This is a genomic window from Hymenobacter frigidus, from assembly GCF_014640435.1.
GTDB classification, from domain to species: Bacteria; Bacteroidota; Bacteroidia; order Cytophagales; family Hymenobacteraceae; genus Hymenobacter; species Hymenobacter frigidus.
The window spans coordinates 1-51,211 of record NZ_BMGY01000033.1 but is presented as its reverse complement, the minus strand read 5'-3'; the positions used below and the strand labels follow the sequence as shown (position 1 = coordinate 51,211).

The following is a 51,211-nucleotide window of genomic DNA, read 5'->3' as shown; positions in this document are numbered from 1 at the left end:
ACGCATCGAACACGTCTTAATGGAGGTCGGCCAAAAGTACACCGTTACTTTTGCGTGACTACTTAAACAGCTTCAATTTAAATTATAGATTCTGGCTAACTGCTTCAGCTGTAATTTATAATTCAAATTTATCAGTATCGACTATCCCCACACCTTCGTACCCTCCGAGCAGTTGCGGCACATCTCAATCTGGTCGCGGCCTTTGAGCAGGCTGTTGCGGAAATTCTGGTACTTGGGGCCGCGCCAGAGTTGGGCGAATGTCTCGGTTTTGAGGTCACCCTGGCGGTATTCGGCATCTTTATCGAAGCAGCAGGGCACCACCAGGCCATCCCAGGTGATGACGCAGGAGTGCCACATTTTCCAGCAGTGGTCCACCAGCTTGTTTTTCAGGCTCCAGGTGCCGTCGGTGTTGTTCTGGTAGCGCGAGTAGTAGTCGATGGTCGGGATGAGCGGGGAGCCCTGCGCGTGGTCGTAAATCTGCGCGGTTTTGAACCACACATCGTCCACGCCCAACGCTACGGCCAGTTGCCTGGCATCGTCAATCTGGTGTTCATTGGGCCGCACCACCAGGAATTGGAAAATAATGCGCGGCGTGCTGGACTTCAGCTCTTTGCGCCACTTCACCACATTGCGGGTACCTTCGAGGACTTTCTCCAGCTTGCCCCCCACGCGGTACTGCTGGTACACGTCCTGCGTGGTGCCATCGAGGGAGATAATGAGGCGGTCGAGGCCGCTTTCCACGGTGCGGCGGGCATTGTCGTCGCCCAGGTAATGGGCGTTGGTGCTGGTGGCAGTGTATATGCCCTTGTCGGCCGCGTACTTTACCAACTCCAGAAACTGCGGGTGCAAATACGGCTCGCCCTGGAAGTAGAAAATGAGGTACCACAGCCGACTGGCCACTTCGTCAATCGTCTTCCTGAACAAATCGGCGGGCAGCATGCCCGTGGGCCGCGTAAACGAGCGCAGGCCGCTGGGGCACTCCGGGCAGCGCAAGTTGCAGCTGGTAGTGGGCTCAAAGCTGAGGGCCAGCGGCATGCCCCAGTGCCGGGCCTTGCCGGTGAGCTTGCTCAGGATGTAAGAGCCTATTATCTGCCCCGCGTTCCAGAGCCGCAACGGCGTGGCTTTGGCGAGGATATTGAGGCTATCGGTGAACACAGACATGGGCAAAACGAGCAGCAAAGAACTAAAAATACGTCATCCTGAACGCCGCGAAGGACCTTATGACGAAGGAACAGCTGGCGTTAGAGTTGTTCTAACAAGCTTTCTGACGTGATAAGGTCCTTCGCTCCGCTCAGGATGACAAACGATTGGCTGTTGCCTATTTTTTGGTGGGCGCGAATTCGATGGCGCTGGTGTACGTGCTGGCCTTGCCAAACGACTGGTTGATTTCGTCAACAGCGGCGCGGCTGCTCAGGCGCTTGGGCTTGGTATTGAGAAAGGTACCGTCTTCACCCACCAGAAAATACGTGGGCACTTCCTGCAAGGCGTATTCCTTGGCTATTGCAGAGCGCAGCCCGCCACCAGACGCGCGCACCTGTACGCCGGGCAGCTTTTTGATGGTTACGAGCGAGCGCCAGGCCTGCTCGTTCTCGTCAAGCGCAATGTTGACGAAGGTGATGTTCTTGCCTTCAAACTTGCGCATCAACTCCTGGGCATAAGCCAGGTCGCGCAGGCAGAGGCCGTTGGTAGTTTTCCAGAAGTTGATGTACACCAGCTTGCCCACGAAATCGTGCAGGTGCACGGTATCGCCGGTGGCCGAAGCCAGCTTGAAATCCGGCGCGGGCGCGCCGATAGCGAAGCTTTTGTGCCGGTTAAAGTCGGTTTGTAGGGTAGGATAATACTGGTTTTTGGGGTCGTAATTGCGGAAATCGGTCAGCATAGCCGCCGACTGCTTCACGTGCCCAAACCGGAAGGCCTCCTGCAGCACGCGGCCCAGAATAATGGTCCGAATGGAGCCGTTGAGCTTCTTGCTGGCCAGGGCGTACGAAGCGGGATAGAAGTCGGGGTCCGAACGCTGGTGCTTGTCCTGGGCCACGGCAAAGTGGATATAGTTGATTAAAAATTCGTGATAAAGCTCACTCTGCACGGCCGTGGGCTCGTTGAGCAGGCCGGGCTCACGCAGAAAATTGTAGTAGTCTGGAGCCATTTTCAGGCGGCCTTCAGTATTCACCACCTGCTCGCGGAGGTCCTGGTAGGTCAGCTTATCGTTGGCGTAAGCGTACACTACTTCGGCGTGGGCGTAGTTGTAGAAATCCTGCGTGAACGACTGCCTTGCCGCGTGGTCTTCCAGAAACTCGAATTGGTGCTTGCGGCGATACTCCAGAAAAGACAGGAACGGGGCCTCGTAGAGCTGAATATTATCGGGCAATACCTGAAAACCATCGTTTTCCACAAACTGGGCATCGGCCTCTACCAGGTAGTTGTTGGCATTGGCGGCTTGCTGGCGGTGGCGCTGCTCGTCAGTCAGGTTGGCGCGGTTACGGAGTTTGGTAGCAAAGCCCGAGGGCACATCGTTGGGCTTGAACTTGAGCGTACCCGACATATCGCTGCCCTTAAAGCGCACATCGATGTCGGTGCCGGGGTCCAGAAAGAGCGGAGCTACATCGTCGCCGTACACCAGGTCGGCCTTGGTTGGGCCAACCACGGACACCAACAATTTAAACTCGCCTTTGTCGTTGAGGGGTACCCGGAACAGTTTTTCCTTAGGGTCCAGCGGGTTTTCACGCACCGACACAGCCACAGAGTCCGTGGTTGGGCCGCTCACGCGGCCGCTCAGCACAGCCGTTCCAGTGGCAACAACGGCTGCCTTACCAGAGGTAGCTGCGGCTCTGCTCGGAACGGCTCCTGCGGCGGCCGGGCGCGTCTGCCCATGACCCAGTATTGGAGCCACCAGCAGTACCGTGCTTAGTAAGCGGCGCAAACGAATAATGAAGTATGTTCTCATAAAATCAGTGCACTAGCGCCCAACGATTCCCGGCAATTGCCAATCACCGACCAGGTATATGGTAGAGCCAAGCTGCTTCCACCGTCGATTCACGGGAAAAGTCTATTGGCACCTCGAAGATAAGGACTTTTGATTTATAAAATCCAATCCTTGGCTAATCATTTTTAGCACCTTCCTTTGGGTGCGCTTACACGCAAACAAATTACCGAGAAGCCACAAACTGATAATCTGCACGGTCTTGTATCAGCCAAATAGGCCGTCCAGTACTTCATCGAGGCGGCTCACGGCGTGTACTTTCAATCCGAAACGAGCCAGGTCGAGGCCTTTGCCGTTGAACTGCGAAACATACATTTCTCGGAAGCCCAGCTTTTCGGCCTCGGCCAGACGCTGGTCGAGCCGGCTCACGGCCCGAATCTCACCGCTCAGACCCACTTCAGCGGCCAGGCATACATTACCGGGAATGGGCACGTCGTTGAGCGAGGAAACCACGGCGGCGCACACGGCCATATCCAGCGCGGGGTCGTCGAGGCGCAGGCCGCCGGCGATGTTCAGAAATACGTCGTGCTGGCCCAGGCGCAGGCCGGCGCGCTTTTCCAGCACGGCCAGCAGCATTTGCAGGCGCTTGGCATCGAAGCCGGTGCTGCTGCGCTGCGGCGTGCCGTAGGTAGCGGGCGTCACCAGGGCCTGCACTTCAACCAGCAGCGGGCGGTTGCCTTCCAGCGTAGCCCCAATAGCCATGCCGCTCAGGCTCTCGCCGCGTTGCGAAAGCAGGATTTCGGAGGGGTTGCTCACCTGGCGCAGGCCGTCGCCCTGCATCTCGTAAATACCTAGTTCAGAGGTGCTGCCGAAGCGGTTTTTGGTGGTGCGCAGAATGCGGTAGCTCATGTGCCGGTCGCCTTCGAACTGCAGAACGGTATCCACCATGTGCTCCAGGATTTTGGGGCCGGCAATGCTGCCATCCTTCGTGATGTGGCCGATGAGCATGACCGGCGTACTGGTTTCCTTGGCAAATTTCAGGAACTCGGCGGTGCATTCGCGCACCTGGCTCACGCTGCCCGCGCCGCTTTCCACCAGCGTGGAGTGCATGGTTTGGATGGAGTCGATGACGAGGAGGTTGGGCTGCACCTGGTCAATCTGCCGGAAGATGTTCTGGGTGTTGGTTTCGGTGAGAATGTAGCAGCCAGGGTGCTGGCCGTCGGCCAGACGCTCGGCCCGCATTTTTATCTGGGCCTCGCTTTCTTCACCGCTCACGTAGAGCACCTTCATCTGGCGTAGGCTGAGGGCAATTTGCAGCATGAGCGTACTTTTGCCGATGCCGGGCTCACCACCAATCAGGATGATGGAACCGGGTACGATGCCACCGCCGAGCACCCGGTTCAGCTCGCCGTCGGGAGTGAGAATGCGGGGCTCGTCTTCGGCCAGAATATCGCCGAGCGGCACCGACTTGGCGGCTTTCTTGGTGTTGCCGCCGGGCACGGTGCTGGCGGGCTTCCACTGGCCGGTGGTGGTGGCCACGGTTTCTTTTTGAATAACTTCCTCGACGTAGGTGTTCCACTCGCCGCACACCGGGCAATGGCCTATCCACTTGGCCGACTGCGCGCCGCAGCTCTGGCAGAAAAATACGGTTCTTGCTTTGGCCATAAAAGGCAGATTTCGGGGACTAAAAGGTATTACTACAAAGCGTATTCTTTCGGAAAAGTTGCTTCGTTCCCACGTTTGCGGGGACTATTTGGCGGGGGCAAAATGCGCCTTGTATTCCTGCACCAATGCCGGCATGTTCTTATAGCCGGCATCCGGGGCCTGCTGCCGGACGCGGGCGGCCAGCTCGGGGTAATCAGCAAAAGCGGTGGCCATCAGGGCCGCAAACGCTTTGCCGGAGCGCGGCACTTCCCGAATGAGCCCACCAGCGGGCTGCACGTACCAGAAATACTTGTCGTGCGAGCCCACTGGAATAAGCATAACCATCGGCATCAGTGGAATGGGAATGTACATGTCGGCTTTGGTGATGAAGTAGCCGTAGGTTTTGGTGCCGGCGACCGGCGTCATATTCTCAGCCAGCATCCCCAAAGTCTTGCCGTTTTTGGTGAGGGCATCCAAGGTGTGGCCGTCCACCGTCATGGTTTGGATGCGCTCAATAGCCAGGGCTTTCATGGGCGGGTGCGGCAGCTGGTCGGGCGGCGTTTCGTAGCACTCCACCTGCTTGTGCATGAACAGGGCGTAGCCCGTGACGTAGCCCCGCACCTGCTTGCCGCTCACCAACGTAAACTGGGCCGGGAAATACTCGATTTTGGCGTTGCGGGCGGCCCGCACCGAGTCGGCGTGAGTAGCTACGCGGGGCGGGCGCTGGGCTTGGGCCGAGGAGAGTGCGCCAACTAAAATCGCACCGACCCAAAGTAGTCGGCCACCGGGGTTGAGGAAAGACATCGGAATAAATAAGGGCTAGGTAGCAACCGGTGGGCAGGGTAGCAAGCTGCGACTTCATGACCGGCCCGCATTACCCGAAAGCCAGGCATGACGCGCGGCAACCCGTCCTTTCGATGCGACCAGCCCGGTAATGTGACCTGGCTTTTTAAATGTGAAAAGCCAGGTCACTGTGCGGTACCGAGGCTGCCTACACATCTTGAGCGGTTATTCACTGAGAACCCGACGGATTGCTGCGCGACGCTCGCAATGACAAATCCTAGCCTTCCATCAGCAGCTGTTCGGGCAGGTTCATCAGGTAGTCGCCGTAGCCGCTTTTGCGCAGCGGCGCGGCAATAGCCCGGAGCTGGTCGGCATTGATGAAGCCCTGGCGGTAAGCGGCTTCCTCAATCGAGCCTACTTTCAGGCCCTGGCGCTGCTCGATTACTTTCACGAACTCGCCGGCCTGCATCAAGCTTTCGAACGTGCCCGTATCGAGCCAGGCGGTGCCCCGGCCAAGGATGCCCACTTTCAGGGTGCCACGCTTCAGGTACTCGCGGTTCACGTCCGTGATTTCGTATTCGCCGCGGGGGCTCATTTCTAAGTTCCTGGCAATTTCTACCACGTCGTTGTCGTAGAAATACAGGCCGGGCACGGCGTAATTACTCTTCGGCTTGGCTGGCTTTTCCTCAATGCTGAGGGCTTTTTTATCGGCATCGAACTCCACCACGCCGTAGCGCTCGGGGTCGTGCACGTGGTAGGCGAACACCACGCCACCGCTGGGGTCGTTGTTCGATTTGAGCAATTCTTCCAAGCCCGCACCGTAGAAAATGTTGTCACCGAGCACCAGCGCCACTTTGTCTTTACCAATAAAATCAGCTCCCAACACAAATGCCTGCGCCAGGCCATTGGGTACTTCCTGCACCACATATTGAAAATCGCAGCCCAGGTTCGTACCGTCTCCAAGCAGCTTTTTGAACTGCTCCTGGTCGTGGGGCGTAGTGATAATCAACACTTCCCGAATACCCGCCGATAGCAGAATCGACAGCGGGTAGTAAATCATCGGCTTATCGTACACCGGCATAAGCTGCTTCGATACGGCCAGAGTGAGCGGGTGCAACCGGGTGCCGGAGCCGCCGGCGAGGATGATACCTTTCATGGGGTGGGTGTTGGTACTGGTTATGACAGAACAGTCATGTTGAGCGCGGCCGAAGCATCTCGCTCAGGACAGCAACTCAATTGTTCATCGAAGCGGGCGAGATACCTCGGCCGCGCTCAGCATGACGCTTTATTAATTTCTTGCCTGAATGAACTCCTGGTTGGCTTTGAACCAAGCCAGCGTCTGGCGCAGGCCTTCACGGATGCGCACTTGCGGCTGGTAGCCCAGCAGGCGATTTGCTTTGGAAATATCAGCCAGTGAGTCGCGGATATCACCGGCGCGGTCGGGGCCGAAAACCGGGGCTAGGTCCGAGCCAGCTTCTTCGCGCAGGATGTCGTACATCTGCACCAGCGAGGTGCGGTCACCCACCGCGATGTTGTACACCTGGTTCAGGGCCTCCGGGTTTTGCACCAGCGCGGCGCGGATGTTGGCTTCCACGCAGTTTTCCACAAAGGTGAAGTCGCGGGTCTGGCCGCCGTCGCCGTTGAGCGTGGGGGCCTGGTTTTGCAGAATGGCGTCGATGAACAACGGAATCACGGCCGCGTAGGCTCCGCCCGGGTCCTGGCGCGGGCCGAAGATATTGAAGTAGCGCAGGCCGATGATTTCCATGCCGTAAGTGCGGCCGAATACGTCGGCGTACAGCTCGTTGGCGTACTTCGTCACGGCATACGGCGAGAGCGGCTTGCCAATACGGTCCTCCACCTTGGGCAGACCGGGATGGTCGCCGTAAGTCGAGGACGACGCCGCGTACACAAAACGCTTGACGCCCGCGTCTTTGGCGGCGGTGAGCATTTGCACGAAGCCACCCACGTTCACGTCATTCGTCAGCACCGGGTCTTTGATGGAGCGGGGCACCGAGCCGAGTGCCGCTTCGTGCAGCACCACGTCCACGCCTTCGCAGGCAGCGGCGCAAGTAGCGGCGTCACGAATGTCGCCGTCCATGATTTCCAGGCGGGCATCGCCAGCAAACAGTGCCAGGTTCTTGCGGAAGCCGTTGGAGTAGTTGTCCAGCGTGCGCACCTTTTTCACGCCGTATTTCAGCAAATACTCCACGATGTTGGAGCCGATGAAGCCCGCGCCGCCGGTAACGAGAAAAGTCAGATTATCGAGCGGCTGCTCGTGGAAAGGGTTTTCGTACACGTTGGTTTTGAATTAAAAATTATGGATTAAAAATTAAAAATTGGCCATTAAATTCCGCTGTGTTTACCACTGGCGTCATTTTTAATTCTCAACTTTTAATTTTTAATTTCCTTATCGTCCCGCGTACTGCTTCTGGTTGTAATCCTGGTAGGCACCACTGGTCACGCTGTTCAGCCACTCTTCGTTGGCGAGGTACCAATCCACGGTTTGAGCCAGGCCCTGCTCGAAGGTCACGCTCGGCTTCCAGCCCAGTTCGTTCATTATTTTGCTCGAGTCGATGGCGTAGCGCATGTCGTGGCCCGCGCGGTCGGTCACGAATTTGATGAGCTTGCGGGAAGTGCCCTGCTCCTGGCTCGTTTTCTGGTCCACCACGTCGCAGAGCAGCTCAATGAGCTTGAGGTTCTGCCACTCGTTCACGCCGCCGATGTTGTAGGTATCGCCGTTTTTACCCTTGTGGAACACCGCGTCGATGGCCGTAGCGTGGTCTTTCACGAAGAGCCAGTCGCGCACGTTCTCACCTTTGCCGTACACGGGTACCGGCTGGCCGGTGCGCAGGCGATGAATGGCCAGCGGAATCAGCTTCTCGGGGAAGTGGTTGGGGCCGTAGTTATTCGAGCAGTTGCTCAGTTTGATGGGCAGGCCGTAGGTGTGGTGCCAAGCGCGCACAAAGTGGTCGGAGCTGGCTTTGGAAGCCGAGTAGGGCGAGCGCGGGTCGTAGGAAGTTTCCTCGGTGAACATTTCGGGGCCGAAATCCAGCGAGCCATACACTTCATCGGTGCTCACGTGGTAGAAAACGTGGCCGTCGTAGCCGCCGGGGTGCCACAGGTTGCGGGCCGCATTCAGCAGGTTCACCGTGCCGATGACGTTGGTTTTCACGAACGACATCGGGTCGGTGATGCTGCGGTCAACGTGCGATTCGGCCGCGAGGTGAATCACGGCATCGGGCTCTTCGTGAGCAAACAACTGGTCGATGAACGACTGGTCCGCAATATCGCCTTTGATAAAGCGGTAATTCGGCGCGTTCTCAACGTCGCGCAGATTCTCCAGATTACCGGCGTAAGTCAGCGCGTCGAGGTTCAGAATCTGATAGTCGGGGTATTTCGAAACGAACAACCGAACTACGTGGGAGCCGATGAAACCGGCACCACCGGTGATGAGAATTTTCATTTTTATAAATGTGAAAATGTGTGGAATGTGAAAATGTGAAAATAATGGCGACGGTCATTCAGCACACCTCCGCATTTTCTCATTTCTCACATTTATTTTAACGTTTGCTGCCACTTCCAGGAGCTGGCCAGCGAGTCGAGCAGAGATGTTTCCGTTTTGAACCCCAGCACTTGCTCCGCCTTCGTGGCATCGGCATAGATGGCCGGCACATCGCCCGGGCGGCGCAAACCAATGCTGTAGTTTAGCTTCTGACCGCTGGCTTGTTCGAAGGCTTGTACTACCTCGAGCACCGTGTTACCATGGCCTGTTCCAACATTAAAAGTTTCAACCGTTTCGCTGGCTTTGTGGTCAAGCAGGCGCTGCACCGCTACAACGTGCGCCTTCGCCAAATCTACTACGTGGATGTAGTCGCGGATATTAGTGCCATCCGGCGTGTCGTAGTCATTGCCATAGATGGTTAGCTTCTCGCGAATGCCCGCCGCCGTTTGCGTGATGAAGGGCACCAGGTTATTGGGTACACCCAAGGGCAACTCGCCGATTTTGGCTGATTCGTGCGCTCCAATTGGGTTGAAGTAACGCAGCAGAATGGTGCGGAGCTTGTTGGTCGATGCGGCCGATACATCGTGCATGATGTCCTCGCACATTTGCTTGGTACGACCGTAGGGCGACGAAGCCGGTTTGGTCGGCGTGGCCTCAGTCACGGGCAGCGCATCGGGAATGCCATACACGGTACAGGATGATGAAAAAACCAGGTTTTCAACCCCAAATTCGGGCATCACGGCCAGCAGCGTCAGTAAGGAGCCTACATTGTTCCGGAAGTATGCCAGTGGCTTCTCCACCGACTCTCCCACGGCCTTGAAGGCGGCAAAGTGAATGACACCCGCAATGCCGGGCTCAGCCTGAAACACCCCGCGCAAAGCAGCCTCATCGGCGCAGTCGATGCGATAAATGGGCACCGAAGTCCCCAGAATCGACTCGATACCCGCCAACGCCGACTCCTGCGAATTACTGAAGTTATCAACAATAATGGGCTGATAGCCGGCTTGCTGCAATTCAACAACGGCGTGGGAACCGATATAGCCGGCGCCGCCGGTGACAAGAATTTTGCTCATTTCTAGCTGGTCAATTATTACAAACTCCAGTACTGCAAATCCTTCATTTTGCCCCGGTACAGGCCTTTGATGTCGACCAGCACCGCGTTGTCGGCGGTGATGGACTGGAAGTAGGCCTCGTCTTTATCGGCGTAGGGCAGGTGGCTCACGGCCACAATCACGGCGTCGTAGTCCGTGCGCACATCGTCGTTGTGGGTCAGGCGGAAGCCGTACTCGTGATGCAGCTCGTTGGAATCGGCGTGCGGGTCAACGATATCCACGTTTACTGAGAAGTTTTTCAGCTCCTGAATCACGTCGGCCACTTTCGAGTTGCGGATGTCCTCCACGTTTTCCTTGAACGTAGCACCCATCACCAGCACGCGGCTTTTGGCCACGTCCTTGCCCTTTTTAATCATCATCTGCACCGTTTTGCGGGCGATATAGGCTCCCATGTTGTCATTGGTGGTGCGGCCCGAGAGAATAACTTTGGCATCGTAGCCCAGTTCTTTCGCCTTGTAAGTCAGGTAGTAGGGGTCGACGCCGATGCAATGGCCGCCCACCAGACCGGGCGAGAATTTCAGGAAATTCCACTTGGTGCCCGCCGCTTCCAGCACTTCGTAGGTGTTGATGTTCATGCGGTCGAAAATCATCGACAGCTCGTTCATCAACGCAATATTGACGTCGCGCTGGGTATTTTCGATAATTTTGGCGGCCTCGGCCACGCGGATGCTGCTGGCGCGGTGCACGCCGGCATCCACCACCAGCTCATATACTTTAGCCACGGTGTCGAGGGCTTCCTCGTCGTTGCCGCTCACCACTTTGACGATGCGGCGCAGGGTGTGCTCCTTATCGCCGGGGTTGATGCGCTCGGGCGAGTAGCCCACCTTGAAATCGGTCGGGAATTTCAGGCCCGAGAGGCGCTCCATTACCGGAATGCAGTCCTCCTCGGTGCAGCCGGGGTATACGGTGCTTTCGAACACCACGTAGTCGCCCTTTTTCAGCACCTTGCCCACCGAGCCCGAGGCCCCGAGTAGCGGTTTGAGGTCGGGCTGGGCGTGCTCGTCGATGGGCGTAGGCACGGCCACGATGTAGAATTGCGCCTGGCGCAACACCTCCAGCGAATCGGTGAACGTGATGTCGCAGCCTTCAAAATCCTTTTTTTCCAGCTCTCCGCTCGGGTCGATGCCCTGTTTCATCTGGGCCACGCGGCCGGCGTTGATATCGAAGCCAATCACCTTGAGCTGCTTCGCGAATTCGAGGGCAATGGGCAAGCCCACGTAGCCGAGGCCGATGACGGCCAGGGTGGCCTCTTTGCGCAATAGTTGGTCGTACACGTAGTTAGTTTTTCGAGGTTCGTTTGTCGTTTTTGGGGAGCGGGCGCACGGTTTGAGTCGTTTCGCTCAGCTCGTATTGCTCACCGCTTTCGGGGCAGGTGGCCCGGTGCTGGTCGTCGAAGGTCAGGCGGTGACCGTAGGCGCTCATCCAGCCCTGCGGGCGGGCGGGCGTGCCGTATACGAGGGCATAGGCCGGAACGTCGTGCGTGACCACGCTGCCGGCCCCCACAAAGGCGTAGCGGCCCAGCCGGACTCCGCACACGATGGTGGCATTGGCTCCTATTGTCACGCCCTGCTCGAGGTAGGTAGACTGGTACTGACCGGCACCTTTGCGCGGCACGGCGCTGCGCGGATTTTTCACGTTGGTAAAAACCACGGAAGGCCCCAGAAATACGTCATCTTCGCAGATTACGCCGCCGTAGAGGCTCACGTTGTTCTGCACCTTCACGTTGCGGCCCAGGGTCACGCCGTCGGCCACAAACACGTTCTGCCCCAAGTTGCAGTGCTCACCAATAGCGGCCCCGGCGCAGATATGGCAAAAGTGCCAGATGCGGCTGCCTTCGCCTATCTGGCAGCCCTCGTCGAGGATGGCCGTGGAATGGGCGTAGTAGTCGGGGGTGGAATGGGGCATGCAGGCAGAAGGGCGGTTCGGCTCGCAAAGGTAAGGACAAGGCCGGGCTTGGCTTCGTACTTTTGAGTAAACACCTTATTCTGATAACGTCATGGGCCAAGCTGCTTTTGAAATCACCGCCACCGCTCACGTTTCGCCCGACGAGTATTTGCGCCTTGAATGCGAAGCCTTGGAGAAGCACGAGTATTTCTATGGTGAGATTCGAGCGATGGCCGGGGCCAGCTACGTACACAACCGCATTTGCATGAATGTTGGTAGCGCGTTGAATGTGCAGTTGCGCGGCAAAAGCTGCGCCGTAGTGGGCAGCGACCAACGCCTGCAAATTTTAAATGTAAGCGCCTACGTGTACCCCGATGTAACGGTTGTCTGCGGCAAGCCGGAATTCAACGAAAGTCGCAAGCCGGAAACGCTGCTCAATCCCACTCTATTAGTAGAAGTGCTGTCCGCCTCGACCGCCGACAAGGACCGGAGCGAAAAATTCATGCTTTACCGCCAGATTTCCAGCCTACAACAATACCTGATGCTGGATTCCAGAATCTGTCTGGCCGAACTGTACACACGCCAACCCAACGGCAATTGGCTGTTTGCGGAAACCCGCGACTTAGCTGCGGTACTCGATTTAGCCAGCATCGGCTGCCAGGTGCCACTGGCTGAGGCCTACGCCGGCGTGACTTTTTAGAGCTTCACGCACACATTTTGCGCCTCGGTGAAAAACCGCAGCGCCTCCAACCCGCCCTCGCGGCCGACCCCGGAGTTCTTCATGCCACCGAAGGGCGTGCGCAGGTCGCGGTGCAGCCAGGTGTTTATCCAGACGATGCCGCTGTGCAGCTGGTGCGCCACGCGGTGGGCCCGCTGCAGGTCGCGCGTCCAGATAGTGGCCGACAGGCCGTAGTCGGTGCTGTTGGCCATGTGCAAGGCTTCCTCGTCGGTATCGAAAGGCGTGAGCGTGACGACGGGGCCGAATATTTCCTCCTGGTTGGTGCGGCAATCGAAAGGCAGGCTTTCAAACACGGTGGGCTCCAGGAAATAGCCGCCCTCACAGCGGCCGGACACAATGGCGCGGTGGCCGCCGGTTAGTAGCGTGCCGCCTTCTTCGTGAGCCAGCCTGATGTAATCGAGCACTTTAGTTAAATGAGCCTCACTCACCAAAGCTCCCTGCTTCGTATCCATTTCGAGTGGGTCGCCGATTTTCTGGTCCTTGAGCTGCCGGAGAAACTCGGTTTTGAACGCTTCATAAATCGGGCGCTCGATGAAAATACGTGAGCCGCAGAGGCAAATCTGGCCCTGGTTGGCAAAGCTGCTGCGGATGCTGGTAGTCACGGCGGCAGCTAAGTCGCAATCGGCAAAAATCAGGTTGGGGTTTTTGCCGCCCAACTCCAGGCTCAGCTTTTTGAACAGCGGCGCAGCGGTGCGGGCCAGATGCCGCCCGGTAGCCGTGCCGCCCGTAAAGCTGATGGCCTTAATACCCGGATGCTCCACGATGGCCTGCCCGCAGCTCGGGCCATTGCCGTGAATAATATTGAGCACGCCCGCTGGCAACCCGGCTTCCATGCACAGCTCGCTCAGCAAAAAGGCGGTGGCGGGCGTGATTTCCGAGGGCTTGGCTACCACGCAGCAGCCCACGGCCAAAGCGGGTGCAATTTTCCAGGTAAAGAGGTAAAGCGGCAGATTCCAGGGCGAAATGCACCCCACCACGCCCACCGGGTGGCGTACGGTGTAGTTCACGGCCACGCCTTCCTGCACGTGGGCTTCGGTAGCGAAGTGGCCGGCGGCGGTACCGAAAAAGTGGAAGTTGGAGGCCGCCCGGGGGATGTCCATGGCGCGGGCCAGGCTGAGGGGCTTGCCATTGTCCTGGCTTTCGGCGCGGGCCAGGCGCTCAAGGTTGGCGTCAATCAGGTCGGCGATGCGGACGAGGATGCGGCCGCGGTCCTCGGCGGGCAACTTGCGCCAGGCGGGCAGGGCCGCTTCGGCGGCGGCTACGGCGGTAGCCACATCGGTGGCATCGGAGTCCGGAATCTGGCCGTAGACCTGGCCGGTGGCGGGGTCCACATTGTCGAGGTAGCGGCCGGAATGGGGCGGCACCAACTGGCCGTTGAGGTAATTATGAATGCGCATAAGAGAGAAAGCTGCGAATGCTACTCTGCCAGTACCAATGCCCCAACAACCTGCCAGGCGGACGGGTACTAATGAGCGGGCGGGCTGGGCAAGGGTGCCGTATTGGTATTGGATATCAGGTACAGGGGCCGTTGACGAACATTGGCCGACAGCCGCGCTATATACTCGCCAATGATGCCCACCGAAATCAGTTGTACCCCACCCAGGAACAGAATACTCACCATGAGCGAAGGCCAGCCCGGCTCATAATCGTGGGTCACAAAGCGGGAATATAAGGTATAGAGCCCCACCAGAAAAGCCACTCCCGACACTGCAAAGCCCGTGATAGTGGCCGCTTTAAGGGGCAAGTCGGAGAATGCCGTGATACCATCCAGCGCAAAGCGCAGCATTTTACGGTAGGTGTAGCCGGTTTCGCCGCCCCCGCGCCCGGCCCGGTCGTACTCAATAAATGTCTGCCGGTAACCAATCCACGAAATCTGCCCTCGGATAAACTTGTTCTGCTCGGGCATCAGCCGCAGGCCATCTACCACTTTGCGCGAGATAATGCGGAAGTCCCCGGTATCGACGGGGATGGAAACACTGGTAATACGGGCCAACAAGCGGTAAAATACCCGGGCGGTGAGCTTTTTAGCCGCGCTGTCGCCCTGCCGCGAGCGCCGCTTGGCGTACACCACCTCAAAACCTTCGTGCATTTTCTGGTAGAGCAGCGGTATCAGCTCGGGCGGGTCCTGCAGGTCGGCATCGATGATGACTACGGCCTCGCCCCTCGACCGGTCAAGACCGGCGGTGACGGCCACCTGATGCCCAAAATTGCGGCTGAAGTCGATGTAGCGCACCCGGGCGTCGCGCGCAGCCAGGTTTAGCAGCAAGGGCAGCGAGTGGTCGCGGGAGCCATCGTTGACAAATACCAGCTCAAAGCCTCCGGGCAGGGCCATGGGCTCCAACACCCCCAGCAGGCGTTGATAAAGCTCATCGATGTTAGCTTCCTCGTTGTAGATGGGAATAATGACGGACAGTTCCACGCGGGCTTACGAATACTTCGGAAAGGGGAAAATCAGGCCGGCTTTTGAGCCAGGGCAAATACACTCACGCCTAATGGCAGGTTTAGGTGCCGCAACAGGCGATTTTCGAATTTCACCCATTGCAGCAGTAACGTATTAGCCGGTCCGGCGAAATGATGCAGGTCGCCGGTGGCGCCTGCCTTTTTCACTGGCGACACCGGCCCGGACACCAGCCGCCGGCCTAGGCGCAGCGCGGCCGTAGGAAAGTACATGGCCGTATTCCAAAACGAGCTGCGCTCGACGGATAAGCCGGCCCGCTGGATAGCAGCGGTCAGGTCCTGCCGCGAATAGCGCCGGAAGTGGTGATTCACCACATCGTGCTCGCTCCAGAGGTAGGCGTGGGCGGGCACAAACACCAGCAGCTGCCCGCCCGGCTTGAGCACGCGGGTCCATTCGCGCAATGCACGAACCTCATCCTCAATATGTTCCAACACATCGGAAGCAATTACCAGGTCGAATCGAGCGTCGCCGAATGTCAAAGCTGCCCCATCCATTACCGACACATTAGGCACCCCGCGGGCCTGGGCCAACTCAATGGCCGGTACGCTCACATCAATGCCCGTCAGGTCGGTGTAGCCGGCGGCGCGCAGGCGCTGCATCAGCGGCCCGCCCGAGCAGCCAATCTCCAGAATAGCCGCTGAGATGGGCAGTTTCAGTTGTTTAATCAGGTCGTATACCGCATCGCGGCGGCTGGCAAACCACCAGTGCTCTTCTTCGAGCTGGTGGTATTTGGCTTCGTAGGTTAAATCCATGTCTGACAAAAGTACACGATTGAAATACAGCACCCGCGTGTCATGTCCTACCTTTGCTCATCCTTTCTTTGCTCTACAACTGCTGACGCTCAAGTTATATGTTTTTTTCCGTTGCTTCGGTGCGGTCGTTCCGGCCGCGCCCCTATCATGTAGCGGCGGCGCTATTCTTCATTATCCTCGGGGCTTTTTTCTACGGGCCGTATCTCAACGACCTGCCCAACGGCATCCACACTTGGGCGCAAACCGACCGGCTTTCGCTGGCGCTTAATTTCTACGATTACGGGTTCGATTTCTTTACGCCGCGCACATCTTCGCTGGAATCCATCGGGGGCGTCACAGGCGTCGAGTTTCCGCTACAAGCTTACCTGGCGGCTTTGGGCGGCCTGGTATTCGGGCGGGGCAGCATCGTCACGCTGTTCCGGCTGCTGGATGTGGCCGTTACGCTGCTCGGCTTCTACTACTTGTTCCGGCTGGTGTTTGAACGCACGGGGCACTTTGTGGCCGGGCTGGTACCGGGCGTGTTTTTGCTGGCTTCGCCGTTTTTCGCGTTTTACGCGGGTGGCTTCTTACCCGACCCTTTTAGTCTGAGTCTGAGCTTTGTAGGGTATTACTATTGGGCGCGTTTCTTCGAAAGCCGGCACTTTCCCGACCTGCGCGTGGCGGTGCTGGTGCTGGGCCTAGCGGCGCTCATCAAAACCACCACCGTGTTGCACCTGAGCGCGGTAGCGGGCATCACGGTGCTGTGGGCATTCATGCAGCCCGACCGGCTGACGCTGCGGCAGCGGCTCGAATTTCTGGGGCTTGTGGCCTTGGTACTCGCAACAGTGGTGGGCTTTTTTCTGCACAACCAGCACCTGAATGAAACATACCAATCCGGGCAGTTCCTGGCGGCGGCCCGGCCCATTCCCGACCCGGAAACCTTGCACGATGTGCTGCGGGACGTGCGCCGCGGCTGGTTACTTGAGTATGCCACCATCACGCAGTACCGCACGCTGGCCGTGTGCGGGGTACTGCTGATTATTTTTCTGCGGCGCAACTTGGGGCGGTACCTGCCGCTCACGCTGTTACTGTTGGCCGCGGTGGCCATCGGGCTGCTGTTCGCGCAGCTGATGGGTGCGCAGTTTGGCGTACACGACTATTACATCATCTGCGCGGGCTTGCCCCCCGCGGTGCTGCTGCTGGTGCTGGCCCTGCTCAATCTAAGCCAATACACGGGTCCGGTGCGCTACGGCACCACGGTAGGCCTGGCCGTGCTGGTGTTCTTTTTGGCGGCCAACGGCTACAAGCGCCTGCAGCGCCGCTCCAGCGACGATTACCTGCCCTTCTCGCCGTGGGCACACGTCTGGATGCGCGGTGGGGCCGCCGAAATGGCGCAAGCCGGCGTGCCGGCTGCGACCAATGTGCTCTATTTCAACGAGCGGGCCCCCAACATCTCGCAGGTGTACTTCGACCGCCGGGGCCTGACGTGGATTCCACCAAGCGTGGCCACTACCAAAGCCGACGATTTTCTGGGGCGCATGGCCTTCGATAGCCTCGACTACGTGGCCATAAACCCCGCCTTGTTTGCCCAGTTGCCGGCCGACCAACGCGAAGCCATGGCCGCCAGCTTCGAGATGGTGGGTCGGGCACCGGCCATTATCCTGCGCCGCCGCAACCGCCTGCGCCCCTGGTAAGGCTTCTCATTCCCGACTGCTGCTCGTTTCGCCGCCCCATGAAAATCTGCTCTTTTCTTCAAATTGGTTGTTTAGCCGGTGTGGTGGTGGCTCTGTTGGCCGGCTGCCACCCGCGCGACGGCCGCCCCACGCCCCGCCAGCGCGAGCTCGCGCGCACCGATTTTGAAGGCTTCCGGGGCTGGGCCCCCGCCATGCTGCCCCAACTGGCAACCGACAAAGCCCACTCGGGCAAATTTTCGCTCCGCGTAGACCCGCAGCATCCGTATTCGCCCACGTTTCGCGCCGAGCTGGGGCAACTGTTTTCGCACCGGCCGCGCCGTATCACGCTCGGGGCTTGGGTGTGGGTGCCCGGTTTTCGGGACGATGCCGTGTTGGTGATGGCCATCACCAACCCCGACAACCCGGACAACCCCGTCTTTCGCAAGGAGGTCTACCTGAACGACAGCAGCCCGTTTGGGGCCTGGAAATGGGTGAGCCGCGACCTAGACATTCCGCTGAATACCAATTTTTCGTCGCGAAGCCAGCTCGTAGTCTACCTTTTTGCCAAGGATGTGACGAGCCCCGTGTACGCCGACGACCTACTGCTGACCGAGCTGTGGTAGCACCGCCGGTTTTTAACTGCTTTATTTCTCCGAAACTCTCCGTTTTCTCTTTCTTCATGAAAAAACTTCTCCGTTCGATGGGCGCACTGGCTGCGCTGAACCTGGCCGGCTGTGGCGGCAGCACCGAGTCGGTCATCGACCCCAACGTACTGGTCGATGCCAACTTCGATACCCTGGCCGGGTGGATACCCGATGCCATGAATGGCACGCTCACCCGCGAAAAAGCGCACTCCGGCAATTACGCCCTCAAAGTAGATGGCACCCACGAATACAGCCTGGGCTACACCGCGCCACTGGGCAACCTGAGTGGCACCCGCATCAAAAAAATAAAGGTTTCGGCTTGGGCATTCCTCGTTACCGGTGCCAGCGCCTCGCTGGTCGTGACGGTGGGCAACCCCGCCACGCCCGCCGAGAAACCCCTGATGTGGGAAGGCCTGCCACTTGAAAAATCAGCTTCCCCCGGCAAATGGGTTGAAATAAGCAAGGTTATCACCCTACCCGAAAATATCCTGCCGACCTACACGCTCGGCCTATACCTTTGGCGCACGGCTGGCACCCAGCCCGTTTACCTCGATGATTTGCGCGTGACCATCGAACCATAGCCACGCTCGGCCTGCTCCGGTGCGCCGCTCAGTGCCAGCACGCTGGAGCAGGCATTGGCTGCTTGGTATTAGCGGTACTGCCAAGCTATTGTGTTTCTCTTCTCGGGTTTCGCCATCCGGGCAGCAAAAGCTGTGGCAAGCCAGTACGCAGCAGTCGGCTACGGACCAAGCGGGTAGGTGTTTTTGATTACCTGCCGGCGACTTCCCTGACCGCTGTAGTAGTACACGTCGGCGTTGGCAGGACGGATGAGCAGGTCGTCGGCCAGCAGGCCTCGGGTATCGTAGAGTACCTCGATGCGAACGGCTTGGGCGGTGCGCCGAAACGGCACTACTACGCGCACCCAACCATTCAGCACTTCGGTGGCGTGGCGGGCATCCACCGTCTGATGGTCCAGCATCTGCCCGGCGGCATCGTAGAGCTTGACCTGCATGTTGCCGTAGCCGTAGTCCATTTTGCCGTATATCCACACGCCGGCCTCGTAGCGGCCCGTATCAGCGGGCATGGGCAGTTGCCCATCGTAAAGAATGGAGAAGCCTTCCTTCGGGTCGTAGAATGCACCGGTGCCAAGGCGCCCGCGGCGGTCAGGAGATTTGTCGAAGGACTGTAGCATAACCCCCGCCGGAGTGGTGACCCGCAGGCCACCGGGCCGCGGGGCCAGCCGTGGCAACAGCGAATTGGCCAGGGCGCGCTCACGGACCAAGCTGGTGGCAGCCAACGCCGCGAGGGGCAGTTCGTAGAGGGCACCCTCGGGAGCCTGCAGCAGCAGCTTGCCCAAGCGTACGATGCGCTGCTCGGCTTCGGTCAGCGCATCGGGAGTTACGAGCAGCAGCAGGGGCTTATTGTTGGGAAAATGCGTCAGCAGCTCCTTGGGCACCAGTTCGCTACTCAGCAGCTGCACATGCTGCATAGCCTGCCCTACCGACGCGCGCGACACGTAGCAGGCCAGCAGCGGCAGCCCCGTAGTAGCCGACGCTTTATCGGCCTGGTAAATGGAGTTGCCGCTGCCGCTCAGGTCAAATTTGTCAGTTCCGATATTGTAATACGGCAGGGGAAGAATGGCTTGAAAATCTGACACCTTGCGGTTCGTCCACGTCAGCCGGGATATCAAGTCTTTGGCTGGATTTAAGAAGGCACTGGCTCCGGTACTTTGCGTTACCTGCAGGGCTTTGGCTGATACCTGCCACCAGGCCTCGCTGCCCCAAAGCAACAGCAACGGCAAGCCGACCCACGCCCACTTCCTGAGCTGTCGGCGGCGCAGGTAGCGCCACAGCCGGTACAGCACGTAGGCCGTGTACGTAGAAGCCACGTAATAAAAAGGCCACGCAAACCGGCCCAGGGAGCGGAACTGCTTCACGGGGCCCGAATGGTCGGTCAGCCAATCAAACATCCGCCACTTAAAGGGCAAGCCGAAGGCCAGCAGCAACAGGAGGGTGGCCGCCCACAGGCCGGTACGCAGATGCAGCGGCAGCGCCAGCCGCCCCAGCCGGTTCCATTGGCGGCGGCGCACGATGGCCCACCCGCCAACCACCAGGGTAACCAGCAACGTGAGCGTACCGACTACTCCGATGTAGGACAGCCCTTCCATGCCATCGGCCTGCGGGAAGCCGTGTTCCTGCCCCCAATCATGCAGCGGGCCCAGCACCGGCAAAAACACCGATACCGGGGAGGCCACATAAACCAGCAAGCCGTAGGGATTAGGGGGGCGGTCGGTCACATGGTCGGTGGCCCAGAGGTAGCCCCGAAACAGCAGCAGCGGCAAGAGCGCCGCCAGCACCATCCGCCCCAGCCACGGCCGCAGCCGGGGCTGCTGCCAGGCCAGCACCAGCACATGCGCCATCAGGAAGAAACAGCCGCAGGCCAGAAAATACAGCATCACGGCCCCCATCAGCAGGCTGCCCACGGCGAAAAGCACGTACCAGCGCCACTGCCGCGGGTTTTCCTGCATGCGGATGATGCAGTACCACAGCAGGGGCACAAAGCAGCCGTAGCTCAGGGATAAGTGGGCATCGAGGCGCAGCACCTGCGGCGACATGAACCCGATGATAATCGCCAGTACGGCCGCGTACAGCACCGGCAGGCGGGTGCGGCGCAGAATGGCATACAGCACCACCGGCGTAACGACCAGCGAGGCCAATGCCAACAGGTTGGTAATGCCCACAGTGTATTGCCCGGCTGGCAAGCCATGGCGTTGCAAAAAATTGAGCACCAGCGCAATGAGCGGCTGCAGGTTGGGGTAGTTAAAGTGCTCACCGTACGGGTAGTTCATCCCCGTGAACCGGTCGCCCACGTCGTGCAGGGCGTAGAATGCCGTGGCGTAATAACTTTGAAGCGCATCGCCCCCGGCGGTAAAAAAATGGTCGTTGGGGTCAAGGAGCACCGGCCAGAACAACATTGCCGTCAGTATAGCCGCCATCAACGCGACGCCACCCATACCCAGCCAATGCGCTTTGCGAAAAGTTGAACTCATGTAAAGAAGTGGTTGAAATAAACCCGGCCGGCTACAAACCAAGGTCATGGCCATCAAAACTACGGCCCAATCGGCGAGTATACCGCCCCAAAATCGTGAATAGCCCAGGGTTTTACTGCTCCCTCCTTACGCGCTACGGTACCTCCATATGCTTTTTTTCATTGCCTCCCCTTCGCTTCCTGTCCTGTAGTCACGCACCGAGTGGCGGGCTTCTATCTTACCACCTGGCTGGCCCGGCGAAAAGCCTCGGCTTTTCTATTTCACGCTCCATGAAGCATTTTCATTTACTTCACAGCATCGGATTGACACTCCTGGTCTGGCTCATTTGCCCGAATACCTACGCCCAGGGTCGCATAAATTATGGCGATTGGCGATTGGAGTGGGCCGAAGAATTCAACACTCCCCTCGACACCGTTGTGTTGGCCGAGCGATGGCAGTTTTTCTATCCGTGGGGCCGCGCCCTGGTATCACCCGTTGAGGTGGGTTATTACACAAGCCAGGCACTGCACTCGGCCAATGGGGTGCTGAACATGACGCTGAACCGCCTGGCCCAGCCGTTGCCCTACCGGGGCCGGAACTTATCCTACACGGCCCCCATGCTGTTCAGCCGGCACCTCAACGATTCTTTGCGGCCTTACAATTGCCATCTGGAAGAAGGTTTCAGCTACGGGCTTTTCGAAGTCCGAGCCCGACAGCCATCTTCGTCCACTTCAGCGCCCGCCTTTTGGCTCTTTGGCGGGGTGCCCGATGAGCTGGACGTCTTCGAAAGCAGTGCGGAGGCCTTTTCCAACAACTTCCATCTTGCGCCGGGCGGCTATTGGCGGCCTTCCCGCCTGAAGGACCAGGATTGCCAATGCCTCTACTACAATACTGACCCCACCGGCAATCTGCACGAGCAATTTCACACCTACGGCGTGAGCTGGCTGCCCGATGGCGTGATTTTTTATTACGACGGCGTGCCCATTCGCCACGAAACGCGGCTGGCCCCGGCGGGATGCGCCATGTCGGTCATCGTGAACATGACGGCACTCGCCTGGGCTACCCAGGCCACTGATACGTTGGCCATCGACTACATCCGAATATACCGGCCGCGCCGTCTGCCAGCCGTTGTGCCGGTCCAGCGTTCCGGCGGCGATTTTCCTCAAACGGAGCTGGCGTGGCTGCCCGCCGAAATCCAGCCGGGCCGCCTCGACCAATCCACCTTCCAGCAGTGGCAGTTGGCCCCCGCTCCCCGGGCCGCGAGCCAGTTAAATTTATTGCTCACCGACAACTACAATCCGGCCTGCGACCTTTTTTTGCCCTTACCCATCGCCAGCCGCTGGGCCCCGTCCTGGACCCAAAACGCGGGCGTGCCGGAGCTGCGCATTCACGTGGCTAGTCCCGATTCTGTGAACTGGGCCGTCCGCGACTTGCGCGGCCACTTGGTAAGCAGTGGTACGGCAGCGGGCGGCGGGGTCTGGAAACCCCGGTGGGCACCTTTGCCCCCCGGGGCCTACGCCCTCCACTTGCGGCAAGGCGTAGGCTCCCTGGTGCATCCGCTTTTTGTGATGGGCCGGCCCGTAGGCTCTGAGCCAAGTGCTGCCTGGCAACAAGTGGCACCCGCAGATACTCTCGCCGATTAGCGTAAAAAGAAACGCCCATACCGCCTGCTCTTTTTAGCAAAAAGTAGAACAGCTGTTCCCCCAGCATTGCTGGCATGAATGCGCTAGTTTTGTGCCCATATAATTCGCTCCATTTTCATGTCACTGATACGCTTCAACCTGTTGCCCTGGTCTTTGCTAGTTGGAATTACCCTACTTGCCTCGTGCGCCAAAAAAGACGAAGCCGTCATCAAGGGAACATTGGTGACTCAGAACGATTTTGAGAGCGTGATAGGCTGGAATGGCAATTCCGACGCTAGCGTGACCGCCGAACGGGCGCATTCGGGCAAGCACGCGTTGGTGGTTGGTCCCCAAAACGAATTCAGCTACACGTATATCCGCACGCTTGGCAAGATGAGCACCGCCAAAATCCGGACGCTTACCGTTTCGGCGTGGGTGTGGGCTCCCAACGACCAAGTACCGGGCAGCTTGGTGCTCTCCATTACGCACTCGCCAGAACGCGACACTCCGGTATTCTACGGCAGCGTTGCTCTCGCCAAGGAGGTTAAGAAGTTTAAGGAGTGGCAGCAGGTGTCACACACCTTTGCCCTCCCCGATTCGGTGCAGGACATCAACCAGCTCAAATGCTACTTGTGGCGGGAGGGCAGCAATGAGAACGTGTACGCGGACGACGTTGCCCTCAGCGTCGAGAATTAAGCGCCGCGCTACTGCCCCAGCAAGCCATATTTGACAATGCAGTAAATGGCCCGGAACCCATCGCGCCAACCGATTTTCTTGCCTTCGGCATACGTGCGGCCGTAGTAGCTGATGCCCACTTCGTAGATGCGTACATCTTTGACGCGCGCTACTTTGGCGGTTACTTCGGGCTCGAAGCCGAAGCGGTTTTCTTCCAGCTTCAGGCCCTGAATGATGTCGCGCCGGAACAGCTTGTAGCACGTTTCCATGTCGGTCAGGTTCAGGTCGGTCACCATGTTCGAGAAAAAGGTGAGCATCTGATTGCCGATGCTGTGCCAGAAGAACAGGATGCGGTGCGGGTTGCCGCCCAGGAAGCGCGAGCCAAACACCACATCGGCGAAGCCTTTCAGGATGGGCTTCAGCAGCACATTATATTCCTCGGGGTCGTATTCCAGGTCGGCATCCTGGATGATGACGTAGTCGCCGGTGGCTTCGCGGATGCCGGTATGCAGCGCGGTGCCCTTGCCCTGGTTCACGGCGTGCTCCAGCAGGCGCAGGCCCATTTCGGGGTAGCGCGCGGCGTAGGCCCGGATGGTATCGGCCGAGGCATCGGTCGAGCAGTCGTTCACGAGGATAATCTCCTTGCCGATGTTGTTCACCAGCTGCAGCTCGCGCAGCAAGTCCAGAATCTGGTGGATGGTGCGGGCTTCGTTATAAACCGGGATGACGATGGAAAGCGTGTCGAATTTTACCACAGGAAAGGCATTGGGCGCAACAGGAAGCAACAAAGGTAAACGCTCCACTCATGTTAAGGAGCCGCCGAAGTACGACGCGCTGTTGACGCTACATTCCCCGTCTCAAAACGCGCCGGTGCGGCCGCCATCCACGGGCACGCTGGTGCCGTTGATGTAGCCGGCCGTCGGCGAGGCCAGGAAAACCACCGCCGCCGCTACTTCTTCGGCCAAGCCAAAGCGACGGGCCGGAATGGTTTTCAGCATCTCCGCTTCGATGGCCTCGGCCGACTGGCCGGTTTGCGCGGTTTTCTTCTCGATGAGCGAGGTGTGGCGCTGGGTGAGCGTGGCCCCCGGCAGCACGTTATTCACCGTGATGCCGAGCGGGCCCAACTCATTGGCCAGGGTTTTGGCCCAGCTGGCCACGGCCCCGCGAATGGTGTTGCTCACGCCCAGGCCCGGCAGCGGCACCTTCACGGACGTGCTGATAATGTTGATGATACGGCCAAAACCTGCGGCCTGCATGCCCGGTACCACGGCTTGCGCCAGCAGGTGATTGGCCACCAGGTGCTGCTCGAAGGCGGCCCGAAAATCATCGGGCGTAGCTTGGAGCAGCGGGCCGCCGGCGGGGCCGCCGGTGTTGTTCACCAGGATGTGAACGGTGCGGCCGGTGGCGCTCAGGTAGTCGCGCACGGTAGCGGCCAGCGCTTCGGGGTCGGAGAAATCGGCTACCAGGAAATCGTGGGTTTGGTCGGCGGGCGTGGGCAGGGCAGCGGCTACTTCGCGCAACCTGGCCGCGTCGCGGGCCAGCAGCGTGACGGTGGCACCCTGGGCGGCGAGGGCTTCGGCCACGGCGCGGCCAATGCCTTGCGTGGAGCCGCCCACCAGGGCGCGGCGGGAGATAAAGGGAAGGCTCATGCGGGGCGGGAGTGGTGGGGCAAAGGGAATTGAGGTGTTGCTTTGTGGAGGCAACGCGGGCAAAATTACCACGGCGGCCCGGTTCTGCTGGTCACCGCTACAATGCTTTCTGATGGAAAAACATACTATGTCACATCCGGCTCGGCGGGGTAGCCTCTTTGTTGTGACGCTGAGTTACGCGGCCGTATTCCTGGCCTGGACCTGGCCGCTGGGCACGCAGCTGGCTACCGCGTTTCCGGCCGTGCCCGACCACGATGGCTACATGCAAATCTGGAGCGTGTGGCACTTCCGCGAAATGCTGCTCAGCGGGCACAACCCATTTTACTCCGATTGGCTGCTTTACCCGGAGGGCGCGTCTCTGCTTATGACGACGTACACGCCAATCATTGGCCTGCTTAATACCCTAATAGGCAATGAGATGCTGGCCCTCAACCTGATGCTGATTGGGCAATACGCGTTGTCGGGCACGGGCGCGTGGCTGCTGGCGCGCCGCTGGGTACGGCACCCGCTGCTGCAATGGCTGGCAGGCTTTGTTTTTGCCTTCTCGCCCTACAAAATGCTGCGCCTACCCGAGCACTACAACTTGGTACTGACGGCCACCGTGCCTTTTTTCGTGCTGGCTTTCCTGCGGGCCTTCGAGTTTCGAGCGGGGTGGCGGTGGCCGCTGGTACGCAGTTGGGGGGCGGTAGCTGCCTGCTTCGGCCTGGGGCTGCTTACGTTGCTTAGCGACTACTACATCACGTTCGCGCTTCTCTATTTTTCATTGGGGTATGCGCTATGGTTCTGGCTGCGCCTGGGAAGCGTAAACTGGGGACAGTGGCGGCCCTGGCTGGTACTGGCCGGGGTGCTGGTGGCTTGCCACATCGCACTCCGCCTGCTGCGCCTGGCGGGCGTGCCCGACAACGGCGGCTTCTGGTGGGGCGGCGACTTGGTCAGCTACTTCCTGCCGCCGCCCAATAGCCGCTGGCTGAACTTCGCCTGGGCACAGCAGCTTTTCGGCAGCGCCCGGCTATACACCATGCCCGGCTCCATCGAAAACGTCATGTTTTTGGGGTATGCCCTGCCCCTGCTAGGCCTGGCGGTCTGGGGCTGGCCGGGCCGCCAGCCGGCATCGGTTCGCCACCAAGACCCGCAGGGGCAGCCCCTGGCCTGGCTGCTGTTGTTCAGCGTGCTACTGACGCTGCCCGCGCTACGCGTTTTCGGCAAGTCGCTGCTGAACCTACCCACCGGCTTTTTGCATCTGGTGCCTTTTTTCAACAACATCCGCTGCCCTACGCGTTGGGTACTGCTGGTGAGCCTGTTTTTGCCCCTAGTGGTGTTCGCAGCGCTCGAAGTGCGCTGGACAAGCTGGCGGCCCCGCTGGCAGTGGGCGTTAAGCGCAATACTGCTACTTGCCGTGGGCCTGGAGTACTGGCCGGTGGCCCCTCCCCTGGCTTCGTCGGCCGCGCTACCACCCGTTTTCCAGGCAGTGGCCGTGCTACCGGGCGAGGCCTTACTCACCATACCAGTGGGACTCGTTGACGGAAAAAAACAGGTGGGCAAAGTCGAGCTAGTCAATTTCCTCCACCAGCCCTATCACCGCAAAAAGTTACTTTCCGCCTATCTATCCCGCGTTCCGGATGCCCGCTTCGCGGCCTTCGAGCGCGGCGATTCGGTGCTAAGCATGCTGCTGCGTCTGCAACGCGCACCAGCCGATACCGTGGTTCGGCCACCGTCGGCGGCGGCGGCCCGAGCCTTCCGCCTCCATTTCAAGCCGGCGGCCGTGCTCGTGAGCCCGGCCTGGCGGGATGGGGCAGCGCACCGCTACATTAAGGCGGCTTTCCCTGATTTTAGGGAAGAGAATTTTGCCGATGGCTACAGCTTACTCAGGCCGGCAAGCCGGCAACCCGTTCCTTGATTATTCTCCAATAACAGCCGGTAATTCCTACAGGCTGCGAACTATTGCTTGGCTATTTTTGAGAAATCTTCACTCACCCCCGCCCCTCCCATGCTAGCCCGCCCCTTCAACATTCAACAGTGGATTGATGAGCACCGCCATTTGCTGAAGCCCCCGGTGGGCAACCAGCAGGTATTCAAAGACAACCAGGATTTTATTGTGATGGTAGTAGGCGGCCCCAACGCCCGCAAAGACTACCACGTGGATGCCGGCGAGGAGCTATTCTGGCAGATTGAGGGCACGATGACCGTGAAAATCATGGAGAACGGCCAGCCGGTGGATATCAATATTGGCCCCGGCGAGATGTTCCTGCTGCCGCCTTATGTGCCCCACTCGCCGCGCCGCCCGGCCGGCACCGTGGGCATGGTGCTGGAGCGCTACCGCACCACTGAGGAACCCGACGGCTTCCAGTGGTACTGCGAAAACTGCGGCCACAAGCTGCACGAGGAGTTCGCCCTCATCACCGACATCGTGGCCCAGCTGCCGCCCATCATGAACAAGTTCTGGGCTTCGGAAGCCCTGCGTACCTGCCAGAACTGCGGCACCTACATGGACGCGCCCGCAGCAGTCCCAGCGGCCGAATAATGACCACAGCGTCCTGCTGAACACCGTCGAAGCCTGACGGTATGATTCCCCACCCCTCGCCTGCCCCACCCCTTGTTAAGCATCGATATTCACACCCACATTCTGCCCGAGCGCTGGCCCGATTTGGCCCAGCGGTACGGCTATGGGGGTTTCATCCGGCTCGACCACCACAAGCCCTGCTGCGCCCGCATGATGCAGGACGACAAGTTCTTCCGCGAAGTGCAGGACAACTGCTGGGACCCCGAAGTACGGATGCGTGAGTACGACCAGTTTGGGGTGCAGGTGCAGGTGCTGAGCACGGTGCCCGTCATGTTCAGCTACTGGGCCCAGCCGCTGGACTGCCTGGATTTGAGCCAGCTGCTGAATGACCACATTGCCGATGTGGTGCGCCGCTACCCCACCCGCTACGTGGGCCTAGGCACCATTCCGATGCAAGCCCCCAAGCTGGCCATCAAGGAGTTGGAGCGCTGCCTGAGAATCGGCCTGGCCGGCGTGCAGATTGGCTCGCACGTGAATGACTGGAATCTCGACGCGCCCGAGCTGTTCGAAATCTTCGCCGCCGCCGAGGAATTAGGCGCCTGCGTATTCGTGCATCCCTGGGACATGATGGCCCAGCAGAAAATGCCCAAGTACTGGCTGCCCTGGCTGGTGGGCATGCCCGCCGAAAGCACGCTGGCCCTGTGCTCGCTGATATTCGGCGGCGTGCTGGAGCGCCTGCCCAACCTACGCGTGGCCGTGGCCCACGGCGGGGGCTCGTTTGCCAGCACCATCGGGCGCATCGAGCACGGCTGGCAGGTGCGCCCCGACCTCTGCGCCGTGGATAACCCCCACAACCCGCGCAAGTACCTGGGCAAGTTCTGGGTCGACTCGCTGGTGCACGACCCGCTGATGCTGGATTACTTAATTAAGACGCTGGGAGCCGATAAAATCACGCTCGGCTCCGACTATCCCTTCCCATTGGGCGAATTGGAACCCGGCCAGCTCATCAGCTCCATGCCGGTTTCAGCCGATATCAAAGCCCAAATGCTGGGCCAGAACGCGCTGGACTGGCTCGGGCTTTCGGCGGAGCGGTTTGGCCACGGCCTAGGTACGGCGGCTCGCGCCCACTAGTGGCGCTCGCCCGCAAGGCCATAACCTTATGTTAGCACCGGCGCGGGCTTTGCGCCGACCTTTGCCCTTATGACTGCTGCCCTTGCTTCCACACCCGCCGCCCACCTCGACGCGACCGACCCACTGGCCGCCTTCCGCCAGGAGTTTCACCTGCCGGCCGGCCCTAATGGGCAGCCTTGCGCCTACTTCTGCGGCAATTCGTTGGGTCTGATGCCCAAAGCGGCCCGCGCCGCCGCCGAGCAGGAGTTTGACTCTTGGGAACGACTGGGCGTGGAAGGTCATTTCCAGGCGCCCTCGTTCTGGATGCACTACCACGACACCCTCACCGAAGCCAGCGCCCGCCTGGTGGGGGCGCTGCCGCTGGAGGTGGTGGTGATGAACAACCTGACCGTGAATCTGCACCTGTTGCTGGTGTCGTTTTACCGTCCCACCGCCACACGCTACAAGATTCTGATGGAAGGAGGGGCTTTTCCTTCCGACCAGTACGCTATTGAAAGCCAGGCCCGAATGCACGGCCTCGACCCCGCCGAGGCCATTGTGGAGCTGGTGCCGCGCCCCGGCGAATACACCCTGCGCACCGAGGACATCGAAGCCAAAATCGCGGAGCTTGGCAACTCGTTGGCTACCGTCCTCATCGGGGGCGTGAATTACTACACCGGGCAGGCCTTCGACATGGCCACCATCTCGCGGGCGGGCCACGCGGTGGGCGCCTACGTGGGCTTCGACCTGGCCCACGCGGCCGGCAACCTGGCGCTGCACCTGCACGACTGGGACGTGGATTTCGCCTGCTGGTGCACGTACAAATACCTGAATTCGGGCCCCGGCGGCACCTCGGGCGTGTTCGTGCACGAGCGGTTTGCCCATCGGCCCGACCTGGTGCGCCTGGCCGGCTGGTGGGGTCACGACGCCTCGGTGCGGTTTCAAATGAAGAAGGGCTTTCAGCCTATGGCCGGCGCGGCGGGCTGGCAGCTGTCCAACGCCCAGATTTTTCCGATGGCCATTCACCGCGCCAGCCTCGCCCTGGTGGAGCGGGCCGGCGGCATGGCCGCCCTGCGGCGCAAGAGCGAGCAGCTCACCGGCCGCCTCGAAAGCCATATTCTGAACCTGGGGCTGCCCACGTCGCAGCTCGAAATCATCACGCCGGCCGACCCGGCCCAGCGCGGCTGCCAGCTCTCTGTGCTGGTGCATCGGCGCGGGCGCGAGCTGTTCGATTTTCTGGCCGCGCAAGGCATCATCGCCGACTGGCGCGAGCCCAACGTCATCCGCCTGGCACCCGTACCGCTCTATAATTCGTTTGAGGACGTGGACCGGGTGGGCGGAGCGCTGGCGCGCTTTTTCAGTGAACAGTCAGCCGTGAACAGTTAGCAGTTATTTCTGTCCTCACGTTTATTATGTCTCACTGTTCACCGCCAACTGTTAATTGTTAACTGACTCAAATGGAAGATTACGCCGCTAAGATGCTGCCCAAGACCGACGCGGCCCTGCGCGAATACGTGACCGGCCATGTGCAGTACCGAGAGGCCGCCGTGCTGGCTGCCTTCGATGAGCTGCGCCGCCGGGGCCAGCCCGCGCCCGAAGAAGAAGCCCTGCGACCCGGCCTGGAAGTGGCCGCCGCCCACCAGCGCACCCTCGACGAAGCCGCCGAAGTGGAACGCCGCCAGGCCCTGCCCCCCGCTGCCGCCGAGGCTACCACGAGCGAAACCGACGAAACTGCCCCGGCCCTGTACTCGCCGGTAGCCGTCGTGCTGTTTTCCATTCTCCCGGTATCCACCATGATAACGGGCGGGGTGCTGATGTGCATGAACCTCTACCGGCTGGGAAAGAAACGGGCCACGCTGGGCCTGGCGATTTTCGTTGTGGCTTATTTTTTCGCGGGTTCGGCCTTGGTCAACTGGGCGGTGTTTCAGCAGGGACTGAGCCCTATTTGGGGAGTTTTACTGTTCAATTTGCCGGCGGCGCTGATATATGTGCTGTGGGTGTGGCCGCGCTACATTGGCAGCACCAATTTTCGGAGCCGTAGCATTCTCGCGCCCATTTTGGTGTGCATGCTCATTGTCTGGGGTGCCCAGCGCATCATGCCCTACCTCATCAAGCAACAGCCTAAGGAAGTCCGCGAACGGCTGGAGCGAATGCAGAAGCAGCCCTAACCCGACCCAACCACCCGGGCGCGCCAGCCATGCGCCCCGTTCTTACTGCTTGCTCATGGCGCTCTCGCCGCTGTCGTTGCCGCAGGCCGATTTACTCTTCGACCCGGCTTTTTTAGCGCAAACGGAAGCTGCTGCGCTACTGGCCGAGCTTACGGCTGATGCGGCGTGGGAGCAGCGGGCCATTCGCATGTTTGGGCAGCAAATCCCGCAGCCCCGCCTCACGGCCTGGTACGGCGACCCCGATGCCCGCTACACGTATTCGGGCCTGCGCTGGGAGCCGCGCCCCTGGCTACCGGCCCTGCACGCCCTGCGCCAGCGCCTGGAAACCGCTACCGGCACCCGCTTCAACAGCGTGTTGCTGAACCTGTACCGCGACGGGCGCGACAGCATGGGCTGGCACGCCGACGACGAGCCCGAGCTGGGCCCCGCCCCCGCCATTGCCTCGCTCAGCCTGGGGGCTACGCGCCGCTTCCGGCTGCGCCCGCGCGCCGGGCTGGCGCATGCCCCCCTGGCCCTCGACCTGCCGGCGGGCAGCCTGCTGCTCATGCGCGGGCCCACCCAGCAGTGCTGGCAGCACGCACTCCCCAAAACGGCCCGCCCCGTGGGACCGCGCCTCAACCTTACGTTTCGGTGGGTGGCCGGGGCCGCACCGCCGGCAGGCTAGTAGCGGATGCCCGAGTGGCCCCACAGGCGCGGGCAAAACCCCTGTCCCACTTCGTAGTCTCCCACCCGAAAGGCTGCTACCAGCTCCCTTGGCAGCATTTGGGCTGGGGGCGCGGTGGTCACTGCCTGGGGCGAGGGAGGCCCATCGAACCGAGTAGCAGCAGACTTGTGCCGCTGGGCAATAGTTGATTTGGGCATAGGGCACGGAGGAATTAAAGCAGCTTAGAGCGGTTTAATTGTGCAGCAAAAGGGCCCCGTTCTATCCGAACGGGGCCCTATGCTGGAATGTACCGCCGTGACCGGCCCAGGCAGTATTTATTTTATGTCGAACAACAGGCCGACATATACGAGGCGGCCGTAGTTGGGCGCGCCATACACCTGCAGGTTGGGCGCATCGAGCAGGTTGGTGCCGCCGGCCTGCACGGTGGTGTGCAGGGGTTTGAGGGTGTAGCCAACCTGCGCGTCCAGGGTTTGAGCGGTGGGCACGGTGCCGGTGGCAAAGGTTGACTCGTAGAGAAAGCTGTCGACCCAGCGGTAGTTCAGGTTGTAGCTCAGGGCGCGGTCCAGCAGCAGACCGTCGACGCCGAGGTTGAACTTGTTACGCGGCGTATTGAAGAATGACTGGGTGCCGACCTTGAAATCCTTCGTGATGAGGTCGTTGTAGCTGTAGTTGCCGCTCACCGTGAGGGCTGGGGCAAAAGCATAACTTAACGTGAGGCCCGCGCCCTGGCTCTTCACCTGCTGGTTCACGTTAGTGGCAATCTGGATAACGCGGGTAGACAGGGCGCTGTTCTGGAAGCGGCCGGGCGCGGCAGCCCCGATTTGGGCGGCGGTAGGCCGGCTACCGTCGATGTTGCCGATGAAGTTTTGGGTAGCGATGAAGTTATTGTACGTGTTGTAGAAGTAGTCCACATCGATGTACAGTTTCTTCACGAGTTGAGCACGGTAGCCTACCTCATAGCTGTTCACTTCCTCTAGCTTGAGCGCGGCGCTGCTGTACTCATAGCCGGCCAGCTCGGCCGTGCGGGTGGGGGCCAGGATGCCGGGCAGCTGGCTGGCCAGCGGGGTGGTGTAGCCCTGGAAGCCGCCGCGCACGTTGCCCAGCAGAATGGCCCGGCCCACGTCGAGCTTGATGTACTGGTCGTTCTGGGTAGGCGCGCGGAAGGCGCGGCTGAAGCTGGCGCGGAAGTTCTGGAGCTTATCGGGGCCAAGCGAATAGACCACCGAGGCGCGGGGCGAAAACGCCGTACCGAAGTTCTGGAAGCGGTCGACACGGCCGGCGGCGGCCAGCTTCAGGTGGTCATCAAGCAAGGTTTTGCTGACCTGGGCATAAGCACCGTATTCGTAGTTCTTGATGCGCTCCCCGTCCCGGGTATCCTCAAACAAGCTGCCATCGGAACCCAGCAAAAACTGACGGTAGGCCGCGCCCACCGTTACATCGGCAAAGCTGTTGTTGAAAGTATACTGGCCGCTACCCTCGTTCAGAATGGAGCGCAGAATCAGGCGGGCCCCCTGGCCCGGTGTTGGGTTATGGATAATTTGGTTGCGGGCGACATCAAACTCCTTCGTGCCGGGCTGGAGCAGCGGAGCATTGGTGTTAGCGAAGTCTCGAGCCGTTTTGGCAGCGGCATCGGTATTGTTGCCGTTAGTGGCATATGCCTGGTTGTACCTGATGGCATAGGTATTGAAGTACCGCTCGGCATAGCTTACGGCTCTACCAGTAGCATCCACCACCGGAATGGTGAGGTTGCCATTAGCATCCTTGGCCAGGGCCTGTTGCGCCTGCAAAAATCCCCCCAGGAACCCCAGGTTGTAGGAGCCATCCGTCTGCGGGTCGCGCCCGCCCGAGTAGTCACGCGTGGTGAAGCCCCGCACGAACCAGTTGTTACCTTCGAGCTGCACGCGGGCTTGGTGGGCACCACTGTTCACAAAACGGTAACGGCTAGCGCTTTGATAAGTAGTGTTGGCGTTGGTGTACCTGTAGTCGATGGTGGCTTTCAGGTTGCTGGTCAGCAGCACGGCCAAGCTAGGGGCAATTTTGTAGGAGTGGGTTTTGTTGTCGTCAGCCACCAGTTCGGCTTCCGAATAACCGGGCAGAAACACCGTTTTGCCCGCTAACGCACCGCCAGTAGCCGTGAACGTGTTGCCAACGTCACCGTAGCGGCTCACCGCGTCGTAGCCCAGGTTAGAGCCGGCGGCGTTGTTGCCGGGCTCAATCAAAGTTGAGGTGGCACTTTGGTTGTCGGCCAGGAAATCGTTGGCCGTCGTAGCCCCGCCCGAAATCTTGAACGCTACCCGCTCCCCGATTTTGGTGGCGTAGCGCAGCTGGCCGTCCAGCATACTGCGGTTGCCGCCGCGCAGGCGCACCGTCAGGCCGGGGTCGCGGAACGGGTCTTTCGAGTTGGTGAGCAGTACGCCGTTAAAAGCGTTGGCACCGTAGAGGGCCGAGGCCGGGCCGTGCACAATTTCCACGCTGGCCACGTCGAGCACCGGAGTGCCCAGCAGGTTGCCAAAGTAGCTGCTCAGACTCGGAACTTGGGTGTCCATGTAGTCGGCCAGCTGAATAACCCGCTCCGAGCGCGAGGAGTTGAAACCCCGCGTGCTGAAGCTGGTCGTGAGCATACTGGAGCTGCTCACGTCGATGCCCTTAAAGCGGCCGAGGCCGGCCACCAGGTCGGGCGTGGTGATTTGCTCCACCTGGCGCTGGCTGAGTTTTTCCACCGTTACTGGTACCTGGCCAATGCTTTCCTCCACGCGGGAGGCCGCTACCACCACCTGGTCGAGCACGGCGCTGGGCCGCAGCGTTAGGCTGATGGCATTGTCGGCTGCGCTCAGCGGCAGCTCCTGCGTTTCGTAGCCAATAAACGAGACCGTGAGGGTGACTGGGCCCTTGGAAAAATCCGCTTTCATCTGAAACTGGCCTTCCTAGTTGGTACTGCTGCCCGTGTAAGTTCCTTTGACAATGACCGTGGCTCCCGGCAGGGGTGTGCCAGCTTCCGTTTACACAGTACCGCTGATGGCCTGAGGACCCTGAACCCAGCTACACAGCGGCAACAACAGAGATAAAAGAATAAGTAAGTACCGATTTTGAATAAGGTTAATTTTGAAGAATCTAGCTGCAAAAATACCGCTAATTCTTCGCATTATTCCCTATTTCAACCCGTTAGTTCCCAAGCAATATTATCATTTTGATTATTCAAATAACAGTTGGTTAATATCTAATATCTGGATGGCCCGACAGTTGGGGGTCGCCCTGCTGCCCCACTACGTATGCGCCCACGCGCAGCACCGCCTGAATCTGAGTAGGCAGCGGCACCTGGACTGGGACTAGGCGTCGCCCCGCGGCTTGGCTGGGCAAGTGGCTAAGTGTGGGTGCGGGGTACAAAAGCCACAGGGCCGTGCGGCGGTGGGCAGCCCGGCAGCGGCAGCGCTCAAAACCAACACGTTTATATCGAGCGTGAGTCAAAGTGAATAAGAGTTTAGGTCTAATTCGTCAAAGGTCTGGCAAGTGTTGCCCGACAATGTATTTTTCCGATTAAGTATATCAATTAGCCGGTGAATAACCCTCCTCACCCGATGACGCGAATGCGCCCGCCGGGGCCAAGCGCCGGAGCGGCAGTAATTTCGTTGCCCCACCCACCCCGTTCACCTCGTCCTTATGTCAACTACTGCTTCTCATTCGCCTGCTACCGAGCCCATCACCGTGATGGGGGCCGGCCTGGTGGGTTCACTGTTATCGCTTTACCTGGCCCGGCGCGGCCACCCGGTGCAGGTATTTGAGCGCCGCGGCGACCCGCGCCGGGCCGGATTTCAGGAGGGGCGCTCCATCAACCTGGCGCTGTCGGACCGCGGCTGGCGCGCCCTTGGCGGCGTGGGCGTAGCCAATGATATTCGCCAGGTAGGCATTCCGATGACCGGCCGCGTGATGCACGACGTGCAGGGCAACCTCACCCGCCAGCCCTACGGGCACGAGGGGCAAGCCATCTACTCGGTGAACCGTGGGCACCTCAACCGCCGCCTCCTCGACCTGGCCGAGGCGCAGACCGGCGTGCAGCTGCACTTTGGCCAGCAGTGCTTGGGCATCGACCTGAAGCAGCAACAGCTGAGCCTGCTGGATACAGCTACCAAGGAGGCCCACACCGTGCCTTACACCCGGCTTTTTGGTACCGATGGCGCGTTCTCGGCAGTGCGTAGTGCTATGCAAAGAACTGACCGCTACGACTATTCGCAGGACTACCTGGAGTATGGCTACAAAGAGTTGACCATTGCGGCGGGTCCTAACGGTACGTGGCTGCTGGAGAAAAACGCCCTGCACATCTGGCCGCGCGGGCAGTACCTCATGATTGCGCTGCCCAACCTCGACGGCTCCTTCAACTGCACGCTGTTCTTTCCCTACGAAGGCCCCGAAAGCTTTGCCGCCCTGCAAACGCCGACCGATGTCACGGCCTTTTTCACCCGCGTATTCCCCGATGCCGAACCGCTGATGCCCGCGCTGGAGGAGGAGTTTTTCAAGCATCCCACGGGCTCGCTCGTCACCATCAAATGCTTCCCCTGGAAGCACGACGACAACGTGATGCTGCTCGGCGATGCCTCGCACGCCATTGTGCCGTTCTACGGCCAGGGCATGAACTCCGGGTTTGAGGATTGCAGCGTGCTCAATGAGCTGCTCGACCAGCACGGCGACGCCGCCTGGCCCACCATTTTTGCCGAATTTCAGCGGCAGCGCAAGCCCAACACGGACGCCATGGCCGACCTGGCCCTCTACAACTTCACCGAAATGCGCGACCGCGTGGCCGACCCCCGCTTTCTGCTCCAGAAGAAAATTGAGGCCAAAATTTCAGCCCAGTTTCCTGGCCGCTGGACGCCGCTGTATTCGCAGGTCACGTTTTCGCACACGCCCTATGCCGAGGCGTGGGCCGCCGGCCAGCGCCAGGATGCCATTATGAGCCGCCTCATGCCCCACATTCAAACCGAGGCTGATTTTGACCAATCCGCCGTACAGGCATTGGTGCACCAGGAAATGGCGGCGCAGGCGTAGGTACCGAACAGCAGCTTGATTTAACTAAAACGAGCCCCCCGAATTCGAGATTCGGGGGGCTTGCTTACTATGCGGCGAACTACAACTAATGTACTGCCAGTTCGGTACCGTCAAGCGGCAGAGTGGTGCCGGCTAGCCGCTGGCACAGCGCTGCGTAAGCGTTCAGCTGACTAAGCGCCAAAACTTTATGCAATGCACTGAGATACTGCGCCTGGGCCCGTGCAAAGTCGGCATCGGTGACGGCCAGTACCAAGGCGCGGCGCTCGGCCGCGGTGTGCCGCTCCACGGTGTGCCGCTGCGCCGTAGAGAGTAGCAGGGCATCGTCGAGAAAACAGGTAATGCGTTGCGCATCACGCATGTGCCGCGACAGGCTGGGAGCCGCCGTTTCGTTGCGGGCTTCGGTGACAGCCGTTTTGAGTGGCCTGGGCCGGCCGGTTGCCGGCGCTCCCAAACCACCCATCAGCAAAAATATTCCTATCAGGCACATATGTTTCATTAGCATCGGGCAAGTGACTAATAGTGGTGAGTTGCGACCAACGTATAACTGTCATTCTTAGTACACCACAAAACTATATAAAAATCACCACATAACTATCAGAATAAAATATATTCATTTTCTGGATGAGCGCGCACTTTTGGCCGGTGAGTGGTTACTTTATGACTGCGAACGGAAAAATTCATTATCTATACCGTAGCACCACTCATTCCTTCCGACTTTTGCTATGCTGACTTGTGCCATCATTGACGACGACGAGATTAACCGTCTGACCCTCGAACACTACGTTGAGCTTACTCCCAACCTGAAGCTGGTGGCCTCGCTGGCTGATGGCATTGCCGGACTCACTTTTTTCCAGGAAGGCAACCACGTGGATATGTTATTCCTGGATATCGAGATGCCCCACCTTAGCGGCCTGGAGCTGTTGCGCGTGCTTACGGACCCGCCCGAAGTCATTATCACTACCGCCCGGCAGGATTTTGCGGTAGATGCGTTCGAGCTGAGCGTGACCGACTATCTGGTGAAGCCCTTCGACTTTGCCCGGTTTACCCAAGCGGTGCAGCGCGTGCAGCAGCGCCGCCCGGTGGCCGCCCCCACCGCCGCGCCCGCTGCGGATATTCCCACATCGGCCGACCTGTTTGTGAAAGTGAACAGCCGCATGGTGCGCGTCAATTTCGACGAGGTTCTTTACGTGGAAGCGCTATCTGACTACGTCAACATTGTGACGCTCAAGCATAAATACATCGTTTACACCACGCTCAAGGCGCTGGAAAACCGGCTTTCCCCTTTTCCCAACTACGCGCGGGTGCACCGCAGCTATTTACTTAACACCCAGCACATTGAGTCCATCGAGGACAACACGGCCAACTTGCACGGCGGACACTTCGTGCCCATCGGCAAGTCGTATCAGGATAGTTTTTACAAGAGTTTGCAGCGCATCTAGGAGCTGCTGCTTGGCGCAGACAAGCGCGACCACGCCCGCCCTAACTGCTGGGTTACGTTGGTGCCAAAGACGAAGCTGGCACCGTAACCTACGGTAGAGCCATTAGCTCTTAGGGCAGCAGCGCGGCTTGGAGCCGAGGCACATCGGCCCGCGGCTGGGGCATCAGCTGGCCGAACCCCTGCCGGACGCACTGCAGGTACAGCACCCGGTCGGGCTGGGCGTGATTCGTCGAGCTGTAGAAGCCGCCGGCAGGCCCGGGCCTGCCCCTGCCCCCGGTAGGTGCCCACCAGCTCACGGCGCAGGTTGCGCACCTCCAGCTGCACGTCGACCACGTATTGGTACTTGGCCCACGGAAAGCCGAATAAATTGAGCCCGCCCATCGTCAGGCCCGAAACCAAGGCGTAGCCCAGGCCCGCCCGCGCCGTTACGCGCCGCGTTTGGAGCACCAAAAAGCCCGGTGGCTTGCCATAGGGTTCGGTCAGCACCTCGCGGGTTTCGCGCTCAAACAGCGCACGTACGTCGGTCGGCACCGCTTGCGGGTCGAGGGAGGGGCAATGCGTCGGCTTTGGATTTCGGGCGTGAGGGTGGGCAGCCGAATGGGCAAGATTTCGGTGGTCGGGTTGAGCAGGGCGGGGTCAAAAGACCGGCATCCGGCGACGAATAATAGCCCGCGAGCAAAGAGCACGATTTTCATAGCATCACTGGCCAGGAATCCGACTTTAATGTTCTATGGTTCAGAATATATGCTGCAAGTCCAGCTGAGAACAGGCCTTATTCCTGCCACTGCCGGACGGCTACTTGCAAGTGCGAATATGCTCAGGCCCGAGCACGAAGGATAAGCCAGCCGTTGTTTCCTTCTCCATTGCCGCACGTACCTTCGCCGTATGCCCGAACCCACCGCCGCTCCCGCCAAAAAACTCTTCCTGCTCGACGCTTTTGCCCTCATCTACCGCTCGCATTTCGCGTTCAGCAAGAATCCGCGCATCAACTCCAAGGGCATGAACACGGGGGCCGTGCTGGGCTTCACCAATACGCTGGTGGAGGTGCTGCAGAAGGAAAAGCCCACGCACATCGGCGTGTGCTTCGATGGGCCTAAAAAGACCTTCCGGCACGAGCAGTTTGCCGAGTACAAGGCCCAACGCCAGGCCATGCCCGAGGACATCGGCATTGCCCTGCCCTACATTAAGAAAATCATCCAGGGCTTCCACATTCCCATCCTGATGATGGACGGCTTTGAGGCCGACGACGTGATTGGCACGCTGGCCCAGAAGGCGGAAAAGGAAGGCTTCGAGGTGTTTATGATGACGCCCGACAAGGACTATTGCCAATTGGTGACGGAGAACATCAAAATCTACCGCCCCGCTTTCATGGGCAACGCGGCCGAGATTCTGGACGTGGCCCACGTGCTGGCCCGCTTCGAGATTGAGCGCGTGGAGCAGGTGATTGACATTCTGGGCCTGCAGGGCGATGCCTCCGACAACATCCCCGGCATTCCCGGCATCGGTGAAAAGACGGCCAAGACGCTGATTCAGAAGTACGGCTCGGTGGAAAACCTGCTGGCTCACGTAGACGAGCTCAAGGGCAAGCAGCAGGAAAACGTGCGCAACTTCGCCGAGCAGGGCCTGATGAGCAAGGAGCTGGCCACCATCCACGTGAACGTGCCGCTCGATTTCGAAGCCGACAAGCTGGTGCTCGATGCGCCCGACGAGGCCACGTTGCGCGAGCTGTTTGAGGAGCTGGAGTTTCGGCAGCTGGCGGCCCGCATTCTGGGCGGCGGCCCCGAGCGTACCCCGGCCAGCGTGGCCAAGCCCGGCAGCACGCCGGTGCGCCGGCCCAAGCTGGTGCCCGGCGGCCAGGCCTCGCTGTTTGGCAGCAGCGAAGATGCGGCCGTGGCCATTGGGGCCGAGGAGGGCGAAACCGACCGTTTCGGTGCGCCCGCCGGGCCGCGCAAGCGGCTCGAAGACGTGCCCTACCAGTACCATTTGATGGACACGCCGGAGCTGCGTAAGTCGCTGCTCAGCTTTCTATTGCAGCAGGCCGAGGTCAGCTTCGATACCGAAACTACCGGGCTCGACACCATGACGGCGCGGCTGGTGGGCATGAGTTTCTGCTGGCTGCCGGGCGAGGCCTACTACGTGCCCGTGCCCACCGACGACCAGGCCGCCACCCAAGCCGTTGTGGACGAGTTCTGCCCGTTTTTTGAGTCGAAAAACATTGTGAAAATCGGCCAGAACATCAAGTACGACCTCACCATTCTCAAGCACTACGGGGTCAACATTTCGGGGCCGCTGTTCGATACGATGCTGGCCCACTACCTCATCGAGCCCGACATGCGTCACAACATGGATGTGCTGGCCGAAACCTATCTGCACTACTCGCCGGTGCCCATCACGGACCTCATCGGGCCCAAAGGCAAGAAACAGATTACCATGGCCGACCTCAGTCCGGCCGCCGTGAAAGACTACGCCTGCGAAGACGCCGACGTGACCCTGCAGCTCAAGCACGTCTTCGAGCCCATGCTGCAGGAGCTGGGACTGCTGGGCCTGCTGAACGACGTGGAAAACCCGCTGGTGCCCGTACTGGCCGACATCGAGTACGAGGGCATTCGGATTGATTCCGGGGCCATGAACGAGTATTCGGCCGAGCTGCAGGGATACATTCGGGAGCTGGAGAAGCAGATTTTTCAGCAAGCCGGGCAGGAGTTCAACATCGGCTCGCCGAAGCAGCTGGGCGAGGTGCTGTTCGATAAAATGGACATCGGCAAGGGCAAAATCAAGAAAACTAAGACTGGCCAGTACGCTACCGGCGAGGAAATCCTGAGCCAACTCGCCGCCGAAAACCCCATCGCCGCCCTCATCCTCGAATACCGCCAGCTCACCAAGCTGCGCAGTACCTACGTGGAGGCCCTGCCCCAACTGGTGAGCGTGGTGGACGGCCGCGTGCACACCAGCTTCAACCAGGCCGTGGCGGCTACCGGCCGGCTCAGCAGCACCAACCCCAACCTGCAGAACATCCCCATCCGCACGGAGCGGGGCCGCGAAATCCGCAAAGCCTTCGTGCCGCGCGATGAGCACCACGTGCTGCTCGCGGCCGACTACTCGCAGGTGGAGCTGCGCATCATGGCCGACTTCTCGGGCGATAAAACCATGATTGAAGCCTTCCGCCGGGGCATTGACGTGCACGCCAGCACCGCCAGCAAGGTGTTTCACGTTCCCATTGAGCAAGTGGACAGCGAGATGCGCCGCAAGGCTAAAACGGTCAATTTTGGCATCATCTACGGCATTTCAGCCTTTGGGCTGGCCCAGCGCATCGGCATCAGCCGCAAGGAAGCGACCGAAATCATTGACACGTACTTCCAGGAATTCCCGTCGGTGAAGGCCTTTATGGACGATAGCATCAACCGGGCCCGGGAGCTGGAATACGCCGAAACGCTGCTCAAACGCCGCCGCTACCTGCGCGACATCAACTCGCGCAACGCCACGCTGCGCGGCTACACCGAGCGCAACGCCATCAACGCCCCCATCCAAGGCACGGCCGCCGACATCATCAAGATGGCCATGATTAATATCCACTCCTGGCTGCGCGAGGAGAAGCTGGGCACCAAGATGATACTGCAGGTGCACGATGAACTGGTGTTCGACGCCGTGGCCGAGGAAGTGACCTACATCACCCCCAAAATCAAGGAGTTGATGACCACGGCGCTGCTGCTGCCCCGCGGCGTACCGCTGGAAGTGGAAGTAGGCTCGGGGAAGAACTGGCTGCAGGCGCATTAAGCAGTTGGCCACGAGTAACCATAGGAACGGCGCGTCTGGTGTAACCTCACCCCCGGCCCTTCTCCCGTGGAGAGGGGAGCCAGCCGCTCGAATTGTTTAACGTACCCCTCTCCGCGGGAGAGGGGCCGGGGGTGAGGTTACCGGGACCGTGCAAAAGGCCCGGTTACTTGTGGCTGAGTACTTATCCCTTATTCGCAAACGCAAAAGAGCCCAGAACGTCAGACGCTCCGGGCTCTTTTATATCTTCTGGAAAACTACTTCTTCTGGGTCACTTTGGTCTTGCCGGAAACCTTGTCTTGCACTTCGGTTTCGTTTTCCTGCTCGTTGTTTTTGGTGGTATTGGCCCAAATTCATGCTAGCCGCCAGCGTTTTCCGGCCGGTGGGCCGCTGCCCGGCCAGGTAAGCCAAAAAAATGAGGAGCCGAAGCTCCTCATATTGTGCTGATGGCGCGGGGTTGGTCCGTTACTAGAGCTTCACCAACCGCTGCGTAACACTCAGGGCCGCACCCTGAATACGCACCAGGTATACCCCAACGGGGAGGCTCGCTATCCCTAATTCTACTTCCTGCCCACCCTGGGCCTCACTTGCCAGCAGTTGCTGCCCCGTGAGGCTAAGCACCGTTACGGTGTAGGAGCCCGCGGGCAGCAGGGCGAGGCTGCAAACCACTGAGGCCGAGGCTGGGTTGGGGTAGAGCAGCACCCGCGCCTCTGGCTTGGCCTGGCCGAAAGTAACCACGCGCACCGGCGAGTAGGCCGCCGTGCCGTCGTGGTCTACCTGGCGCAGGCGGTAGTATACCGTGGTGCCGAAGCGGGCAGCAGCAGCGTCGCGGAACGTGTAGGCGTGGGGCTGACTGGAATTGCCCTGGCCGGCCACTTCTCCCACCCGCATGAATCCGAGCCCCGTTGCCGAGCGCTCCACTTCAAACCGGGCATTGTTCTTCTCCAAAGCGGTACGCCACGTCAGCACCGCGTCGGCGTCGACGGCGCTCACTACGAACTCGGTCAGTTCCACCGGCAGCGGACCGGAGTAGGTAATGGTCTGGGTACCGACCGTCTGGATGCAGTTCGTGGTGCTATTGGTACCCCGCACGGCATAGGAGGTGCTCGTGGCGGTGGTATTCACCGGGCCGGTGGGCAGGTTCAAGTCGGCACCGGTGCCGTTCTGGGGGGCACCCACAGTGGTATTGGGCGAGTTGCTGGTGTTAATGAGCTGGTACGAGATGCCGGTTTCCGAGCTTTGCACGATGATGTTGGTGCCTGTGCGGGCGGCCTGGTTGGTGCTCAGGGTGGCATTTTGGGCCGAAACCGTGCGCGTGAGCGGCAGTGGGTTCACCGTCAGGTTCGCCGCTGGGGAGCTCTGCTGGCAGTTCACCGCCCCGATGGAGAACGTGTTTAGCGTGAGCGGGTAGGTGCCGGCCGTGGTGTACACGGGCGTGGTAATGGTGATGCTGGTACCGGTGCCCACCTTTGAGGTACCCACGGCCGTGCTGCCGGCGTCCTGCAAGGTGTATATAATGCCCTGCTCGGCGTTGGCCACTGTGAATGTAGCGCTGTTGTTCTGGCACACGGCCGCTGGCGCGAGCGCATTGCTGGCCAGCGTAGCGCAGCCCACCGTCACGGCGTTCGAAAATGCGCTTTCGGCCTGGCCCGCAGCCGTGGCCGTGGCCGTGAGCACGCCACCGGCGTAAAGCGCGGGCGCGGTTGGGGAGGCGCTTAGTCCACTCAGCGTCCACCCGCCGTCGCTTTGCACGGTGGTAGTGAGAATGGCCCCGGTGATGGGGTCGATGAGCGGGTAGCCGTCTTCGTACACGGTGATGATGCTGCCCACCGGGGCGGCCGAAGTGCCGGAGACGGAGGTACCCCGCTCCGTATAGGTGCCCGTAATGACGGGCACGCTGCTGGTGCGCGTGAGCACAGCCACCACGTTGGAGAAGCTGCTGGTCTGGTAGTCGGTGGGTGTCACGGTGGCCTTCACGCTGCTGTTGGCGGCCAGGGCCGGCACCGTCACGCTCCAGCTACCATTAGGCTGCACAGTGGCGGTGTAGGTGCCGGTGGGGGTACCCGTGCCATTACTGGCCGCGTACGTGGTCAGCGTGATGGTGGAGCCGGGGGCTTCTACCGACGTGCCACTCACGGTGGTACCGCCCGTGTAGAGGGGGCTGCTCACCACTGGCGGCACCACCGTACGGGGAGCCACCACGTTTCGCGTCACCGTGGCTGAAATACAGCTGCCACCGTTTACATTGGCGTAGATGGTGAGTATGCGCCCGCTGGTTAGGATGGGCAGGCTAGCCCCCGTGAAGATAAAATTACCGCCCGTGGCCGTCACGCTGCTATAGCGGCTGCCATCTACAAAGAGCGTAACGGCCGACCCGCTTACGGCCGTACCAGCTATGCTGGTGGTGCTGGGCGTAATCGGGTTAGGCGTGGTCACCACCGGGGTAGCGGTGGGGGGGGTGGTGATAAGATTGATGCAAACGGAAGCAGCCGGTGATTCGCAGCTAGTGTTGATAGCCATCTGAGAAACGAAGAAGGTGCCCAATAAATCACCCTGTTGCCCGTTGGTGCAACTGCTTGTATTGCCGCCTTTGGTGGTAAAAAAGAATTGGCCGGCAGTATTGGCAATCACCGGGTTTAGCTCAAGACTTTTGTTTGTATTCGGGGACGCCGGAACCAGCGTGCCATCCGGGTAGCGTAGATACACCGTGGCTCCGGGAGTGGCCGTGCCAAAAACTCCGCTGTTGCTGGCGCAGCTAATGCTGGGCGCAGCCGTAGCACAGGCTGGCGTGGGGCCCACCTGAACTTCGTTGGAAAAATCCGACATCGACTTGCCGGTGGCCGTGGCTGTGGCCTTCACCAACGCACCGGTGACCAGGGGCGTGATGCCCGTCAGGGTCCAGGTGCCGTTGGCTTGCACCGTGGTCGTAGTGCCCAGGGCCGAGCCGTCCACGTACACCGTGATGACGGTGCCTGCGACTTCAACCGATGTGCCGCTCACCGAGGTGGCCTCGCTCAGGATGGGCGAGTTCACGACTGGTGGCATCGAGCGGGACGGAATGTTGTTGCCCGTGGTGGTGGGCACGGTGCCGCCGCTGGTGGGCGTGGCGTTGGTAATAAGGTCGATGAAAGCGTTGTCCGGGTCGGAGTAGGCGGCGTCGTTCACTCCGGCCACGTCGGAAATATTCTGGTAGTGCGTCACGCTGTGCGGCGCGATAATGGTGTTGGCCACCAGGCGCAGGGGCGTGTTCAGCGTGAAAGCAGGGAAATACGTTTGAATGGTGGCCAGGGGTATGTAGAAGTCATAGAACACGTCCAAGCTGCCATCATTGGCAGTGGCGGCCACGGCTTTTTGTGCGTAGCTGGCGTAGGGCAGCTCGATGAGGCTGCCGTCGGGGGCAGAGCCGCTGGGCGATATTGTGCCGTCGATGTTGTAGAGGCGGACACCAAAGTTGGTGGCCAGCAGGATTTCCATCTCAAAGCCGGGGTTGTGCGCCACCGCGTTGGGGTCAGCGTTCGGGCCGCTGAAGCCAAACTTATTGTCGGTGTCGATGGCAATGCTGTAACCCTTGGAGTTGGGCGCCGAGCCACCGAGGCGGAAGCGGAACATGTAGTTCTGGCTGCCATCCACGTAAAAGCCCACTGAGTTACCCCCGCCGGGCACGTCGGCGAAGTCGGTGAACTTGTTGTTTGGGCCCACGCGCAAGTCGGCGTTGGGCTCCACCGTCACACGTTGGGGCAGGTACTTGTACGGGATTTCGCTTTGGGTGCCCAGGTCACCGGCCGCGGCGGTGAAGCCGGCCGGGGTGGCCGAGACGTAGCCGTCGCCGTTGGGGTCAAGTATATCACCACCGGGCTTGCCCGCCGTGGCCGGCTTGAAGATGATACCGGGCGTCGGGGTCTGTCCCCAAGCCGAAAGCCCGCCGAGGCTGCCCGCTAGAAGCAGGACGACAAGCATGTGAAGCAAGCGGACAAAACCTGAATGGGAAGTAATATTCGTCATGAGCGCAGACTGAAGTGATATAAGCAATCCAATTATAGATTGACAAATGTAATATCACTTGGCACGTCTGCACAAAAAAACTAGCTTAATGTACTATAATTGATGCCGAAAGGAAAAGTAGACCGGGCGAAGGCAATTGCTGGGTCGGGCCGACCGCAGGATGGCGGGCGGCACCACCTCTTCTCTGCACGCTCACGCCCGCACAGCAGCTTTAAAAGCGTACCAGACCGATTTACGGGTAAATCGATGCCGTCCTTGGCTCCTTCCCGAAAAGTATACCAACACGCTCTGGGACCATACACGCAACTCCTATTCGCAAACGCAAAAGAGCCCGGAACGTCAGACGCTCCGGGCTCTTTTGTGTCTTCTGGAAAACTACTTTTTCTGAGTCACTTTAGTCTTGCCGGAAACCTTGTCTTTTACTTCGGTTTCGTTCTTCTTCTCGTCGCGCTTGGTAGCGGGGTCGGTGTGCTTGGGGGTGGTGACGGGCGTAGCCATGAGTTGAGCGATAATTAGTGAAATGATACCCACTTGTACGCCCCGCCTAAATTGATGGCTATGCAGCTGGCCTAAAAAGCCATAAATATACTGCTGCCCCCTCCCCGGCCATCATGGCGCCTCCACGCCCACCGTGCGCCGGATGCCCAGCTTTTTCATGCGCGCTTCCAAGGTTTTGGGGTTGATATCGAGCAGCAGCGCCGCGCCCTGCGCCCCACTCACGCGGCCACCCGTGCGGGTGAGGGCGGCCATAATATGGTCGCGCGCCTGCTCTTTCAGGGTCTTGAGCGGGACATTGCCAAGGACCGAAATTGCGGCCGTACCACCCGCTGCCAGCGGGGCCGCCGCAAAGCCCCCGAACTCCAGGAACGGCCCCTGGCTCACGATGATGGCCTGCTCCAGCACATGCTCCAGCTCCCGGATATTGCCAGGCCAGGCATAGGCCTGCAGGGCCGCCAAATCGGCGGGACGCACCTGGCGCGGGGGCTTGCCAAGGCGCTTGCTCAAGCGCTGAACGAAGTGGCGCAGCAGCGGCTCAATGTCTTCGCGGCGCTCGCGCAGGGGCGCCAGCTCGATGGGGAAGACGTTGAGGCGGTAGTACAAATCGGCCCGGAAGCGGCCGGCGGCCACTTCATCGGCCAGCACGCGGTTGGTGGCGGCTATCACGCGGGCGTCGGAGTGCAGCACTTTGGTGCCGCCCACGCGCTCAAATTCCCGCTCCTGCAGCACGCGCAGCAGCTTGGCTTGCAAGTCGAGCGGCAATTCCCCGATTTCGTCGAGGAAAATGCTGCCGCCATTGGCCAGCTCGAACTTGCCCACGCGGCGCTCCACGGCGCCGGTGAAGGCCCCTTTTTCGTGGCCAAACAGCTCGCTTTCGATGAGTTGGGCCGGCAGCGCGGCGCAATTGGGCTTGATGAGGGCGCGGGCGTGGCGCGGCGAAACGTTGTGCAGCTCACGGGCCACCAGCTCCTTGCCGGTGCCGGTTTCGCCCGAAATCAGCACGGTGGTGTCGGTGGGAGCTACCTGGCTGATGCGCAGCTGCACCTGCTGCAGGGCCGGCCCACTGCCGACGAACGTACCCGAATCGGCTCCGAACCGAACGGAGGTGTTGATTTCGTCCACCAGGTAAGTCCGTTCCTGCTCCACCAGGGCTTTCAACTCCTCAATCTGCTCGAAGGCAAAGAGGTTTTCCAGGGCCAGCGCAATCTGAGGCGTGAGGCCCTGCACAGTGGCCAGGTCTTCGGGCCGAAAAGCATCGGGGTGGGCGGCTGAAAGCGTGAGCACGGCCGCACCATCGGGACGCTGCCAAATGGGGGCCACCAGTAAGGCGCGGGTATGGTAGTGCTCATACACGTAGCGCAGGCGGGGGTAGCGCACGGCCAGGGCCCTGAATTCGGGACCGGAGTAAATGGCGGCGACTTGCAGCAGCTCGGTACTCTGCTGGTAGATGCCGGCTTCGTTGCGCAGGCTTTCGTCCTGGTCACGGTCGGGCCCCAGGGCTTCGAGCGGGGCTTCGGCACCGGTGCGCCAAAATTCGGCAAAAGCCTGAAAAGCCTGCCCCTGTCCCGCCCGCTGCACCCGAATTCCGAAGTACTCGAAGGGCACCACCTGGCTCAGCGCCTCGGCCACGGCCCGCAGCAGCGGCTCGCGCTGCTTGATGCTGAGCAGCGCGTTGGTGATGTGGAGCTGCAGCGTCCGCTCCTGCTCGCGGCGGGCTACTTCCTCGAAAGCCAAGGTGTTAGCCACGGCTACGGCGATGAGGGAGCCGATTTTTTCCAGCAGCCTTTCGTCGTTGCTTGATAGGTTGGGATTGCGGCGCGATGCCAAGATGAGAAAGCCCGTGAGGCGGCCGCCGGTACTCAGCGGCACGGCCGTAACGTGCATGATATCGAGGCGCTTCATGCGGGTAAAAGGCTCGTAATCGGGGTAGTCGCCCATGTATTCGAGCAGCGTGATTTGGTGCACGTGCGGGGCCGCCACCAGCTGCTCGATGGGCGAGCCGGCGATGGGCGAAAAAGCATTGGGGTGGCCTGGCAGGGCGGGCAGCAAGTCTTCTTCGCCGTAATAGTCGCGCAGAAAAAGTCGCTTGTTCTTCAACTCGGCATCAAAAACGTTGATGCCGATAAGGTCGAAAGGAAAGATGAGCCGCAGCTTCGTAGTCACGATTTTGAAGAGCAAATCCTTGTCACGAATCGTGGCGATGGCTTCGTTGATGTGCAGCAGCAGCAACGTTTCGTCCTGATTGGGCATGGTCGTCCTCGTTATCTCGTCACGGCATCCTACTCCATATTTTCCTGAAATATCAGGACCTAATTATGAGCAATTCCTATTATTTGAGGAAAACAGGGGCCACGTATTTTTGTTCGCTCCAAGGTTTTTTGGTTGAAATACGCCTTATCAGCCTTACAAATGGCTTTTCGGAAATCAACAACGCCACATAAAGCCCTTGGCACAGCTTTCGGTAGGCCGATGCTTGATTCAACTCTGCTTTCCCTATGTTTTCACGCTTTTCTTCCCCGGCTGTTGCGGCATTTGCGCTGGCGCTATTGGGTGCCGGTGCGGCCCGGGCGCAATCCGCGCCGGGCATCGATGTCATCTCGGATTCGCTGACGCTAGACGGCACCGTGCGCTCGGTGCTGGATGCCAACCCGGCCATTACCACGCTCGATGAGCTGGCCAATGCGGCTACCGGCCGGCTGGCCCAAACGCGCACCGGATTTTTGCCGCAGGTAACGGGCACGGCTACTTATTCCCGCATCGACCCCGTGGTGCAAATACCGTTGAGCGGCGAGTCGTTTCAGATTGCGCCCAACAACAACTACGATGCCCACATCACGGCGCAGTACCTGCTGCTCGATTTCGGCAAGAGCAGCGCAACCGTGAAGCTGGCCGAAGCGCAGGTGCAAACGGCGAAGGATAACGTGACCGTGACCCGCCGTGACCTGGCGTTCAACGCCGCGCAGGTGTACTACAACATCCTGTTTATGCGCGAAAGCATTCGGGTGCAGGACGCCCAGATTGTGTCCCTGCAGGCCCACCGCAACGAAATGCAGAAGCGCGTGGATGGCGGCGTGAGCACCAGGTTTGACGTGACAACCACCGATGTGCGCATCACCCAGGCGCAGAATACGCGCATCGACCTGCAAAACCAGCTTCGCAACCAGCAGGTGCAGCTGGCCCGGCTGCTGCACAAGCCCGCGCAGGCCGACTTGCCGGTGAAGGGCCGGCTGGCCTTCCAGCCCCAGGCCGAGGATGTGGATGCCGAGTTGAAAAAGGCCTACGAAAACCGTCCCGAAATCAAGCTGGCCCGCGATGCCGAGACGTCGGCCACGCTGCAGCAGCGGCTGATTGAGCGCAGCAACATGCCCAGCCTGGGCGTGGGCGCGCAGGTGGGAGCCAAAAACGGCTACCTGCCCAACCTCAACCAAATCCGCCCCAACTCGGTGGGCGTGGTGCAGCTCTCGGTGCCGATTTTCGATGGCAACAAGAACAAGAACCAGCGCGTGGAAGCCCTGGCCAACTCGCGCAGCGCCGTGGCCCGCACCCAGGACACGCAGGAGCAAATCCGCGCCGACGTGCGCCAGGCCGCGAACAACCTGGAATTCAGCCAAGCCCGCTACGAAAACTCGCAGCAGCAAATCGCCCAGGCTACCGATGCCCTCATCCGCGCCCAGGGCCGCTACCGCTACGGCGTGGGCCAGAACCTCGACGTGCTCGACGCCGAAACCCAGCTCGCCCAGGCCCGCCTGGCCCGTGCCCAGGCCATGTACAATTACACTCTCGGCCAGTACCAGCTCAAGCGCGCCACCGGCGAGGTGATTTGGAAGTAAAAACGAAGAAACAGATGTCATGCGCATCTGGCGTCAGCGCAGCCGAATCATTCCTACTTCATTGGTAATTAATACTTTCTTAAATGAAGCGGTAGAGATGCTTCGACTCCGCTGCGCTCAACGTAACGTTCTTTTTTTCACCTGATAGATTTTTTTCCTGCTCCAAAAATGACCCTCTCCTCCATCCTTTGTCCGCTTGACTTCTCGGCTGAATCGGCGGGGCTGGTGGCCTATGCGGCGGCGCTGGCCGTGGCTACCGGGGCCGAGCTGCGCCTGCTCCATGTGTGCGAGCCGCAGGAAGACCCCACTGGCCAACAACCGGATGCCCAGGTATTTGCATCCTGCACCGAGCGGATGCTGACCTTGCGGGTCTCGGCCGAGCGGGCCGGTGTGGCGCGTGTGCACACCGGCATGGTGCGCGGCGAAGCCGCCCCGGAAATCGTGGCTGAAGCCAGCCGCCAGCAAGCCGACCTGATTGTTATCGGCGCACACGGCCAAACGGGCCTCACCCGCTTTCTGATGGGCAACACTGCTGAAATCGTGCTGCGCACGGCTCAATGCGCCACCCTGCTGGTGCGCGCGCCACTACCGCCGCAAACGGGCCCGGCCGCTGATTAACGCCTGCCACGCCTTTCTTCTCAACCCTGATACCCGAAATACTTACCAAGATGGCCCAGAGCGAAACTTCTCCCAACGTGCAAAACACCCCGGCGCCTTACCCCAATGCAGCTACTACTGAAGGCGAGCCCATGGAGGCCCCCAAGCGTCGCAATCCGCTCGTGCTCATTATTGTGGCCGTGGTGCTGTTGGCCGGGGGCTACTATGGCTGGACGCGCTATCAGTTTGCCAAAGCTCACGAAAGCACCGACGACGCCCAGGTCGAGGGCGATGTTTTTCCCATCCTGCCCCGCGTGGGCGGCCCGGTGCTCGCAGTGAAAGTAGTGGTCTGACAGTTTAGTTTTGAGTTTTTTCTTTGGTCAGGTCGGCGTACCTGTTTTTTAAGGTGTCGCGGGCCTTCTCGGTGGTGAAGGACCAGTTCACTTTGGTCGCAGCGGCATTTCGATGGGCTTGCCAAATCAGGGCCTCTTCTTCGAGTTGGTGCGCGCTGCCAATGCGTCGGTCCAGGCAC

General features: G+C 60.1%; 41 protein-coding genes. 18 read left to right on the top strand and 23 right to left on the bottom strand.

All coding sequences use genetic code 11. The features are described from left to right. Positions 1 to 141 precede the first annotated feature (141 nt). The 10 genes from IEW17_RS15370 to IEW17_RS15325 form a co-directional block, all read right to left on the bottom strand. On the bottom strand, positions 142 to 1,161 hold the full coding sequence (locus tag IEW17_RS15370; RefSeq protein WP_188562945.1) for an SPASM domain-containing protein: 1,020 nt from the start codon (positions 1,159 to 1,161) through the stop codon (positions 142 to 144). Positions 1,162 to 1,318: 157 nt separating this feature from the next. Further along, the gene (locus IEW17_RS15365; RefSeq protein ID WP_188562944.1) at positions 1,319 to 2,920 is read right to left on the bottom strand and encodes a TlpA family protein disulfide reductase; all 1,602 of its coding nucleotides are present in this window, start codon (positions 2,918 to 2,920) and stop codon (positions 1,319 to 1,321) included. Positions 2,921 to 3,187: 267 nt separating this feature from the next. Next, positions 3,188 to 4,585: a DNA repair protein RadA gene (radA, locus tag IEW17_RS15360; RefSeq protein WP_188562943.1), complete on the bottom strand. Its 1,398-nt coding sequence runs from the start codon at positions 4,583 to 4,585 to the stop codon at positions 3,188 to 3,190. An 84-nt stretch (positions 4,586 to 4,669) separates the two neighbouring features. After that, a complete protein-coding gene (locus IEW17_RS15355; protein ID WP_188562942.1) occupies positions 4,670 to 5,368 on the bottom strand; it encodes a hypothetical protein in 699 nt (232 codons plus the stop codon). A 256-nt stretch (positions 5,369 to 5,624) separates the two neighbouring features. Beyond that, a complete protein-coding gene (gene rfbA / locus IEW17_RS15350; RefSeq protein ID WP_188562941.1) occupies positions 5,625 to 6,503 on the bottom strand; it encodes a glucose-1-phosphate thymidylyltransferase RfbA in 879 nt (292 codons plus the stop codon). 132 nt (positions 6,504 to 6,635) lie between these two features. After that, positions 6,636 to 7,643, bottom strand: a complete 1,008-nt coding sequence (locus IEW17_RS15345) for an SDR family oxidoreductase (RefSeq protein WP_188562940.1) — start codon at positions 7,641 to 7,643, stop codon at positions 6,636 to 6,638. A 111-nt stretch (positions 7,644 to 7,754) separates the two neighbouring features. Then, positions 7,755 to 8,810 carry a dTDP-glucose 4,6-dehydratase gene (rfbB, locus tag IEW17_RS15340; protein ID WP_188562939.1) on the bottom strand — a complete coding sequence of 352 codons (1,056 nt, stop codon included), beginning with the start codon at positions 8,808 to 8,810 and terminating at the stop codon, positions 7,755 to 7,757. A 92-nt stretch (positions 8,811 to 8,902) separates the two neighbouring features. After that, positions 8,903 to 9,922, bottom strand: coding sequence for a UDP-glucose 4-epimerase GalE (gene galE, locus IEW17_RS15335; RefSeq protein WP_188562938.1), 1,020 nt, complete (start codon positions 9,920 to 9,922; stop codon positions 8,903 to 8,905). A 17-nt stretch (positions 9,923 to 9,939) separates the two neighbouring features. Further along, a complete protein-coding gene (locus IEW17_RS15330; RefSeq protein ID WP_188562937.1) occupies positions 9,940 to 11,235 on the bottom strand; it encodes a nucleotide sugar dehydrogenase in 1,296 nt (431 codons plus the stop codon). A 4-nt stretch (positions 11,236 to 11,239) separates the two neighbouring features. Beyond that, the gene (locus IEW17_RS15325; RefSeq protein ID WP_188562936.1) at positions 11,240 to 11,866 is read right to left on the bottom strand and encodes an acyltransferase; all 627 of its coding nucleotides are present in this window, start codon (positions 11,864 to 11,866) and stop codon (positions 11,240 to 11,242) included. Between the two features lie 91 nt (positions 11,867 to 11,957). On the opposite strand from IEW17_RS15325, the gene IEW17_RS15320 reads away from it, so the two are divergent. Then, a complete protein-coding gene (locus IEW17_RS15320) occupies positions 11,958 to 12,545 on the top strand; it encodes a Uma2 family endonuclease (protein ID WP_188562935.1) in 588 nt (195 codons plus the stop codon). Here IEW17_RS15320 and IEW17_RS15315 read toward each other — a convergent pair. The 3 genes from IEW17_RS15315 to IEW17_RS15305 all read right to left on the bottom strand — a co-directional run bounded on the left by IEW17_RS15315 (position 12,542) and on the right by IEW17_RS15305 (position 15,794). Next, positions 12,542 to 13,981: an aldehyde dehydrogenase gene (locus IEW17_RS15315; protein ID WP_188562934.1), complete on the bottom strand. Its 1,440-nt coding sequence runs from the start codon at positions 13,979 to 13,981 to the stop codon at positions 12,542 to 12,544. The genes IEW17_RS15320 and IEW17_RS15315 overlap by 4 nt on opposite strands. A gap of 68 nt (positions 13,982 to 14,049) precedes the next feature. Beyond that, positions 14,050 to 15,003 carry a glycosyltransferase family 2 protein gene (locus IEW17_RS15310; RefSeq protein ID WP_188562933.1) on the bottom strand — a complete coding sequence of 318 codons (954 nt, stop codon included), beginning with the start codon at positions 15,001 to 15,003 and terminating at the stop codon, positions 14,050 to 14,052. Positions 15,004 to 15,035: 32 nt separating this feature from the next. Further along, complete coding sequence (locus IEW17_RS15305) at positions 15,036 to 15,794, bottom strand: class I SAM-dependent methyltransferase (RefSeq protein ID WP_188562932.1); 759 nt, start codon at positions 15,792 to 15,794, stop codon at positions 15,036 to 15,038. Positions 15,795 to 15,892: 98 nt separating this feature from the next. Between IEW17_RS15305 and IEW17_RS15300 the strand changes: the two genes are divergently transcribed. Genes IEW17_RS15300 through IEW17_RS15290 form a run of 3 tightly spaced genes read left to right on the top strand, consistent with a single transcriptional unit; the run spans position 15,893 to position 18,671 of the window. Next, the gene (locus tag IEW17_RS15300; protein WP_188562931.1) at positions 15,893 to 17,467 is read left to right on the top strand and encodes an ArnT family glycosyltransferase; all 1,575 of its coding nucleotides are present in this window, start codon (positions 15,893 to 15,895) and stop codon (positions 17,465 to 17,467) included. A 38-nt stretch (positions 17,468 to 17,505) separates the two neighbouring features. Continuing rightward, on the top strand, positions 17,506 to 18,069 hold the full coding sequence (locus IEW17_RS15295) for a hypothetical protein (protein ID WP_188562930.1): 564 nt from the start codon (positions 17,506 to 17,508) through the stop codon (positions 18,067 to 18,069). Positions 18,070 to 18,125: 56 nt separating this feature from the next. Beyond that, positions 18,126 to 18,671, top strand: coding sequence for a carbohydrate binding domain-containing protein (locus tag IEW17_RS15290; protein ID WP_188562929.1), 546 nt, complete (start codon positions 18,126 to 18,128; stop codon positions 18,669 to 18,671). Between the two features lie 158 nt (positions 18,672 to 18,829). Here IEW17_RS15290 and IEW17_RS15285 read toward each other — a convergent pair whose 3' ends face one another. Continuing rightward, on the bottom strand, positions 18,830 to 21,139 hold the full coding sequence (locus IEW17_RS15285; RefSeq protein ID WP_188562928.1) for a DUF6311 domain-containing protein: 2,310 nt from the start codon (positions 21,137 to 21,139) through the stop codon (positions 18,830 to 18,832). A 269-nt stretch (positions 21,140 to 21,408) separates the two neighbouring features. Here IEW17_RS15285 and IEW17_RS15280 point away from each other — a divergent pair, with 269 nt between their 5' ends. Then, positions 21,409 to 22,761 (top strand): glycoside hydrolase family 16 protein, encoded by a 1,353-nt coding sequence (locus IEW17_RS15280; protein WP_188562927.1) that lies wholly within the window; start codon positions 21,409 to 21,411, stop codon positions 22,759 to 22,761. A gap of 117 nt (positions 22,762 to 22,878) precedes the next feature. Continuing rightward, complete coding sequence (locus IEW17_RS15275; protein WP_188562926.1) at positions 22,879 to 23,436, top strand: carbohydrate binding domain-containing protein; 558 nt, start codon at positions 22,879 to 22,881, stop codon at positions 23,434 to 23,436. A gap of 8 nt (positions 23,437 to 23,444) precedes the next feature. Here the strand turns inward: IEW17_RS15275 and IEW17_RS15270 are convergent, their stop codons facing one another. After that, a complete protein-coding gene (locus IEW17_RS15270; RefSeq protein ID WP_229749038.1) occupies positions 23,445 to 24,203 on the bottom strand; it encodes a glycosyltransferase family 2 protein in 759 nt (252 codons plus the stop codon). A 69-nt stretch (positions 24,204 to 24,272) separates the two neighbouring features. Beyond that, positions 24,273 to 25,064, bottom strand: coding sequence for an SDR family oxidoreductase (locus tag IEW17_RS15265; RefSeq protein ID WP_188562925.1), 792 nt, complete (start codon positions 25,062 to 25,064; stop codon positions 24,273 to 24,275). A 112-nt stretch (positions 25,065 to 25,176) separates the two neighbouring features. On the opposite strand from IEW17_RS15265, the gene IEW17_RS15260 reads away from it, so the two are divergent. From IEW17_RS15260 to IEW17_RS15235, 6 genes are all read left to right on the top strand, one after another. Further along, a complete protein-coding gene (locus tag IEW17_RS15260) occupies positions 25,177 to 26,961 on the top strand; it encodes a hypothetical protein (protein ID WP_229749037.1) in 1,785 nt (594 codons plus the stop codon). A 90-nt stretch (positions 26,962 to 27,051) separates the two neighbouring features. Further along, positions 27,052 to 27,585: a 3-hydroxyanthranilate 3,4-dioxygenase gene (locus IEW17_RS15255; protein ID WP_188562923.1), complete on the top strand. Its 534-nt coding sequence runs from the start codon at positions 27,052 to 27,054 to the stop codon at positions 27,583 to 27,585. 72 nt (positions 27,586 to 27,657) lie between these two features. Then, positions 27,658 to 28,695, top strand: a complete 1,038-nt coding sequence (locus IEW17_RS15250) for an amidohydrolase family protein (RefSeq protein ID WP_188562922.1) — start codon at positions 27,658 to 27,660, stop codon at positions 28,693 to 28,695. Positions 28,696 to 28,764: 69 nt separating this feature from the next. Continuing rightward, positions 28,765 to 30,060 carry a kynureninase gene (gene kynU / locus IEW17_RS15245; RefSeq protein WP_188562921.1) on the top strand — a complete coding sequence of 432 codons (1,296 nt, stop codon included), beginning with the start codon at positions 28,765 to 28,767 and terminating at the stop codon, positions 30,058 to 30,060. 71 nt (positions 30,061 to 30,131) lie between these two features. After that, entirely contained in the window at positions 30,132 to 30,842 is a 711-nt protein-coding gene (locus IEW17_RS15240; protein WP_188562920.1) for a hypothetical protein, read from the top strand. 55 nt (positions 30,843 to 30,897) lie between these two features. After that, positions 30,898 to 31,506: an alpha-ketoglutarate-dependent dioxygenase AlkB family protein gene (locus tag IEW17_RS15235; protein WP_188562919.1), complete on the top strand. Its 609-nt coding sequence runs from the start codon at positions 30,898 to 30,900 to the stop codon at positions 31,504 to 31,506. Here IEW17_RS15235 and IEW17_RS15230 read toward each other — a convergent pair. Then, complete coding sequence (locus IEW17_RS15230; protein WP_188562918.1) at positions 31,503 to 31,703, bottom strand: hypothetical protein; 201 nt, start codon at positions 31,701 to 31,703, stop codon at positions 31,503 to 31,505. The two genes, IEW17_RS15235 and IEW17_RS15230, sit on opposite strands and share 4 nt — an antisense overlap. Before the next feature lie 117 nt (positions 31,704 to 31,820). Then, the gene (locus IEW17_RS15225; protein ID WP_188562917.1) at positions 31,821 to 34,415 is read right to left on the bottom strand and encodes a TonB-dependent receptor; all 2,595 of its coding nucleotides are present in this window, start codon (positions 34,413 to 34,415) and stop codon (positions 31,821 to 31,823) included. 748 nt (positions 34,416 to 35,163) lie between these two features. Between IEW17_RS15225 and IEW17_RS15220 the strand changes: the two genes are divergently transcribed. After that, entirely contained in the window at positions 35,164 to 36,543 is a 1,380-nt protein-coding gene (locus IEW17_RS15220) for an FAD-dependent oxidoreductase (RefSeq protein ID WP_188562916.1), read from the top strand. 85 nt (positions 36,544 to 36,628) lie between these two features. Here IEW17_RS15220 and IEW17_RS15215 read toward each other — a convergent pair whose 3' ends face one another. After that, positions 36,629 to 37,045, bottom strand: a complete 417-nt coding sequence (locus IEW17_RS15215) for a hypothetical protein (RefSeq protein WP_229749036.1) — start codon at positions 37,043 to 37,045, stop codon at positions 36,629 to 36,631. Positions 37,046 to 37,265: 220 nt separating this feature from the next. Between IEW17_RS15215 and IEW17_RS15210 the strand changes: the two genes are divergently transcribed. Continuing rightward, positions 37,266 to 37,982 (top strand): LytR/AlgR family response regulator transcription factor, encoded by a 717-nt coding sequence (locus IEW17_RS15210; RefSeq protein ID WP_188562914.1) that lies wholly within the window; start codon positions 37,266 to 37,268, stop codon positions 37,980 to 37,982. Here the strand turns inward: IEW17_RS15210 and IEW17_RS15205 are convergent. Next, positions 37,979 to 38,512 carry a hypothetical protein gene (locus IEW17_RS15205; protein ID WP_188562913.1) on the bottom strand — a complete coding sequence of 178 codons (534 nt, stop codon included), beginning with the start codon at positions 38,510 to 38,512 and terminating at the stop codon, positions 37,979 to 37,981. The genes IEW17_RS15210 and IEW17_RS15205 overlap by 4 nt on opposite strands. A gap of 354 nt (positions 38,513 to 38,866) precedes the next feature. On the opposite strand from IEW17_RS15205, the gene polA reads away from it, so the two are divergent. Continuing rightward, entirely contained in the window at positions 38,867 to 41,755 is a 2,889-nt protein-coding gene (gene polA / locus IEW17_RS15200) for a DNA polymerase I (protein WP_188562912.1), read from the top strand. A gap of 465 nt (positions 41,756 to 42,220) precedes the next feature. Here the strand turns inward: polA and IEW17_RS15195 are convergent, their stop codons facing one another. The 3 genes from IEW17_RS15195 to IEW17_RS15190 all read right to left on the bottom strand — a co-directional run bounded on the left by IEW17_RS15195 (position 42,221) and on the right by IEW17_RS15190 (position 48,502). After that, positions 42,221 to 45,709, bottom strand: coding sequence for a T9SS type A sorting domain-containing protein (locus tag IEW17_RS15195; protein WP_188562911.1), 3,489 nt, complete (start codon positions 45,707 to 45,709; stop codon positions 42,221 to 42,223). A gap of 420 nt (positions 45,710 to 46,129) precedes the next feature. Then, positions 46,130 to 46,252: a hypothetical protein gene (locus IEW17_RS21255; RefSeq protein WP_262891837.1), complete on the bottom strand. Its 123-nt coding sequence runs from the start codon at positions 46,250 to 46,252 to the stop codon at positions 46,130 to 46,132. Between the two features lie 111 nt (positions 46,253 to 46,363). Then, positions 46,364 to 48,502 (bottom strand): sigma-54-dependent Fis family transcriptional regulator, encoded by a 2,139-nt coding sequence (locus IEW17_RS15190; RefSeq protein WP_188562910.1) that lies wholly within the window; start codon positions 48,500 to 48,502, stop codon positions 46,364 to 46,366. A gap of 245 nt (positions 48,503 to 48,747) precedes the next feature. Here IEW17_RS15190 and IEW17_RS15185 point away from each other — a divergent pair, with 245 nt between their 5' ends. The 3 genes from IEW17_RS15185 (at position 48,748) to IEW17_RS15175 (ending at position 51,032) form a co-directional block, all read left to right on the top strand. After that, complete coding sequence (locus IEW17_RS15185; protein ID WP_188562909.1) at positions 48,748 to 50,082, top strand: TolC family protein; 1,335 nt, start codon at positions 48,748 to 48,750, stop codon at positions 50,080 to 50,082. Between the two features lie 168 nt (positions 50,083 to 50,250). Then, positions 50,251 to 50,700, top strand: a complete 450-nt coding sequence (locus IEW17_RS15180; RefSeq protein WP_188562908.1) for a universal stress protein — start codon at positions 50,251 to 50,253, stop codon at positions 50,698 to 50,700. A gap of 50 nt (positions 50,701 to 50,750) precedes the next feature. Further along, positions 50,751 to 51,032, top strand: coding sequence for a hypothetical protein (locus IEW17_RS15175; protein ID WP_188562907.1), 282 nt, complete (start codon positions 50,751 to 50,753; stop codon positions 51,030 to 51,032). The last annotated feature ends 179 nt before the right edge of the window (positions 51,033 to 51,211 follow it).

Bases quoted from the DNA above. Each gene is read 5' to 3' on its own strand.
- IEW17_RS15220 (WP_188562916.1), top strand. From the start codon at position 35,164: ATGTCAACTACTGCTTCTCATTCGCCTGCTACCGAGCCCATCACCGTG.
- galE (WP_188562938.1), bottom strand. From the start codon at position 9,922: ATGAGCAAAATTCTTGTCACCGGCGGCGCCGGCTATATCGGTTCCCAC.
- IEW17_RS15255 (WP_188562923.1), top strand. From the start codon at position 27,052: ATGCTAGCCCGCCCCTTCAACATTCAACAGTGGATTGATGAGCACCGC.
- polA (WP_188562912.1), top strand. From the start codon at position 38,867: ATGCCCGAACCCACCGCCGCTCCCGCCAAAAAACTCTTCCTGCTCGAC.
- radA (WP_188562943.1), bottom strand. From the start codon at position 4,585: ATGGCCAAAGCAAGAACCGTATTTTTCTGCCAGAGCTGCGGCGCGCAG.
- IEW17_RS15370 (WP_188562945.1), bottom strand. From the start codon at position 1,161: ATGTCTGTGTTCACCGATAGCCTCAATATCCTCGCCAAAGCCACGCCG.
- IEW17_RS15295 (WP_188562930.1), top strand. From the start codon at position 17,506: ATGAAAATCTGCTCTTTTCTTCAAATTGGTTGTTTAGCCGGTGTGGTG.
- IEW17_RS15235 (WP_188562919.1), top strand. From the start codon at position 30,898: ATGGCGCTCTCGCCGCTGTCGTTGCCGCAGGCCGATTTACTCTTCGAC.
- IEW17_RS15285 (WP_188562928.1), bottom strand. From the start codon at position 21,139: ATGAGTTCAACTTTTCGCAAAGCGCATTGGCTGGGTATGGGTGGCGTC.
- IEW17_RS15275 (WP_188562926.1), top strand. From the start codon at position 22,879: ATGTCACTGATACGCTTCAACCTGTTGCCCTGGTCTTTGCTAGTTGGA.
- IEW17_RS15315 (WP_188562934.1), bottom strand. From the start codon at position 13,981: ATGCGCATTCATAATTACCTCAACGGCCAGTTGGTGCCGCCCCATTCC.
- IEW17_RS15195 (WP_188562911.1), bottom strand. From the start codon at position 45,709: ATGCTTGTCGTCCTGCTTCTAGCGGGCAGCCTCGGCGGGCTTTCGGCT.
- IEW17_RS15190 (WP_188562910.1), bottom strand. From the start codon at position 48,502: ATGCCCAATCAGGACGAAACGTTGCTGCTGCTGCACATCAACGAAGCC.
- rfbB (WP_188562939.1), bottom strand. From the start codon at position 8,810: ATGAAAATTCTCATCACCGGTGGTGCCGGTTTCATCGGCTCCCACGTA.
- IEW17_RS15185 (WP_188562909.1), top strand. From the start codon at position 48,748: ATGTTTTCACGCTTTTCTTCCCCGGCTGTTGCGGCATTTGCGCTGGCG.
- IEW17_RS15175 (WP_188562907.1), top strand. From the start codon at position 50,751: ATGGCCCAGAGCGAAACTTCTCCCAACGTGCAAAACACCCCGGCGCCT.
- IEW17_RS21255 (WP_262891837.1), bottom strand. From the start codon at position 46,252: ATGGCTACGCCCGTCACCACCCCCAAGCACACCGACCCCGCTACCAAG.
- IEW17_RS15240 (WP_188562920.1), top strand. From the start codon at position 30,132: ATGGAAGATTACGCCGCTAAGATGCTGCCCAAGACCGACGCGGCCCTG.
- IEW17_RS15210 (WP_188562914.1), top strand. From the start codon at position 37,266: ATGCTGACTTGTGCCATCATTGACGACGACGAGATTAACCGTCTGACC.
- IEW17_RS15320 (WP_188562935.1), top strand. From the start codon at position 11,958: ATGGGCCAAGCTGCTTTTGAAATCACCGCCACCGCTCACGTTTCGCCC.
- kynU (WP_188562921.1), top strand. From the start codon at position 28,765: ATGACTGCTGCCCTTGCTTCCACACCCGCCGCCCACCTCGACGCGACC.
- IEW17_RS15300 (WP_188562931.1), top strand. From the start codon at position 15,893: ATGTTTTTTTCCGTTGCTTCGGTGCGGTCGTTCCGGCCGCGCCCCTAT.
- IEW17_RS15325 (WP_188562936.1), bottom strand. From the start codon at position 11,866: ATGCCCCATTCCACCCCCGACTACTACGCCCATTCCACGGCCATCCTC.
- IEW17_RS15225 (WP_188562917.1), bottom strand. From the start codon at position 34,415: ATGAAAGCGGATTTTTCCAAGGGCCCAGTCACCCTCACGGTCTCGTTT.
- IEW17_RS15280 (WP_188562927.1), top strand. From the start codon at position 21,409: ATGAAGCATTTTCATTTACTTCACAGCATCGGATTGACACTCCTGGTC.
- IEW17_RS15355 (WP_188562942.1), bottom strand. From the start codon at position 5,368: ATGTCTTTCCTCAACCCCGGTGGCCGACTACTTTGGGTCGGTGCGATT.
- IEW17_RS15230 (WP_188562918.1), bottom strand. From the start codon at position 31,703: ATGCCCAAATCAACTATTGCCCAGCGGCACAAGTCTGCTGCTACTCGG.
- IEW17_RS15290 (WP_188562929.1), top strand. From the start codon at position 18,126: ATGAAAAAACTTCTCCGTTCGATGGGCGCACTGGCTGCGCTGAACCTG.
- IEW17_RS15180 (WP_188562908.1), top strand. From the start codon at position 50,251: ATGACCCTCTCCTCCATCCTTTGTCCGCTTGACTTCTCGGCTGAATCG.
- IEW17_RS15260 (WP_229749037.1), top strand. From the start codon at position 25,177: ATGGAAAAACATACTATGTCACATCCGGCTCGGCGGGGTAGCCTCTTT.
- IEW17_RS15215 (WP_229749036.1), bottom strand. From the start codon at position 37,045: ATGCTAATGAAACATATGTGCCTGATAGGAATATTTTTGCTGATGGGT.
- IEW17_RS15305 (WP_188562932.1), bottom strand. From the start codon at position 15,794: ATGGATTTAACCTACGAAGCCAAATACCACCAGCTCGAAGAAGAGCAC.
- rfbA (WP_188562941.1), bottom strand. From the start codon at position 6,503: ATGAAAGGTATCATCCTCGCCGGCGGCTCCGGCACCCGGTTGCACCCG.
- IEW17_RS15265 (WP_188562925.1), bottom strand. From the start codon at position 25,064: ATGAGCCTTCCCTTTATCTCCCGCCGCGCCCTGGTGGGCGGCTCCACG.